Below are 57671 nucleotides of genomic sequence, written 5' to 3'. Positions count from 1 at the left end.
CCGCGTCGCGCAGCTCGATCTCGACGACCGTGTCGTACCCCGGCGGCACCTCGACACGGGCCGGGAACGGGAGTCGCAGCGCCGGGAGCCGGTCGCCGCGGCGCGCCACCTCGGCGGCGAGGTCCGGACGGTCGGCGACCACGTCGTCGAGCGCGGCGCGCGTGCGCGCGACCGAGAGCTCGACGGCGCGCTCGCCCGTCCCGACCCGGACCCGGTCGGAGACCGCGCGGACCGCGGCGAAGCCGACCCCGAACCGTCCCACCGTGGGCGTCCGACCGTCGGCGTCGCGCGGGCTGCGTCCGGTCGCGGAGGCACGGAGCGCGACGAGCGACGCGACGCCCGAGGCGTCCAGCGGCTCGCCCGTGTTCGCCGCGCGCAGCACCCAGGGCTCGTCCGGTCCCGACGGCGCGTGCAGGCTCAGGCGCAGCCGCCCCGGGACCCCGGCGCGGGCCGCGGCGTCCGCGGCGTTCTGCGCGAGCTCGACGACGACGCGCCCCCGGTACGACCCGTGGGCGTGGTCCTCCTCGGTGTTCGCGTCCTCGCGCAGCCGCGTCGGCGACGACCGCCACGCCTCCAGGACCGCACGGCGCAGCGCGGCCGTCCCGAAGACGTCGTCCGTCACTCCTGCGGCTCGTCTGCCGCCCGCTCGGGGGCCGGCTGCGCGTCGGCCGCCGGGGCCTCCGGGGTGGTCCCCGGGTCGGGGGCGTCGGCCGGTGGGGCCTCCGGAGCGGTCTCCGGGTCGGCAACCTCCGCCGGCGCCCCGGAGGCTGCGACCGCGGCCTCCGGCTCGGCCGTCGCCGCCTCGTCGGCCGTCGCCCCGTCCTCGGCGGGCACCGCCGGCGGGGCGACGGACTCGAGCAGGGAGACGATCTCGACGTGCAGCTCGTCGACCAGGGGGTCGGCGTCGGGCCAGTCGCTCCGCTGCGGCTCGACGTCGGTCTCCGAGTGCGCACCGCACCCGTGGTCGAGGCTCACGACCTTGCCGTCGTCGGGCGACCACTCGTTCGCGCACACGCCGAACACCTGGCCGAGGCTGCCCTGGAGGGTGACGAGGAAGCCGCACGACCCGCACTCCGCGGCCGAGGCGACCGCACCGCGGGCCGTCGGGCCGCGCGAGCCGCGGTACCAGCGCTCGGCGGCCTCGTCCCGACCCTGCGGGGACAGCACGCGGGCGCGCGCGAGGGCGAGCTCGTCGATCGCGACGGCGTCCTGCTCCTCGTCGCCCGTCGGGACGTAGCCGGGCTCGAGGCGCGGGTCGTCGGCGCGGAACGGGAGCACGTCGCCCGGCCCCACGTCGCCGGGCTGCAGGCGCTCGGACCACGGGAGCCACGACGGCGCGAGCAGCGCGCCGTCGCCCGGCAGCAGCTCGACCTCGCACACCGTGGCCGTCCGCCCGCGCGGCACGCGCGCGAGGGTGACGGTCCAGTGCCAGCCGCGGTAGCCGCGCATCGTGCACGCGAACCGGTGGGAGATGAGGCGGTCCGCCTCGGCGAAGGTGCCGAGGTGCTCCCCGACGTCCTCGGGTCGCTCGGCGACCTCCTGGGCCGCGGCGCGCGCGAGCTCGACCGCGCCCGTGAGCACGGCGTCGCGCGCGGCACGCGCGGACACTCCCCGGGAACGCTCCTCGGCAGCAGCCACGGCGACCATGTCAGCCCTCGATCTCGTCGGCGACCACGCGCAGGACCTTGGCGACCATCGTGGCCTTGCCCTTCTCCGGGTAGCGGCCCTTGCCGAGCCCGTCGCGGATCCGGTCGAGCTCCTTGATGAGGTCCTCCACGATGACCGCCATCTCGTCCGCCGAGCGGCGCTTCGCCTTGACCACGGACGGCGCCGGGTCGAGGAACGTGACCGCGAGCGCCTGCGGGCCCCGCCGTCCGTCGGCGACGCCGAAGTCCACCCGGGCGCCCGGCTTGGGCGCGGGGGCGTCGGCGGGCAGCGCGGAGGCGTGCAGGAAGACCTCGCCGCCGTCGTCGTTGGCGATGAAGCCGAACCCGCGTTCGGTGTCGAACCACTTGACCTTGCCGGTGGGCACGTGAACCTCGTTCGTGCTCGTAGGAACCAGAACCCCCAGGCTACCGGCCACGCGGCGGCAAAGCCGCATCCATACCGCTGGCACGCTCCCGGAGCCCGCCGTGCCGCGCCGTCGGTCCGGTCAGCGCGCCGCCGACCGGGCGACCACGCCCGCGTCCGCCCCCGCCCGCAGGGCGACGGCGTCGAACCAGTCGGCGTAGTCGGCCACCGTGCGGTGGAGGTGGCCGAACAGCTCGAAGGACACGGTGCCGAACAGGGTGGTCCAGGCCATGAGCGTGCGCACGACGGCCTCCGCCGGGGCGTCGGCCGCGACGAGCCCGCGGGACGCGACGTACGCGACGGCGGGGGCGACGAGCGCGTCCGCGTCCCCGGCCGACGGCGGGGCGGGCGCGGGGCCCTCGCCGCCCGCCCAGGAGTCGGCGACGACGCGGACGAGGGTCCGCACGACGCGCGTCGCGGGCTCGACGGTGTCCTGCGGCGCCGCGTACCCGGGGACGGGCGTGCCGTAGAGCAGGGCGAAGTCGCCGGGACGCTCGACGCACCAGGCCCGCAGCGCGCGGCACGCGGCGAGCCACCGGCCGGTCAGGTCGTCGCGCGCGACCGCGGCCTCCGCCGCCTCGACCGCGGCGCCGAGCTCGTCGTAGCACTCGACGAGGAGCGCCGTGAGGAGCGCGTCGCGGCTCGGGAAGTAGCGGTAGACGGCCGACGACACCATCCCGACGTCGCGCGCGACGGCCCGGAGCGAGAGCCCGGCGGGGCCGTCGGCGACGAGGCGCGCGCGGGCGGCGTCGAGGATGTCGCGCGTCAGGGTCTCGCGCGCCAGGGCGCGTGCCGTGCGAGGAGCCGTCATCCCGACAGGGTGACAGACGAGAGCGGCGCCCACAAACGAGAGCGGTGCTCTTGCAATGGATGCCGACCCGTGCCATGCTCCTCGACGAAGCGAGAGCACTGCTCTCGGAAAGGAGACCTCATGACCAACGCACCGTCCTCGTCCGACCGGCACGTCGTCGTCGGCGCCGGGCCCGTCGGCCGACACGTCGCCGCCGAGCTCGCGGCCCGCGGGTCGCACGTCACCGTCGTCACCCGCAGCGGCCGGGACACCGGCGTCGCGGGCGCCACCCACCGCGCCCTCGACGCCTCCGACGCCGACGCCCTGACCCGCGTCGCCGACGGCGCCGACGTGCTCTACAACTGCGCCAACCCCGGCGACTACACGCAGTGGGAGCGCGTCTGGCCGCCCCTCGCGACCGCGCTGCTCACCGCCGCCGAGCGCACCGGCGCCGTCTACGCGATCACCGGCAACCTCTACCCCTACGGCCCCGTCGACGGGCCGATGACCGAGGACCTGCCCGATGTCGCGACCGACCACAAGGGGGTCCTGCGCGCCCGGCTGTGGGCCGACGCGCTGGCCGCGCACCGTGCCGGGCGCGCGCGCGTCGTCGAGGTGCGCAGCTCCGACTTCGTCGGGCCCGGCGTCGGGGGCAACGGGCACGTCTCGCGCGTCGTGCCGGCAGCCCTGCGCGGGCGCGCCGTGACGATGATCGGGCGCACCGACCTGCCGCACTCGTTCACCGACGTCCAGGACGCCGCCCGCACCCTGGTCGCCGCGGCGGCCGACCCCGACGCGCACGGCCGCACGTGGCACACCCCGAGCAACCCGCCCCGCACCCAGCGCGAGGCGCTGACCGACGTCCTCGCGAGCGTCGGGCGACCGCCCGTCCGGGTCCGCTCCCTGCGCGGCGCCGGCCTCGCCGCCGCCGGCCTGTTCTCGCCGCTGCTGCGCGAGCTGCGCGACCTCGCCTACCAGTGGGAGCGGCCCTACGTCCTCGACGACACCGCGGCACGCGCCCGCTTCGGGATCGAACCCACGCCCTGGGACGAGGTCTGCCGCCGCACCGCCCGCGGCTGATCACCGGACCCGTCGACATCGGCGAACACAGTCGAGCTCGGCGGTCCGAGTCGAGGTCGGCGGTCGTACGTGCCGACGTCGGCAGAACCTGCCGAACACGTGCTGCGGCCCTGAACGGCACGGGGTCGCCCCGGGGCGCCGTCCACAACCTCCGCACCGTGCGGTCGTCGTCCACAGCTCCGGTACCGCCCGGCCGGCGGTGGTCTCAGGAGCGGCAGGATCTCTCCCCATGCCGAGTCGAGAGCCCCCGACCCCCCTCCACCTCGCGCACGAGCACCTCCCGGAAGAGGTCCGACGCCGGCTCGCCACCGGCGAGTGGGAACGGGTGCGGCGCGGTGCGTACCGCGACACGTCCCCGCCCGACGTCCCGCCCCTCGCGGCGGCGCGGACCCTCGCGGTCGCCCGAGCCCGTGCCGTCGCCCGAGCCCTGCGCGCCGACCCCGTCGTGAGCCACGCGTCCGCAGCGCTCCTGCACGGCCTGCCCGTGTGGGAGCTCCCCACGACGACCCACGTGGTCCAGCCGTACCGCAGGTCGGGATCCGCGGCGCGCGACGTGACGCGGCACGTCGGCGAGGTGGGCGCCGAGGACCGGGCGACGATCCGCGGCGTCACCGCGACCTCGCTCGCGCGCACCGTCGCCGACTGCCTGCGCACGTTGCCCGCGCTCGACGGACTCGTCGTGGCGGACGCGGCGCTCGCGCGGGGCGTCCGGCGGTCCGACGTCGCGGCCGTCCTCGACCGGTCACCGCGAGGTCGCGGATCCCGTCGGGCCCGGCACGTGCTCGAGCTCGCGGACCCGGGCGCGGAGTCGGCCCGCGAGACCTGGCTGCGGTACATCCTCCTGCGGACCGGGTTGCCGCGCCCGGAGACGCAGGTGCCGCTCCGCACCGAGGTCGGTCCGGTGCGGGTCGACCTGGGCTGGACGCGGTGGCGGCTGCTGCTGGAGTTCGACGGCCTGGTGAAGTACCGCACCGGCCCGTCCGGGCTGGCGCCGCGCGAGGACCCGGGCCGCGTGCTCGTCCAGGAGAAGCTGCGGCAGGAGGCGGTCGAGCGCACGGGGAACCGCCTGCTGCGCGTCACCTCCCGGGACCGGCCGTCCCACGTCGTCGCGCGGGTGCTGCGGCACGTCCCGCCCGACGTCGTCCGCGGCCTCCGCCCCGACCCGTTCCTCCCGCCTCTGTGAGCTCGGCGGTCCGGCACGAGGTCGGCACGTTCCGTCGAGATCGGCGGTCCTGACTGCCGATCTCGACCGCGATCACCGATCTCGTGGGACCGGGCCCGGCGCGTAACATCGAACGGATGGCCACCTCCCGGCCCGAGCGGGCTCCGACGTACAGCGAGTCGCTGCGCCAGCGCGACGACGCCGCCCTGGTCGCGCTGCTCCGGCGGCGGCCCGACCTCGCGACGCCGTCGCCCTCGACCCTGCTCTCGCTCGCCGCGCGCGCGATGAACCGGACGAGCCTGGAGCGTGCGCTCGCCGGGCTGGACGAGCTGACGCTCCACGTCCTGGAGGCGGTGCTGGTGCTCGACTCCGTGGGGTCGCCCGCGACGGCGGCGGCGGTCGCGCGGGCGACGGGCGTCGACCGCGCGCGCGTCACCTCCGCGCTCGCCCTCCTCGACGAGCTCGCGCTCGTCTGGACCCCCGGCGCACGGTCGGCCGGGTTCCGCCCGGCGCCGGGCGTCGCGGAGGTCCTCGGCCCTCACCCCGCCGGCCTCGGCCCCGTCGCGGCCCTCGCCGCGGGCGACGCGGGCGCGGCGGGGAGGGGCGACCTGCCCGACGACGCCCCGCCCGGCACCCGGGCGATCCTCGACGCGCTGACGTGGGGACCGCCCGTCGGCGTCGCCCCCCGCGCGGACGCGTCCGCGCGGCGCGCGACGGACTGGCTCGTCGAGCACGGCTACCTGCGCGCGACGGACGAGCGGCACGTCGTGCTGCCGCGCGAGGTCGGGCTCGCCCTGCGCGGTGGCCGCACCCATCGCGACGTCCGGACGGCTCCTCCGGTCCCGGACGTCCGCGACCTCCCGCCCGCGACGGTCGACGCGGAGTCCGCGAGCGCCGGGCTCGAGGCCGTGCGGCTCGTCGCGCGGCTCGTGGCGCACTGGACCGAGCACCCGCCGGGCGTGCTGCGCGCCGGCGGGCTCGGGGTGCGCGACCTGCGGCGGGCCGCCGTCGCGCTCGAGGTGGACGACCCGACGGCGGCCGCGGTCGTCGAGCTGGCCGCGGCGGCGGGGCTCGTGGCCGACGACGGCGACGACCCGCCGACGTTCGCCCCGACGCTCGCCGCGGAGGACTGGCTCGACGACGACCTGGGCGACCGCTGGGCGACGCTCGCCCGCGGCTGGTGGCGCTCGCGCCGCACTCCCTGGCTCGTGGGCAGCCGCGACGAGAAGGGCGCCCTGCGCGCCGCGCTCGACCCGGAGCTGTGGCGCCCCTGGGTGCCCCGGCTGCGGCGGTCCGTCCTGGACGTCCTCGACCTCGCCCCCGGGCGCCCGCTCGCCGCGGCCGACGTCGTCGCGGTGCTGCGGTGGCGCACGCCGCGGGCGGTGCCACCGGAGCAGGCCGTCGCGGGGCTGCTGCGCGAGGCCGCGTTGCTCGGGGTCACCGGTGCGGGCGCGCTCGCTCCCCCGGGACGTGTCCTCCTCGGTGCCGACGACGTGCAGGCGTCGTCCGGGACCGGCCCGACGGACCTCGGCGCCGCCTTCGAGGCGGTGCTCCCGGCCGAGGTCGACGACCTGCTGCTCCAGGGCGACCTCACGGGCATCGTGCCGGGGCGGCCGTCGCGCACGCTCGAGCGGCTCGTCGAGGTCGCGGCGGACGTCGAGTCGCGCGGCGCCGCGACGACGGTCCGGTTCACACCCGACTCCGTCCTGCGCGCGCTCGACCGCGGCGCGACGGCCGACGAGCTCCTCGCCGAGCTCGCCGCGCACTCGCGCACCCCCGTGCCGCAGCCGCTCGAGTACCTGGTGCGCGACACGGCGCGCCGCCACGGCCGGGTCCGCGTGGGGACGGCGTCGTCGTACGTGCGCGCGGAGGACCCGGTGCTGCTCGCGGGGATCGCGGAGGACCCGGCGCTGCGCGGGCTGGGCCTCGCGCTCCTCGCGCCGACCGTGCTCGCGTCGGCCGCGCCCGCCGGGGAGCTCCAGGAGGCGCTGCGCGCCCGCGGCGTGCCGGCGGTCGTCGAGGGCCCGGACGGGCGTGTGCTCGTCGCGGACCGGGCCGGCCGGCGGGGCGCTCCCGACGGCGTCGCACCGTCCCGACGCGGCCGGGTCGCCACCGCGGGGCGGCGCGCGGGCGGGCGCGCGCGGACCGGCGTCGTCCCCGGTTCCGGGGCGCGCGTCGACGAGCCGGGCGGCGCCGCCGAGCGCACGCAGCGGTTCGCGGACCTCGTCGCCCGCCTGCGCGCGGAGGACGCGCGCTCCGCCGAGCGCGCGGGGGACGGCGCGGGCGGGCGGCCCGGACGGACGGCCCTCGCGGAGGGCGACGGGACGCGCGCGGGCGAGCGGACGCCGTCGGGCACGAACGGACGCGCCGACGGGTACGGCCCTGCGGAGGGAACATCCGACCCGGTGGCCGCGTTGGGTCTGCTGCGCGAGGCGATCGCCGACGGGGCGCTGGTCTGGCTCGAGGTCGTCGGACCGACGGGCTCGCAGGACCGCCGCCGCGTCCGACCGCTGACCCTCGACGCGGGACGGCTGCGCGCGCAGGATCCCGCGCGCGACGCGGAGCTGACGGTCGCGGTCCACCGCATCGCGTCCGTCACCCCCGACACCCCGCCGAGGTAGAGCCCTGGTAGCGCGAGGGAGAACCGTGGTCACGACCACGCCTCGACCTCGCGGCACCACGGCTCCACCTCGCGCGACCACGGCTCTACCTCGGCAAGGAGACACATGACCGACGGACCTCTCATCGTCCAGAGCGACAAGTCGCTCCTGCTCGAGGTCGACCACCCGCGCGCCGACGACGCGCGGCGCGCCATCGCGCCGTTCGCCGAGCTCGAGCGCGCCCCCGAGCACGTCCACACCTACCGGCTCACGCCGCTCGGGCTGTGGAACGCGCGCGCGGCCGGGCACGACGCCGAGCAGGTCGTCAACACGCTCATCGAGTACTCGCGCTACCCCGTGCCCCACGCGCTGCTCATCGACGTCGCGGAGACGATGTCGCGGTACGGGCGGCTCACGCTCGCGCAGCACCCGACGCACGGGCTCGTGCTCGAGGCGACGGACCGCGCCGTCCTCGCCGAGGTGCTCAAGTCCAAGCGCACCGCCGGCCTGGTGGGCGAGCGGATCGACGACACGACCGTCGTCGTGCACCCGTCCGAGCGCGGCCACCTCAAGCAGGTCCTCGTGAAGCTCGGCTGGCCCGCCGAGGACCTCGCGGGGTACGTCGACGGCGAGAAGCACGCCATCGCGCTCAGCCCGACGACGCCGCCGCGCGCCGAGGGCGAGGAGCCGAAGCCCTGGGAGATGCGCCCGTACCAGGCGCAGGCGGTGGACGGGTTCTGGCACGGCGGGAGCGGCGTCGTCGTGCTGCCGTGCGGCGCGGGCAAGACGATCGTCGGCGCGGGCGCGATGGCGAAGTCCGGGACGACGACCCTCATCCTCGTGACGAACACGGTGAGCGCGCGCCAGTGGCGCGACGAGCTCGTGCGGCGCACGACGCTCACCGAGGACGAGATCGGCGAGTACTCCGGCGCGCGCAAGGAGATCAAGCCCGTCACGATCGCGACCTACCAGGTGCTGACGACCAAGCGGAAGGGCGTGTACACGCACCTCGAGCTGCTCGACGCCCGCGACTGGGGCCTCGTCGTGTACGACGAGGTGCACCTGCTGCCCGCGCCGATCTTCCGCATGACGGCGGACCTGCAGGCGCGCCGCCGCCTCGGGCTCACCGCGACGCTCGTGCGCGAGGACGGCCGGGAGGACGAGGTGTTCTCGCTCATCGGGCCCAAGCGGTACGACGCCCCGTGGAAGGACATCGAGGCGCAGGGCTACATCGCGCCCGCCGACTGCGTCGAGGTGCGCCTCACGCTGCCCGAGTCCGACCGCATGACGTACGCCGTCGCCGAGCCCGAGGACAAGTACCGGCTCGCCGCGACCGCCGCGGGCAAGAACCGGGTCGTGGAGCAGATCGTCGCGCAGCACCCGGACGACCAGGTGCTCGTGATCGGCCAGTACCTCGACCAGCTCGAGGAGCTGTCGCAGCACCTCGACGCGCCGCTCATCACGGGCGCGACGACGGTCCGCGAGCGCCAGCGCCTGTTCGACGCGTTCCGCTCGGGCGAGATCTCGCGGCTCGTCGTGTCGAAGGTCGCGAACTTCTCCATCGACCTGCCGGAGGCCTCGGTCGCGATCCAGGTGTCCGGGTCGTTCGGGTCGCGCCAGGAGGAGGCCCAGCGCCTCGGCCGCGTCATGCGCCCGAAGTCCGACGGCCGCACCGCGCACTTCTACGCCGTCGTCGCGCGCGACACGGTCGACCAGGACTTCGCGGCGCACCGCCAGCGGTTCCTGGCGGAGCAGGGGTACGCCTACCGCATCGTCGACGCGGAGGACCTGGGCGTCGTGCAGTGACGGGTGGGGACCGCAGCGCAGCAAGGTACCCGCCCGGCACGGAACGACGCCCAGGGCCGACCGAGAACGCACAGGACCTCGCCGTCGTGCAGTGACGGGTGGGGACCGCAGCGCAGCAAGGTACCCGCCCGGCACGGAACGACGCCCAGGGCTGACCGAGAACGCACAGGACCTGGGCGTCGTGCAGTGACGAGGCCCCCGCTCCGTTGAGTGCTGGGGATGTGTCGTCGCGGGGCGGTTCTGCCGACAGATCCCCAGCACTCGGCGCACGTCCCACGATGTGAGAGCGCTCCCAAGGAGTTACTGACAAGACAGTCAGTCGTGGCCTAGGCTCCCCGCATCAGCGCGACGACGCGCTGGCGTCGGCGCGCTGGCGTCGGCTCCCCGTTCGAAGGAGAACACCCACCGTGACCCTCTCGACGACCATCCCCGACGCGGGCAGGACAGCCCGTCGAGCCCGCGCCGCCGGTGCGGGCGTGGCGGCGCTCGCCGTGGCCGCGACGGGCGTGGCGCTCGGTGCGCCCGCCACGGCCGCCCCGGCCACCGATCCCGACCTCGGACCGAACGTCGTCTTCATCGACGACTCGTGGTCGGTGGACCAGATCAACACCTACCTCGCGTCGATCAACGACGAGGCGGAGTTCAGCCAGGACCGGCACGCCGTGTTCTTCGAGCCCGGCGTCTACGGCGACGCGTCCGGCCAAGACGACCCCGCGACGGCGACGGGGATCGTCAACGCGGAGGTCGGCTACTACACCGCGATCGCCGGCCTCGGCGCGCAGCCGGACGACGTGCTCATCAACGGCGCGCTGAGCGTGCAGCCGGTCGTGAGCTGCCCGAACAACCCGTGGAGCTGCCAGGACCCGGGCTCGCTGACGCGCTTCTGGCGCTCGCTGAGCAACGTGGCGATCAACCCGATCCAGCGGCCGGTCGACGAGGACGTGAACCGCCCGTTCCCGGCCGGGATCACCGACCCGCACCAGCTCCGGTTCGCGGTGTCGCAGGCCGCGCCGCTGCGCCGGGTCGACATCCAGGGCGACCTCACGGTCTTCGGCCGCTTCGGCGAGTACGCGAGCGGCGGCTACCTCGCCAACTCGCGCGTCTCGGGCCGCCTCGTGACCGGCTCGCAGCAGCAGTGGTACACGCGCAACTCCGAGGTCGGCACCTGGGACGGCGGCGTGTGGAACATGGTGTTCTCCGGCGTCGAGGGCGCCCCGGCCACGGACTTCGGCCCCCGGTCCGACGGCACCACCGGCAACAAGACGACGCTCGACACGACCCCGCTGAGCCGGGAGGCGCCGTTCCTGTTCCGTGACGGCGAGGACCTCGCCGTGTTCGTGCCGCACGCGCGGACCGAGACGCGCGGCGTCGACTGGTCGACCGACGCCGACGCGGGCCAGAAGCTCTCCCTCGACGCCTTCTTCGTCGCCCACGAGGGCGACTCGGCGGCGGAGATCAACGCGGCCCTCGCGACCGGCAAGAACCTCCTGCTCACGCCCGGCGTCTACCACCTCGACGAGGCGATCCGCGTCGAGAACCCCGACACGGTCGTCCTGGGCCTCGGCTACGCGTCCCTCGCCCCGACGTCGGGCACCGCGGCGCTGGAGATCGGCGACGTCGCGGGCGTGAAGGTGGCGGGCATCACGGTCGACGCCGGACCCGTCGAGTCGGACGTCCTCGTGCGCGTCGGTCCGGCGGACGCGCACGTGGCGGACGCCGCCGACCCGACGACGCTCACCGACGTGTTCGTCCGCGTCGGCGGGCCGTGGGTCGGCAAGGCGACGACGAGCATCGAGGTCAACAGCGACCACGTGCTGCTCGACCACATCTGGGCCTGGCGCGGGGACCACGGCAGCGGCATCGGGTGGGACCAGAACACGGGCGACCACGGCGTCGTCGTGAACGGCGACGACGTGACCGCCACGGGCCTGTTCGTCGAGCACTACCAGAAGAACCAGACGATCTGGAACGGCGAGCGCGGCCGCACGGTCTTCTACCAGAGCGAGATCCCCTACGACGTGCCGAGCCAGGCCGCGTTCATGGACGGCGACCGCACGGGGTACGCGTCGTACCGGGTGGGCGACCACGTCCGGCGGCACGACGCCGTCGGGCTGGGCGTGTACTCGTTCTTCAACCAGGGCGTCGACGTGCGCGTCGCGAGCGGCATCCAGGCGCCCGTCCGCGCAGGCGTGACGTTCCGGTCGATGACGAGCGTCTTCCTCAACGGGTCGGGCGGCATCGAGCACGTCGTCAACGACACGGGCGCTCCCGCCGTCGGCTCGTTCGCGTCCCCGCAGGTCGTGGCGTACCCGACCGACCTCCCCGCGGAGGCCGACGTCACGGTCGAGGCCACGACGCGCTGCCTCGCGGGCACGGCGTACGTCGCGGTCCGGGCGACCAACGGCGGCGACGCGCCGCTCGCGGTGACGCTCTCGACGCCGTTCGGGTCGCGCACCGTCGCGAGCGTCGCCCCGGGCGCGAACGCGTACCAGTCGTTCGCGGTGCGCGCCGCCTCGGTGGCGGCGGGCGACGCTGTCGTCAGCGCGGTCGCCGGAGGCGTCACGAGCGAGGTCAGCGCGCCCTACGCGGCGCTGACCTGCGGGTGACCGACCGCACCGGTCGAGCGTCACGAGGCCCGTCTCCCCGAGAGGGAGGCGGGCCTCCGCCGTCGTGCCGGCCGACGGCGGTGCGCCCCACGGCGCCCCGGCCCCGATTGCGGGACCCCAGGGGCTGGGAAAGGATCGGCGCGTGAGCACGGCCCACCGTCCCTCGCTCCCCCGCGCCGCCGCGGACCGTGGCGCGCGCGCGTCGCTCGCCCTCGTCGCGGCGGCGCTCGTCGCCCTCGTGACCGGCCTCGCCCTGCTCCTCCCCGCCGCGACCGCCCACGCTGTGGCCCCGATGGACGTCGCCGACGAGATCACCGACCCCGACGGCGTGCTCGGCGACCGGACCGACGCGGTCCAGGACGCGCTCGACCGCCTCGCGCAGGACACCGACCTCCAGCTCTTCGTCGTGTACGTCGCGAGCTTCGACGGCATGGACGGCGTCGACTGGGCGAACGCCACGGCGAACGCGTCCGGGCTCGGCGTGGACGACCTGCTGCTCGCCGTCGCGACCGAGGACCGCCGCTACGGGCTCTCCTACGACAACAACGTGTCCCTCACCGACGCCGAGCTGGACCGGATCTCCGCCGCGGTGGAGGACGAGCTGCGGGACGACGACTGGGCGGGCGCCGCGATCGCCGCGACCGAGGTCGCGCGCGGCGCGAGCCAGGGCTCCGGGGGCGTGTCCTGGTTCTGGGTCCTGCTCGGCCTCGGCGTGCTCGTCCTCGTGGTCGTGCTGGTCGTCCGGTCGGTCGCGAAGCGCCGCCGCACCACCCCGGGCGGGGTCCCTGCGGAGGGTGGTCTCGCGGCCCTGCCCACCGACGAGCTCAACCGGCGCGCGAGCGCCGCGCTCGTCGCGATCGACGACGCCGTGAAGACCTCGGAGCAGGAGCTCGGCTTCGCGCAGGCCCAGTTCGGCCTCGAGGCGACGCGACAGTTCTCCGCCGCGCTCGCCGAGGGCAAGCAGAAGGTCTCCGAGGCGTTCATGCTGCGCCAGCAGCTCGACGACGACCGCCCCGAGACCGAGCCGCAGGCCCGGGACGCGATGGCCCGCATCGTCGCGCTGTGCGACGAGGTCGCGGCGTCCCTCGACGCCCAGTCGCGCACCTTCGACGAGCTGCGCGACCTCCAGGCGCGCGCCCCGCAGGTGCTCGACGAGACCGACCAGCGCGCGAGCGAGGTCCTCGCCCGCGTCGAGCCGGCGCGCGCGACGCTCGACGCGCTCGCTCGCACGTACCCGCCGACGTCGCTCGCGTCCGTCGCGCAGAACCCCGACCAGGCACAGGCGCTCGTCGCGAACGCCCGCGAGTCCGTCACCCGGGGCCGCGAGGCGCTGGCCGGCAAGGACCGGGCCGCGGCCGTGGCCCTCGCCCGGGCGGCGCAGAACGCCGTGGGGCAGGCGGTCACGCTGCTCGACGCCGTCGACCGGGCCGGCGCGGACCTCGCCGAGTCGGGCCCGCGCCTCGACCGGGGCCTCGCCTCGATCACGTCGGACATCGCCGACGCCGGCCGGCTCGCCCCCGCGGACCCCGCCGTCGCCCCGGCTCTCGCGGAGGCGCAGGCCGCCGCGGCCGCGGCGGGGACCGCGCGCGACGGCGGAGACCCCCTCACTGCGCTGCGGCGCCTCACCGAGGCCGAGGCCGCGCTCGACGCCGCGCTCGCCCCGTTCCGTGAGCGTGCCGAGCAGGCAGCGCGCGCGAACGCGCTCCTGCGCGACACGCTGGCGCGCGTCGACTCGCAGGTCCGCGCGACGAACGACTTCATCGAGACCCGGCGCGGCGCCGTCGGGCCCGAGGCACGCACCCGGCTCTCGGAGGCGATCCGGCTGCTCGGCGAGGCCCGCGCACTCCAGCCGACCGACCCCGTCGCCGCGCTCGAGCGCGCGCAGCAGGCCGACGCGCAGGCGCAGTCCGCCGCGCAGCGCGCCCAGCAGGACGCGTCGAGCTGGCAGTCGTCGCAGGGCGGCGGGATGTTCGGCGGTGGCGGCGGCGGGAGCAACGTCGGGGGCATGGTGCTCGGCGGCATCCTGCTCGACTCGATCCTGCGCGGCGGGGGCGGCGGCCGGTCCGGCGGGTTCGGGGGCGGGAGCTTCGGGGGCGGCTCCGGCGGCGGCGGCTTCGGCGGCGGCCGGTCGGGCGGGCGCTCGGGCGGACGCTCGTCGGGCAGGCGTTCAGGCCGCGGCGGGCGCTTCTGACCAGACTGCGAGCCCCCGGACCAGACCGGACCACGGACGAGACGGACCAGCACACAGCACCGACAGCACGAGACGGCTCATCAGAGAGGGACGACCATGGCGGAGAAGCAGAGCATCTTGGGACGGATCGCGCAGCTCGCCCGCGCGAACATCAACGCGCTCCTGGACAACGCGGAGGACCCGCAGAAGATGCTGGACCAGCTCGTGCGCGACTACACGAACAACATCGCCGACGCCGAGCAGGCCGTCGCGCAGACCATCGGCAACCTGCGCCTCGCCGAGCAGGACTACAACGAGGACGTCGCCGCCGTGCAGGAGTGGGGCCAGAAGGCCGCCGCCGCGTCCGCGCAGGCCGACCGCTACCGGCAGCAGGGCGACACCGCCAACGCCGACAAGTTCGACAACCTCGCCAAGATCGCGCTCGGCAAGCAGATCTCCGCCGAGGGCGAGGTCCGCCAGGCCGAGCCGCTCATCGCGTCCCAGCGCGAGTCCGTCGAGAAGCTCAAGTCCGGCCTCGCGATGATGAAGGACAAGCTGGGCGAGCTGAAGTCCAAGCGCGACTCCCTCGTCGCGCGGCAGAAGAGCGCGCAGGCCCAGCAGACCGTCCAGGGCGCCATCAGCTCGATCAACGTGCTGGACCCCACGAGCGAGATCTCGCGCTACGAGGAGATCGTCCGCCGCGAGGAGGCGCAGGCGATCGGCCAGGCCGAGGTCGCGGCATCGAGCATCGACTCCCAGTTCGCCGAGCTCGAGACGTCCGGCGAGGCCGTCGAGATCGAGGCCCGCCTCGCCGCGCTCAAGCAGGGGTCGTCCCCCGCCCCGCAGGTGTCGCCCACCCAGGTCACGCCCGCGATCGAGTCCGGCACCACGACCCAGGACGCCCCGACCTCCGACTGGTGACGGCCCGCTAGACCCCCGGTCCGCCGAAGGAGAAACCCAGGTCGCGCGCTCCCCCGCGGAAGGGCCGCGGCGTGAGGTCAGGCCGGGACGCTCCGTCCGACGGTCGTGCGGACCTCGGCGACGAAGGCCTCGGCGAGGCGTCGGCCGCCGCCGAGGATCTCCGGCGCGTGCTCGTCGAACCCGGCCAGTGCGGCGGCGGTGTCGACGTCGTCGTACGCGTCGCACCACGCCTCGAAGCCCGCGCGCGCCGTCTCGGGGTGGAACTGCACGCCGAGCGCGGAGCCGAGGCGGAACGCCTGGTAGGGGTACATGTTGGACGACCCGAGCCAGACGGCGCCGCGCGGGAGGTCGACGATCGCGTCGGCGTGCATGCTCGTCACGTACCGCACCGGTGCGTCGCCCGCGGCGAGCGCGGAGAGCACGGGGTCGGCCTCGGCGTCGGCCCGCCAGAACACGCGGGTCGCGCCGGCCTCGCGCCCCGGGGGCGCGGCGACCTGGACCTGGCCGCCGCCGGCGACGGCGAGGAGCTGGGCGCCGAGGCAGATGCCGAGCGTCGGGACGCCGGTCGTCGCGGCCGCGAGCAGGGTCTCGCGCAGCGCGGGGAGCCAGGGGGCGCGCTCGTCGTCGTGCGCGGACATGTGCCCGCCGAGGACGACCAGGCCGTCCCCGACCTCGTCCGCCGACGGAATCGCGTCGCCGTCGTCCGCGCGCACGACCCGCAGGTCGGCGGCGAGCAGCTCGGCGAAGCCGTCGAGCGTGACGTCCGGGGAGTTCTGGACGACCGTGATCCGGACGGTTCCGGTTGCGGCCGTGGCGTCGGTGTCGTACGTGGTCACGAGGTCCGACGGTACCCACTCCGGGGTACCCCGACGCAAACACCCACGTCGTGGACATGGCAGGCGACCGCCGCGCGGATAGGCTGACCAGCATGTCCGACCTCCAGACCCCCGACGGCCGAACGCTGACGACGCCGCGCCGCACCTATCTCGTCGTCGACGGCGAGAACATCGACGCGACGCTCGGCATGAACGTCCTGGGGCACCGGCCCGCGCCGGAGGAGCGGCCACGGTGGGACCGCATCGTGGAGTTCGCCCGTCAGGCCTGGGGCCAGGACGTCACGCCGCTGTTCTTCCTCAACGCGTCGTCGGGCCAGATGCCGATGTCGTTCGTGCAGGCGCTGCTCGCGATGGGCTACCGGCCGATCCCGCTCGCCGGGTCGAGCAGCGAGAAGGTCGTCGACATCGGTATCCAGCGCATGCTGGACGCGATCGTCGACCAGCCGGGCGACGTGCTCCTCGCGAGCCACGACGGCGACTTCCTGCCGCAGGTCGAGACGCTGCTCGAGGACCCCGACCGCCGCGTGGGCGTCCTCGCCTTCCGCGAGTTCGTCAACGTGCGGCTCACCGAGCTCACGGGGCGCGGGCTGCAGGTGTTCGACCTCGAGGACCACGCCGGGGCGTTCACGACCGTCCTGCCGCGCGTGCGCATCATCCCGCTCGAGGAGTTCGACCCGCTGCGCTATCTCTGACCGCCCTGCCGAGTGCCGGGTAGTCGTCGTCGCAGCACGTCCGGGACGACGACTACCCCGCACTCACGGTGGCCGTGGCGCTCAAGCGTGGAGCTCGCGGTACAGGGGCGTCGGGAACGACGCCGTCACGCCGTCGCCGCCGAGGAGCGCCGCGATGCGCTCGGCCTCCGCGGCGACGGCGCGCTCGGCGTCCGACCCCACGTCCTCGAGCAGCCGGAACGCGGGCTCCCCGCCGGGGCGCACGACCCACGCCCCGACGATCCGGCCCTCCCACCAGACCGTCGCGCCGGCGTTGCCGATGGTGTCGAAGACCGCGGCCTTGTGCGGGCCGAGGTACCAGTCGCGCGCGGCCCAGCCCATCGTCGTCGGGTCGAGGGCGGGCAGGAGCGCGACGCTCCCCTCCAGCGGGGCCTCCTCGGGGCCGGGCAGGTCGGTCCCGCGCAGCATCACGCCGGCCTGCGGGGCCGGGTCGTCGGGCGTGCCCGTCTCGACCTCGACGGCGACGACGTCGAGCTCCGCGAGCGCGGCGCGCGTGTCCCGCAGGTTCCAGCCGGTCCACCATGACAGGTCCTTGACCGTCGCGGGGCCGAACACCTCGAGCCAGGACCGGGCCAGCGCCGTGCGCGCGACCGCCTCGTCCATCGCGGGGATGCCGCCCGGGAACCAGTCCTCGACCGGCGACCAGACGTGCCGGTTGGACGACCACGACCCGCGCGGCTCGCCCCGCACGACCGCGCCCTCGGCCGAGAGCAGCGCCGTGAGCGGGGACGTCATGGTGCGGCGCACGTCCCAGGTCTTGGCGGTGGTGGGCAGGAACGCGGTGCGCAGGAGCGGCGCGGCCTTCGACAGGCTCGCGCCGTCCATCGGACCGTGCTCCGCGAGCGCGCCGTGCACCTGGGCCTCGACGGCGGCGAGGAAGGTCGCCGCGTCGTCGACGGGCGGGTCCGTGGGCAGCGTCGCGAGCTGCTTGAGCAGGTGGGCGCGCAGCCGGCGGGCCACCGCGAGCGCCGCGGCCGCGTGCACGACGGGCACCGTCTCGCGCCGCACGACGAACATCGTGCGCCGCATGGCGAGCACCTTCACCAGGGTGCGCCGTCGGAACACGGCGTCCCGGACGTCGTCGAGCACGAGGTCGGGGACGCGCGCGAGGACGGAGAGGTACACGCTCGGGGCGTCGGTGGCGTGCAGGGCGAGCAGCCGGTCGACGACGTCCTCGGGGGTGCGCGCCGCCGGCCGTCCGGGCAGGTCCGTCGCGAGCGCGAGCTGTTGCGCGACGAGTCGCCGCCGCCTCTGGTCCACCGTGATCCGCACGTCCGCCATCCTGCCCGACGCCGCCCACGCGCACCGCGCGGACGGCGTCTCCGGAACGCACCACGGGTGGAGCCCTTTCCCAGGCGACTCCCAGACCGCGGGAGGACACTGGAGGGCATGAGCACCACGCCTGAGGCACGCCTCGTCGTCGTCGACGACGAGCCGAACATCCGCGAGCTGCTGGCCACGTCCCTGCGCTTCGCCGGGTTCGAGGTGCACGCCGCCGCGGACGGGCAGAGCGCCCTGCGGCTCGTGCGCGACGTCGACCCCGACCTCGTCGTGCTCGACGTCATGCTCCCGGACATGGACGGGTTCACCGTCACGCGGCGCCTGCGCGAGAAGGGGCAGCACACACCCGTCGTCTTCCTCACCGCGAAGGACGACACGCGGGACAAGATCACCGGCCTCACCGTCGGCGGCGACGACTACGTGACGAAGCCCTTCAGCCTGGAGGAGGTCGTGGCGCGCATCCGCGCGGTGCTGCGCCGCACGCACGCCGAGCCCGTCGAGGACGCGGTGCTGCGGTTCGCCGACCTGGAGATGGACGAGGACTCGCACGAGGTCCGCCGCGCGGGCATCGACGTCGACCTGTCCCCCACGGAGTTCAAGCTCCTGCGCTACCTCATGCTCAACGCGGGCCGCGTGCTCTCGAAGGCGCAGATCCTCGACCACGTGTGGCAGTACGACTGGGGCGGCGACGCGAACATCGTCGAGTCGTACATCTCGTACCTGCGCCGCAAGATCGACAACCTCACCGTCCCCGGTCCGGACGGCGAGCCCGTCGCCCTCCCGCCGCTCATCCACACCAAGCGCGGCGTGGGCTACCTGCTGCGCCAGCCGCCGACGACGTCATGACGTCCGGCCCCGACCGCACGACGACGGGGTCCCGACCGGTCCCACCGCCCCCTCCCCCGCCCCCCGGGTCGCGCACGGCCCCAGCCGGCCCCGCGCCGTCGGGCACGGGCGACACCTCCGCGGCGGAGGCTCCCTCCTCGCCGGGCGACGGCGGCCCGACGGCGGAGCGCCCCTTCGGCCGACCCGTCCCCACCGAGGGGTGGGGCTGGTTCGCGCGCGTGCCGCTGCGCGCCCGGCTCGTCGCGATCACGGTGCTCCTGCTGGCCGCCGGGCTCGGGCTGGCGTCGGTGGTGACGACCACGGTCGTGTCGAGCTATCTGGTCGAGCAGGTCGACGACCAGCTCAACCGGACGGCGCAGGACCTCGCGAACGAGCCGTTCCAGAGCCTGCCCGGGACAGCCTCGACCATGCCCTCCGACTATTACGTGCTGTATCGGTTCGCAGACGGCTCCGAGGTCGAGCGCAAGACCGACGTCACCCTGCTCCGGTACGGGGTCCCCGACATCCCCGCGCTGTCGGAACCGGAGCTGCGAGCCCTCGACGGCGAACCGTTCACCGTGGATGCCACCACCTCGACTCTCGGGGTGGCCGTCCAGCCGACGCAGTGGCGGGTCATCGCCCTCACACGGCCAACCGAGGACGGCGCGGTGGAGAGCGCGTTCGTGGCGCTGCCGCTGACAGGCATCCACGAGACGGTGAAGATCCTGGGGCGCACGCTCGCCCTGTCCGCCCTGGGCATCGCGCTCGTCGGCGGCGCGATCGCCTTCCTGGCGGTGCACCGCTCGCTGCGCCCGCTGCGCGAGATCGAGGAGACGGCGGCGGACATCGCGGCGGGCGACCTGTCGCGGCGCGTGCGCCCCGCCCCGCCGACGACCGAGGTGGGCTCGCTGGCCGCGTCGCTCAACGCGATGCTCTCGCAGATCGAGGAGGCGTTCGCGGTCCAGGAGGCGTCCGAGGAGCGGATGCGGCGGTTCGTGTCCGACGCGAGCCACGAGCTGCGCACGCCGCTCGCGACGATCCGCGGCTACGGCGAGCTGTACCGGATGGGGGCGCTCGACACGCCCGACAAGGTCGACGACACGATGGGGCGCATCGAGGACTCGGCGACCCGCATGGGCACGCTCGTCAACGACCTGCTCGCGCTCGCGCGGCTCGACGAGGGTCGACCGCTGCGGCACGAGCCCGTGGACCTCGTGTCGCTCGCACGCGACTCCGCGCAGGACCTGCACGCGCTCGACCCGACCCGGGACGTCCGCCTGGTCGGCCTGTCGGCCGGTGCGCAGGCTCCGGACGCGCTGCGCGTGGTCGGCGACGAGGACCGCCTGCGCCAGGTGCTCGCGAACCTCGTCGGGAACGTCGCGCGCCACACGCCCGCGGGGACGCCGGTCGAGATCGCGCTGGGCACCGTCCGCCCCGCGACGCCCCCCGACGACGTGCCGGACGGCGCCCGCGACACGGTCGCCGTGCTCGAGGTGCGCGACCACGGCCCGGGCGTCCCCGACGAGCAGCGCGGCCGGGTGTTCGAGCGGTTCTACCGCGCGGACTCCTCGCGCAACCGCGCCTCGGGCGGGTCGGGCCTGGGCCTGGCCATCGTCGCCGCGATCGTGGGCGCGCACCGGGGGCGCGTGTCGGTGCGTGAGACGACGGGCGGCGGCCTCACCGTCCGCGTGGACCTCCCGCTCGCCTCCTGACGGACGCGCACCCCGTCCCACCTGCGGGTCTGCCCCGGTCCGCACGACGTGACGCGCGGAGGTCCTCGCCGCGGTCCCGAGCCGGCGCCGAGTGCGGCTACGATGGCGGGTCGTCCCGCGAGACCTAGGCTGGTCGTGAGGCCGCGCGGCGACGCGGGGGCCTCCGCGCCAGGTGCCCACCTGGTGACGACGACCTCCGTCATCTCCTCGTGTCCGTCGAAGTGTCCGTCGAAGAAGGCGAAAGTTCATGGGCGTCTACAGCGCCGACGCACCGCAGTGGTTCCTCTCCTCGTTCGTCCGCAGCGCCCGCGGCGCCGGGGCGACCGCCCCGGACGACGAGGTCCGCGCCGTCGGGCAGGGGCTGCTCGACCGCTGGGACCAGCCGGACCGCCACTTCCACAACCGGCGGCACCTCGCCGACGTGCTCGGCCGGGTCGACGAGCTCTCCGAGGAGACCCACGACCCCGACCTGGTGCGGCTCGCCGCCTGGTACCACGGCGCGATCTTCGATGCGAAGGGCCGTGCGACGTACGCGAACAAGGGCGGCGAGGACGAGTCCGCGAGCGCCACGCTCGCGACCGCCGAGCTCACGAGCCTGGGGGTCCCCGAGCCGGCGGTCCGCCGCGTCGCGTACCTCGTGAACGCCCTCGTGCGGCACGCGCCGGACGCGTCGGACTTCGACTGCGCGGTGCTGTGCGACGCCGACCTCGCGATGCTCGCCGCCGAGCCGCAGCGCTACAAGGAGTACCTCAAGGACGTGCGCGACGAGTACGCGCACATCCCGAAGCCCGACTACGTGCGGGCCCGGATCGCGATCCTCACGAAGCTGCTCGACCGCCGCTCGCTCTTCTCGAGCCCGCTCGGCGCGGCGTGGGAGGAGCCCGCGCGGCAGAACCTCGACGCGGAGCTGCAGCGGCTGCGCAAGGAGCAGCGCAAGCTGGCAGAGGCGTCGACGCCGTCCACAGGCCCGGCCTCCTGACCCGTCGTCCACAGGGACGCCGTCGCTGCCCGCAGCGCCCGGCGTCCCCTGGTTAGCGTCGTCGTCGCCCGGCGCGTGTCGGGCACAGGACGGTCCGCGGGCCGACGAGACGACGGAGACGACATGAGCCGGTACGAGGTCGACAGCGCACGGGTGGCCCAGGCGAGCGCGGCGGTGAACGGGTCGGTGACCGCGATCCGGGCCGAGGTCGGCGCCATGATGCGCCACCTCACCGACCTGCAGGCGTCGTGGCGCGGCGGGGCGGCGACGTCGTTCACGGGCGTGATGACGCAGTGGCAGACCACGCAGAACCAGGTCGAGCTCGCGCTCGACGACATCACGGCGGCGCTCGGCGCGGCCGCCCAGACGTACGCGGACGCCGAGTCGCAGGCCGCGCGGCTCTTCACGACGCGTTAGGCGCCGGAGCGTCGGCGGCGTGTCAGGTGTCGAGGTCGACGACGGCGAGAGGGTCGCCGGCGCGCACGTGGTCGCCGGGGCGCACCACGACGTCGAGGACGTGGCCGTCGGACGGGGAGAGCACGGGCAGCTCGAGCTTCATCGCCTCGAGCACGACCACGGGCGTGCCCTCGGTGACGCGTCGCCCCGGCGGCGTCTCCACGCGCCACACCACCCCGCCCAGCGGCGCGCGCAGGACGGTGCGCGACGGGTCGTCGAGGTCGGCGGAGGCACCAGCGGCGTCGCGCGCGCCGGCGGACGCGCGTCCGCCGCGCGCGGTCGCGCGGGCGGCCGACCCGACGAGCTCCCCCGCCTCGGCCCAGGCTGCGGCCTCGCGCCCGAACGCGGCGCGCCGCGCCGCCACGACCGCCGCGATGTCGTCCGCCTCCCGGGCGAGGAGCGCGGCGTGCTCGCGACCGGAGAAGACCCCGTCCTCCACCGGGACCTCGAGGACCCCCGCGCGGGCCGCCGCGCGTCGTTCGGCGAGCTCGTCCGGGTCGACCGGCTCCCACACGATCCGGTCGAAGTACCGGAAGAGCCACGGGACGCCCGGGCGGAACGGCGGCCGCTGGGCGTGCGCCGACCAGACGGGGATCGTCCGGCCGACGAGCTGGTAGCCCCCGGGACTCGCCATGCCGTACACGCACAGGAACGCGCCCCCGAGCCCGACGGCGTCGGACGGGGTCCACGTGCGAGCGGGGGTGTACTTGGTCGTGAGCAGGCGGTGCCGGGGGTCGACCGGCACGGCGAGCGGGGCGCCGAGGTACACGTCGCCGAGGCCGAGCACGAGGTACTCGGCGTCGAGGACGGTGCGCCGCACGTCGTCGACGGTCGCGAGCCCGTTGGCCCGCCGGACGAAGTCGACGTTGGACGGCAGCCACGGCGCGTCCGACCGGACCCCGGCCGCGTACCGCTCGACGGCGTCGCGGATCGCGGGGTCCTCCCAGCTCAGCGGAAGCCGGAGCACGCGGCTCGGGACCTCGATCGCGTCGCTGCGGGGCAGGCCCTGCTCCAGCTCGCGCAGCAGCCCCACCAGGGCCGGCACGGGCAGGGTGTCCGGGTCGACGTGCACGTGGAGCGTGCGGACCCCCGGCGTCACGTCGAGCAGCCCCCGGGGGGCCGCTGCCTCGAGCCCCTGCGCGAGCGCGTGGACGCGCAGCCGGTCGTGCAGGTCGAGCCCGGCGCCGCCGTCGTACTCGACGAGCACCGCGTCGTCGGCGCCGCGCAGGTAGCGGACGGCCGGCCGGCCGCCGACGCGTGGCGCCGGGTCCGGTGCCGCCGGGACGTCGTCCCCGCGGAACGCGTCGGCGTCACGCCCCCGCACGGCACGCACGTCGGTCGGGACGCGCGCCGCCGCGCGGGCGGCGTCGTCTCGACGCAGCCGGTCGGCGCCGTCGTCGTGGACGGTCACGAACCGCACGACGTCTCCCGGGCGCATCTGCCCGAGCTTCCACCGGGAGCCCGCGACGACGGTGAGCGCGCACACGAAGCCGCCGAGGCTCGGCCCGTCCGGTCCGAGCAGGATCGGCGTGTCCCCGCTGATGTTCAGCGCACCCACCGAGTACGGGTTGTCGAGCACGGTGGACGGGTGGAGCCCCGCGTCCCCGCCGTCGGGCCGCACCCACGTCAGCGGCGGCCCCGCGAGCCGGACGCCGGTCCGGTCCGCGTGCGGCAGGACGCGCCACCACGACGTCCGCAGCCGGCCCAGCGCCGCCGCCGTGAGCGCCGCGGACTGCGGTCCCGTCGTCACGGCGAGCTCCCACGAGTGGCCCATCCGGGGACGGTCGCCGGTCGGCACAGGGCCCGGCCCGTGCGTCGTCCCCGGACGACGGCCACCGGTCGCCGCGGGCAGCGCACCGGTGGCCCCGGCGTGGCGCCCCGCAGCGGGTCCTGTACGCCCCCCGAGCGCGGCGCCGTCCGCCGGGGTCAGCACGTCCCCCGCCCCGAGCGCGCGCCCGGCCTGGCCGCCGACGGCGCCGAGGACGAACGTCGCCGCCGACCCGAGATACGCCGGGACGTCCAGCCCGCCCCTGACGAGCACGTAGGTCCGCAGCCCGACGCCGTGCGGCGCGCCGACGGCGAGCACGCCGCTCGCCGGGACCACGACCGGCTCCCACTGCCGGACGCGCGCACCGTCGACCGTGACGGGCGCCGGCGCGCCGGTGACGCACACCGTGGCCTCGTGGGAGAACCGGAGGGTCGGGCCGGCCAGGGTGCACTCGAGCCCGGCCGCGCCCTCGGGGTTGCCGAGCGCGCGGTTCCCGGCGCGGAAGGACAGGTCGTCCATCGGTCCCGACGGCGGGATCCCCACGCCCCAGTAGCCCGTGCGTCCCGGCCAGTCCTGGACCGTCGTGAGGACTCCCGGGTCGAGCACGTCGATCCAGGGTGCGGGGTCCCGCACCGTGGCGAGGGTCGCCGTGGTCGCCGTGCCCGCGACCACGGCAGGGTCCGCGAGCGCCGCGCGCAGCAGCGACACGTTCGTCGGGACGCCGTCGACGCGCACGTCGCCCAGCGCGTCGCGCAGCCCCGCGACCGCGGCCTCGTGCGACACGGCGCGCACGACCACCTTCGCGACCAACGGGTCGGCGTGGGGACCGAGCTCGTCGCCCACGCTCGCGCCGGTCTCGACCCGGACCGCGCGCCGCCGGTCCGCGGTGGTGCCGCCGTCGTCCGTCGCCGCGCGCCCGGCCGGGAGGTCGAGCCGCGCGAGCGTGCCCGCGACGGGTCGGCCGTGCCGCACGTCCTCGGCGTAGACGCGCGCCTGCGCCGCCGCCCCCCGGACCGCGGGTCCCGACGGCGGCACGTCGTCGAGCACGGTCGTGTCGCCGAGGGCGAGGCGCAGCATCCAGCCCATCAGGTCGACACCGGTGACCTCCTCGGTCACGGTGTGCTCGACCTGGATCCGCGGGTTCACCTCGAGGAACGTGACCTCGCCGGAACCGACGTCGAGCAGCGCCTCCAGCGTCGCGGCGGAGCGCAGCCCGACGCGCGCCGCGAGGCGACGTGCGCCGTCGTGCAGGGCCCTGCGGACGCCGGGGTCGAGTCCGGGCGCGGGCGCGACCTCGACGACCTTCTGGTGGCGGCGCTGGAGCGAGCAGTCCCGGTCCCCGAGCGAGACCACACGACCCGCGCCGTCGCCGAAGAGCTGCACCTCGAGATGCCGCGCCCGGTCGACGTGGCGCTCGACGAACAACCGCCCGGACGACCCCGGGCGCGACGACTCCCGCCGCCACGCCGCGGCGAGCCCCTCCGCGTCGCGGCACACGTGCACGCCCGTCCCGCCCCCGCCGCCCGCGTCCTTGAGCACGAGCGGGAAGCCGATCTCCTGCGCCCAGCCGAGCGCGTCCTCCAGCCCGCCCAGCACCGGCGACCCGGGCAGCACCCGGAGGCCGCACTCCTGCGCGAGCACCCGGGCGCGCGCCTTGTCGCCGAGGACGCGGAGCTGCTCGGGCGTCGGCCCCGCGAACGCCACGCCCGCCGCCTCGACCGCCGCGGCGAAGTCGGCGTCCTCCGCGCGGAACCCGTAGCCCGGGTGCAGGAGGTCCGCGCCCGCGGCGAGCGCCGCGTCGAGCAGCCGGCGACCGTCGTCGTAGGACTCGGCGACCGGAGCGGGACCGATCCGCACCGCCTGGTCCGCGAGCCGGACGTGGCGGGCGCCGCGGTCCGCGTCGGAGTGCACGGCGACGGTGCGCAGCCCGAGCCCCCGCGCGCTGCGCAGCACGCGGCAGGCGATCTCGCCGCGGTTCGCGACGAGCAGCGTGGCGGCCATCGCCCTCCCCGGGCCGGTGCGCGGACGAGGCCGCGCCTCGCCGTCGGACAGAACGGCCCCAGCCTAGAACCCGTCCGTGCCGCCCGGGCGTCGTCCGCACGACGTCAGGTCACCACGTCCGAACAGGCGACCCGGCAGGCCGAACAGGCGATCCCGGCGCGTCGGCCGAGCAGGAGGAGCCCGGACCACCTGTTCGGCGCAGGGCCCTCAGACCGCGAGGGCCATGCGGGAGAGGGCTCGGGCCGCTCGTTCCATGACGACGGCGAGCGACTCGCCCACGTGCAGGTGGAGCGCGGTGCGGGCCTCGGGGAGGCGGTCGGCGAGCGCGAGCTCGAGGATCTCGATGTGCTCGTCGATGGTGATCCGGATGCGCTCGGACTCGACGAAGTCGTACATGCGCACCGCGCGCACCTTCTCGTTGACCTCGACGAGCGCCTCGGTCAGCCGCTCGTTCCCCGCGGCCCGGGACAGCACGGTGTGGAAGCGCTCGTCGAGGAGCACGAAGCTCGGGTCGGGCTCGGGCGGCGCGGCGCGCAGCTCGACCCACCGGGCGAGCTCGTCGCGCAGCGCGTCGGCGTCGTAGCGCAGCTCGGTGTTCTCGATGATGCGCTCGACCCCGCGCAGCTCGAGCGTCACGCGCAGCTCGTAGAGGTCGCGCAGCTCGGCGAGGCTGGGCACGACGACGGCGTACCCGAAGTCGGTGCGCTGGATGAGCCCGTCGGACAGGAGCCGGGACAACGCCTCGCGCACCGGGGTGCGCGACACCTCGAACCGCCGGCTCAGCTTGGGCTCGGTGAGCCGCTCGCGCGGGTCGACCCGGCCGTTGAGGATCTCCGCGCGGAGCCGTGTGTAGACGGCGTCGCGCAGCGAGGTCGCTGCCGGTTCCGGCGCGGTCACGATGTCCATGCGGCGTCTCCTGGTCGTCCGGCCCGTGCGTCGTGCTCCTGCCCTGCCTCCATCCTCTCGCACCGCGCCGCCCCGTCCGGCCGTCGCGCGGCACGCGACCGGTCGACGCCGCCCGGACCGTCACACCGCCATCGCGGCACGGACGCTCTCCTCGGCGGCCTCGCCGCCGGACCCCCGGCTCGTCACGCGCCCGGACTGCAGGACGACGTAGTCGCGCGCGGCGCCGAGCGCGAACCCGACGTGCTGCTCGACCAGCAGCACCGACAGGCCGCCCGCGTCGGTGAGCGTGAGGATCGCGTCCTCGATCTCGGTGACGACGGACGGCTGGATGCCCTCGGTCGGCTCGTCGAGCACGAGCACGCGCGGGCCGGTGACGAGGGCGCGCGCTATCGCGAGCTGCTGCCGCTGCCCGCCGGACAGGAGCCCGGCCCGTCGGCCGAGGAGCCCGCGCAGCGCCGGGAACAGGTCGAGCGCCTCGTCGAGGCGTCGCGGCCCCTCGCGCGACGTGTCGGCGACGAGCTGGAGGTTCTCGCGCGCCGTGAGGTCGCCGAACGACTGCTGCCCCTGCGGCACGTACGCGAGACCGCGCCGCACCCGCTGATAGGTGGGCAGCCGGGTGACGTCCTCGCCGTCGAGCACGACGCGCCCCGACCGGGCCTTGAGCAGCCCGAGCGCGGTCCGCAGCAGCGTCGTCTTGCCGGCGCCGTTGTGCCCCAGCACGGCGGCGACACCGCCCGTCGGCACCGCGAGGTCGACGCCGTGCAGCACCATCGTCCGGCCGTAGCCCGCGTGCAAGCCCGTGAGCTCGAGCATCACGCCTCCTTCTCGTCGGTCGTCGGGGCCGCCGACGTGGGCGCCGCGCCCCGCCGTCGGGCTCCGCGGGTCGCGCCCGCGCTGCCGAGGTAGACCTCCTGCACGCGCGGGTCGGCCTGCACCTCGGCGTACGTGCCCTCGGCGAGCACCTGCCCGAGGTGCAGCACCGTCACCGAGGACGCGAACGCCCGGAGGAACTCCATGTCGTGCTCGACGACCACGACCGTCCGCTGGGCGCCGATCCGTTGCAGCAGCTCCCCGGTCTGCTCGCGCTCGGCCTGGCTCATGCCCGCGACGGGCTCGTCGAGCAGCAGCAGGCGAGCGTCCTGGACGAGCAGCATCCCGATCTCGAGCCACTGCTTCTGCCCGTGCGCGAGGATCCCGGCCTGGACGTCGCGCAGGTGCGCGAGGCCCACGGTCTCGAGCGCCTGCTCGACGGCCTCGGGCGTCGACGTCCGACGCCGCAGGAGCGCGAGCGGCCCGCGGCCCGCCCCCGCGGCGATGTCGAGGTTCTGGAGCACGCTGAGCTCCTCGAACACGCTCGCCGTCTGGAACGTCCGCCCGACGCCGGCCCGCGCGATGCGGTGCGTCTTCCTGCCGAGCAGGTCGACCCCGCCGAACTGCACCGACCCCGACGCCTTGGCGAGACCGGTGATCGCGTCCACGATCGTCGTCTTGCCCGCGCCGTTGGGCCCGATGAGGAACCGGAGGTCCCCCGCGGTGACGGTGAGGTCGACGCCCTGGACGGCGACGAACCCGTCGAACTCGACGCGCAGGTCGCGCACCTCGAGGTAGTCGTGCCGGAAGCGCGAGTCGTCGACGCCGAGGACGGACTGCGCCGCCTCGAGGTCGAGCCCGTCGCCCGCGACGCCGGTCTCGAGGACGGCGCCCGCCTCGGGCGCCGGCGCCGTGCCCGACGCCGGTCCGGTGGGTTGCGTGGTCATGCGATCCTCCCGGAGGTGGCGGGGTCGTGGTCGACGGCGGTCGGCGCCTCGGCCGTCGGGTCACCAGGGTCCGGCTCGCCCGGGCGGCCCCCGGCCGCGGTGCCGCCGTCTGCCGGGTCGGGTGCGCCGCCGTCGGGCACGGTGCCGCGGCGCGAGCGGCGCCACCGCGTGACCAGCTCGGCGAGCCCGCCGGGCAGGAACGCGACGACGACGATGAAGAGCGCGCCCTGCGCGTAGATCCAGCCGGACGGGAACGCCTCGGAGAGGCTCGTCTGCGCCCAGCTCACGGCGATCGACCCGAGCACCGGGCCGAGCAGGGTGGCCCGGCCGCCGATCGCGACGCCGACGAGGAACCCGATCGACGGGACGACGCCCACGTCGGCGGGCGAGATGATGCCGACGATCGGGACGAACAGGGCGCCGCCCACGGCGGCCATGAACGCGGCGACGGCGTACGCGACGACCTTGACCTTCGCGGGGTCGTAGCCGAGGAACCGCACCCGGTTCTCCTGGTCGCGCACGGCGACGAGCAGCTCGCCGTACCGCGACACCATGAGCTGGCGCGCGACCGCGACCATGACGAGCAGGGCGCCCGCGGCGAGGAAGAAGAGCATGCGCTTGTTCACCGGGTCCGCGAGGTCGTACCCGAAGAACGACCGGAACCCGTTGAGGCCGTTGGTGCCGCCCGTCGTCGCCTGCTGGCCGATGAGCAGGATCGCGAACGCCGCCGCGAGCGCCTGGGAGAGGATCGCGAAGTACGCGCCGCGCACGCGCCGCGTGAAGACGGCGAACCCGAGCAGCGCCGCGAGACCGGCAGGCACGATCGCGATGGCGAGGATCGTCACGACCGGCGACCGGAACGGCTCCCACCAGCCCGGCACCTCGCCCGAGCCGTACAGCATCATGAAGTCCGGCACGCCACCGGATCCCTCGACCGGCCCGGCGTCGGCAAGCTTGAGGTGCATCGCCATGAGGTAGGCGCCGAGGCCGAAGAACACGCCCTGCCCGAGCGTGAGCATCCCCCCGCGGCCCCACGCGAGGCCGATGCCGACGGCGACCATCGCGAGGCACAGGAACTTGCCGAGCAGGCCGAGCCGGAACGTGGAGAGCGTCGCGGGCGCGACGGCGAACAGCAGGACCGCGGCGACGGCGAACCCGACGATCACGCGGGCGCGTGACGAGCGGTACAGGGCGGAGAGCCGCGACGGGCTCTCGGTGGTGACGGCGCTCATGCGAGGCTCCTCGTCCGGACCGACACGAGGCCCTGGGGTCGCACCTGGAGGAAGACGACGATGACGACGAACACGAGCACCTTGGCGATGCTCGCCGTCGTCGAGTACTCGAAGGTCGCCTGGAGCAGCCCGAGCGCGAACGCCGCGATGACCGTGCCCTTGATCTGCCCGATGCCGCCCGCGACGACGACGAGGAACGCGTCGACGATGTAGCTCGTGCCGAGCGTGGGGCCGATGGACCCGAGGAGCGTGAGCGCGACCCCCGCGATGCCGGCGAGACCGGACCCGATGAAGAACGTCAGGCGGTCCGTCGTCCGTGTGGAGACGCCGCTCGCCTCGGCGAGGTCGCGGTTCTGCACGACGGCGCGGATCCGCCGCCCGAGCGGCGTCACCTTGAGCACGACGGCGAGAGCGACGACCGCGACGACCGCGAGCGCGAGGATGAAGAGGCGCGTCTTGGGCACGGCCAGGCCGAACAGGTCGACGGCGCCGCTCAGCCAGGCCGGGGCGCGCACGTCGACGTTCGGGGCGCCGAACACGTCGCGCGCGACCTGCTGCAGCACGAGCGCGACGCCCCACGTGACGAGGAGCGTGTCGAGCGGCCGCTTGTACATGCGGTGGATGAGCGTCGCCTCGAGGAGCAGGCCGAGCAGACCGCCGACGAGGAACCCGAGCGGCAGCGACACGAGCAGCGAGACGCCGGCGTTGCCGACGACCCCCTGCACGACGAACGCCGTGTAGGCGCCCGCCATCATGAACTCGCCGTGCGCCATGTTGATGACGCCCATCTGGCCGAACGTGAGCGCCAGCCCGAGGGCGGCGAGGAGCAGGACCGAGCCGAGGCTCAGCCCCGCGAAGAGCTGCGAGAACAGCACATCCATGGGCGTCGTGCCTTCCGGTGGGTGCGTAGCAGGACGGGTGACGTGACCGCCGAGGTGGGGGCCGGGGGTGTGCGTGCCGGGTCGTGGCGGGACTGGCGGGAGCCCGCGAGGAACGAGCGGGCGGATGGTAGACCCGGCACGCACACCCCCGGTCCCCGCCGGACTCAGCGGGTCGGGAGCGACGAAGTCGTCAGGAGAGGCCCTCGGCCCAGTCGTAGCCCTCGAGGTACGGGTCGGGCTCGATCGGCTCGCCCGAGCTCCACTCGGTGTAGATGAGGCCGTCGGGGCCGATCTTGCCGATGAGGGCGGTCTTGGCGATGTGGTGGTTGTCGCCGTTCACGGTGACGGAGCCCTCCGGCGCGTCGAACGTGACGCCGTCCGCGGCCTCCTGGACGTCGGCGACGTCGAACGACTCCGCCTTCTCGACCATGCCCTTCCACAGGTAGAGCGACGTGTACGCCGCCTCCATCGGGTCGGACGTCACGCGGTCGGCGCCGTACTCGGCCTGGAACGCCTCGACGAACGTCGCGTTCTCCGGGCTGTCGATGGTCTGGTAGTAGTTCCAGGCCGTGAGCTGGCCCTCGACGTTCTCGACGCCGACGCCGCCCACCTCCTCCTCCGCGATCGACACCGACACGACGGGCATGGTGTCCGGGCCCAGGCCCGCGTTCTTGTACTCCTTGAAGAACGCGACGTTGGAGTCGCCGTTGAGCGTGTTGAACACGGCGTCCGCCCCGGCGGACTTCACCTTGTTGACGATCGTCGAGAAGTCGGTGTGGCCGAGGGGGGCGTACTCCTCGCCGAGGACCTCGATGCCGTTCGCCTCCGCGTAGGCGTTGATGATCTTGTTCGCCGTGCGCGGGAAGACGTAGTCGGAGCCGACGAGGAAGATCGAGGTGACCCCCTGCTCCTTCAGGTAGTCGAGCGCGGGGACGATCTGCTGGTTGGTCGTGGCGCCGGTGTAGAAGATGTTCGGCGACGACTCGAGGCCCTCGTACTGGACCGGGTAGAAGAGCAGCGAGTCCTGCGCCTCGAAGACGGGGAGCATCGCCTTGCGCGAGGCGGACGTCCAGCCGCCGAACACCGCGGCGACGCAGTCGCTCGTGATGAGCTTCTCCGCCTTCTCGGCGAAGACCGTGGGCTCGGACTGGCCGTCCTCCTGGACGATCTCGAGCTGCTTGCCGAGCACGCCGCCGTCGGCGTTGATCTCCTCGGCCGCGAGGGCGAGGGAGTCGGCGACGGTCTGCTCGGAGATCGCCATGGTGCCGGACAGAGAGTTGAGGAAGCCGATCTTGACGGTGTCGCCGGAGGTGTCGACGCAGCTCTCGGCGGCGCTGGTCGCGGCGCCCGCTCCGTCGCCGGTCTCCGTCCTCGCGCCGCACGCGGTGAGCGTGAGCGCGAGGGCGACGAGAGCGGCAGCCGGGGCGAGACGGGTCGTGGCGCGTGAAGGTGTCACGAGAGTCCTTTCAGCGAGGGTCGCACAGCGGAGTTCTCCGCAGGTTTCTCAGCAGGGAGCCGGCGGCCGCCGGGCAGGCGGTCGCTCGCCGCGAGCACCGGGTACAGGCATGTATACGTTGTTGTGCCCGTAGCGGTGCCCACTGATGTCGACGCTAGTGACGCCGTGTTTCGGCCGATCTGCCCGTCCTGTTAACGGCACGTGTCACACGGTCACGATCCGGTCACGCGCCCGGGAACGTCTCTCGAGGCAGACTCCCCGGTCGGCCGAGGTAGAGCCCTGGTCAGCCGAGGTAGAGCCCTGGGTCTGCCGAGGTAGAGCCCTGGGTCTGCCGAGGTAGAGCCGTAGTCGGCCGAGGTAGAGCCGTGGTCGTGGAGCGTTCTCGAACCTCGTCTCTACCTCGCGCGACCGGAGCTCTACCTCGCGACTACGCTCGCCCCGTGCTGCTCCGATCCGCCGAGCCCGACGACGCCACGCGTCTCGCGCTCGTGCACCACACCGTGTGGCGCGCGACCTACGCCGACCTCGTGCCCGACTCGTTCTGGCAGACCGCCACCCTCGAGGAACGCACCTCGTCGTGGAAGCGCCGGCTCGGGCCGGAAGCTCCGCCTGGCCGAAGCCGGATCATCGTTGCGGAGGTGGACGACGCGGTGGTCGGGTTCGGCATCGGCGGCCCGTCGCGGGAAGTCGGTGGCCACGCGCCTGTGCGGGACGTCGAGCTGTACGCGCTGTACGTGCTGCCCGAGCACCACGGGACGGGGACGGGACAGGCCCTGCTCGACGTCGTCGTCCCGCCCGGGCCGGCACAGGTCTGGGTGGCCGAGGAGAACCCGCGCGCGCGGCGCTTCTACGCGCGCAACGGGTTCGAGCCCGACGGGCCTCGGCATGCCGACACCCGCTTCGGCGGGATCGTCGAGATCCGGTTGGTCCGGTAGGGCGAGGCCGAGGAGCGGCAGCGCGGGGGCGCCAGGCGCAGCCTGCTCATCAACCGATGCCGACCAGGGCTCTCCCTCGGCCGACCAGGGCTCTCCCTCGGTGGTCTTCCGCGGGTGCGCACGCTCGTCAGGCGGCCGGTGCGGTCACCGCGCGGCGGGTGGTCGCGCGCAGGGCGGTGGCGAGGAGCCCGGCCGTGAGCGCGACGACGAGGGCCACGCCGACGAGGCCCGCGACGCCGACGAAGATCCCGCCGGCCTCGCCGTAGTCGGCGAGCGGCATCCCCGCGAATGCGTGGTCGCGCGCCGCGTCGGCGAAGCCGACCGACGCGGCCGTCGCCTCGAGGCCGTCCGGCGTGGCCGCCGCGAACGACGACACGACGACCGCGGCGAGCAGCGCGCCCGAGCCGAGCGCGAGGACGGCGCGGCGCACCGCGCCTGCGGGTGCCGCGGCGAGCGACCCGAGAGGACGAGGCGAGATCGCTGCACCCGACGAGGCCGCGGCGTCGGGCACGACGGCGCGGCTCGCCGCGGAGCGCGCCACGCCCTCGACCGCAGCGGCTCCCGGGGCGACGGCGAGCACGAGTCCGACGACGCCCGCCGTGATGAGCGCCTCGCCGAGCCCGATCACCGCGTGCACGGAGAGCATCTGGCCGACGAGCTCGCCCACCGGGACCGGTACCGTCCCGCCGACGGCGAACAGCCCGGCGAACACCGCCGCGGACACGGGGACGCTCACGAGCGCCCCGACGCCCGCCGAGCCGGCCGCGCCCCGGCCGCGCGTCAGCCGCAGCACCCCGCGGGTCATCGCCCAGCCGACGAGGGTCCCGACCACCGCCATGAGGAGCACGTTCGTCCCCAGCGCGGTGAGACCGCCGTCGGCGAAGACGAGGGACTGGACGAGCAGCACGAGCGTCACCGAGAGCACGCCGAGCCACGGCCCGACGAGCGCCGCCGCGAGCGCCCCGCCCATGAGGTGCCCGCTCGTGCCCGCCGCGACGGGGTAGTTGAGCATCTGGACGGCGAAGACGAACCCGGTCGTCGCCGCCGTGAGGGCGATGCGGCGCGGGGTGAGGTCCTCGCGCGCCCGGTACGCGGCGTAGCCGACGGCGGCGAGGGAGACGACGGCGGTCGTCGCCGACGTGGGGTCGTTCAGGAAGTGGTCGGGGACGTGCATGTCAGGCTCCTGTCGTCAGCAGTGTCGTGCGGGGGTCGGTGTGGTCGGTGTCCACGGGTGCGGCGACGCTCGGGGACGGCGTGGCGTCGCGTGGCAGGCCGGCGACGGCGGCCCGGGCCGCCCGGGCCGCGGTCGTCCAGGCCGCCACGACGACGTCGATGCCGGCGTCGTGGGTGCTCGCGCCGAGGTGGCGGGCGACCGCGCCGGGTCCGTCGAGGTCGAGCCGCAGAGGCCCGAAGGGTGCGGACGTCCGCGGCGGTGGACGGCGAGGCGCGGTGGTCTCCTCGGGGACCGAGGCGGGCGCGGGCGGCCGGGTGCCGAGGCACAGCACCGAGTCGACGACGCGAGCGTCGCCGAGGATCCCGGGCAGTGCGCGGTCGTCGCCGAGGTCGAGGTCCTCGACGAAGAGCTCGCGCACGTGCTCCGGCCCTGCCGGGTCGTTCTGCCATGGAGGTCCCGACCCCTCCGGCGCCGCCGACTCACCGGTCCCGCCGACACCACCGGATGTCCGGGTGGCACCCGGCGCCGACACGTCGACACGCGTGCGCGAGCGCAGCCACCCTCCTGCTTCTCCGGAGCGGCCCAGGACGAGCGTCTCGCGCAGCAGCGCGGCGCCCCCTGCACCATGCGCGTCGCCCGCGGCCAGCGTCACGCGCGTGGAGCGCGCGACGTCGGCCCCGTCCGCGACGACGAACGGCAGCGCGTCCCACACGAGGAGGCCGCGGGCTTCGACCCGCACGTCGACGTCCCACGACGCCGACCGGCCGCGCCCGGCGTACGCGACGGTGCCCGACACCTCGACGAGCTCGAGCTCGACGCCCTCCCCCACGTGCACCTCGACCCGCACGTGGTCGCCCCCGAGGAGCAGCGCGCGCGTCGCCACGAGCGCCACCCGCGTGGTGCCGCGCCCCGCGGACAGGACGCGCGGGCTCAGCGCGCCGGGACGCAGGTCGCACCGCACGCGACCCGCCTCCCGGTACGCGCCGACGCGCGTCACGTCGTCCATCGGCGCCTCGCCGCCGCGCCTCAGTCGCGCCCGGCGGCGGCCACCGGCTCGGCCGCCGCGCCGTCGTGCTCGTCGGCGTGGGAGTGGTCGTGCGCGTGCGCCGCGTCGCCCTCCTCGTGCGTGTGGAGGAACCCGTTGCCGTCCTCGTCCGCGTGGAAGTGGGGCGCCATCGGCCCCGGGTCCTGCGGCACGTGCGCGCCCGCGCGGTGCGCGGCGAGCAGCGTCTGCACCCACGTGGTGAGCGCGTCGATCGACTCGCGGTCGAGGCGCGAGAGGGCGAGCACCGGGGCGCCGTCGCGCGCGGCCGTCGCGTCGAGGACCATCCGCGGCACGTCGACGCCCACGTAGGGCGCGAGGTCCGTCTTGTTGACGACGAGCAGGTCGGCCCGCGCGATGCCGGGGCCGCCCTTGCGGGCGACGTCCCCGCCGCCCGCCACGTCGAGCACGAAGATCTGCGCGTCGACGAGCGCGGGCGAGAACGTGGCGGTGAGGTTGTCGCCGCCCGACTCGACGAGCACGACGTCGAGCGGCGCGAAGTCCTCCTCGAGGTCCTCGACCGCGAGCAGGTTGGCGGTCACGTCGTCGCGGATCGCGGTGTGCGGGCACGCGCCGGTCTCGACGGCGCGGATGCGCTCCGGGTCGAGCACGCCCGCCGAGCGCAGGAAGCGCGCGTCCTCGTCGGTGTAGATGTCGTTGGTGATGACGCCGAGCTGCAGCACGCCGGACAGCTCGCGGCACAGGAGCGCGATGAGCGAGCTCTTTCCCGTGCCGACGGGTCCGGCGACGCCGAGGCGCAGCGAGCGGGTGTCGGGAGTGGTCTCAGGCAGGATGTCAGGCACTGAACAGCCTCTCGGTGGTGCGGGAGTGGAGCTCGGCCCACTGCTCGACGAGCGGTGCGCCGTGCGCGGGGATCGCGCGGGGGTCGGTCAGGTCGGCCACGGCGCGGGCGAGCGCGTCGATCGCGGGCTGGGCGGCGACGACCCAGCCGGTCGCGACGACCGGGTCGACGGGCTCGAGCTTGAGGGTCGCCGCGGCGACGGTCTGCACGTCCTCGTACCCGACGAGACGCGCGACCTGCCGCGCGGACAGCCCCGCGCACGCGGCCGTCACGCCGAGCACGACGGGCCGTGGGGGTTGCGGCGCCCTACGGCCCGTCGCCGCCCGGCCGCCCGGGTCTGCTCCGGCGACCGGCACCGCTCGCGCGGTCGACGTGGCGCCCGCGCCCGGGTCCGGCACCCCGTCGGCACGGGGTGCGTCGGCGACCAGCACCGCCGCCTCGTCCAGCGCGACGACGGCGGGATGCCCCTCCCACAGCCGGCGCAGGAGCCGAAGGTAGCCGCGGCCGAGCCGTCGCGACGTCTCGCGGAGCGCGGACGACGGCGTCCGGGCCGTCCAGGCGAGCCACGTGTCGGCGAGGCCGCGCGCCGCCGACGCGACGCCGTCGGGCACCCCGGCGGACGACGCGCCGCCCGCGGGGGGCGACGCCGCGCCGTCGGGCACAGGACCGGCCGCGAGCGCGACGTGCCGCGCGACGACCGCCGTGGCCGCCTCGACGCGCGTGACCGTGGCGAGGCGCGCCCGCACGTAGTCGGGAACCTGCGCCGCGGGCATGCCCGCCCGCAGCGCGGGCTCGAGGCCCGCGGACTGCGTGTGCCCGCCGGTGGGCAGGCGCGCGTCCGCGAGCAGCGCGAGCATGAGCTCCGCGCGTCCCTCCCCGTCGACCTCCGGCATCGCGCTCATGGCTAGAACAGCGAGTAGAGCTGCGCGAGGGGCAGCCGGTCGGCGGGAGCGGGGACGACGAGCTCGCCGTCGACCTCGATCGCGAACGACTCGGGGTCGATGTCGATCTGCGGCAGGTAGTCGTTGTTCCTCATCTGCGCCTTGCCGACGTCGCGCGTGTCCGCGACCGGGAGGAGCTGCCGGGCGAGCCCGAGCCGCTCCTCCAGGCCGTCGTCGAGCGCGGCGGGCGAGACGAACGACATCGACACGTCGGCGCCGATCGCGTCGGCGAGCGCCGGACGCATGAGCACGGGCTGCGGCGACGGGATGGACGCGTTGGGGTCGCCGAGCGCGCCCCACACGAGCGCGCCGCCCTTCATGACGACGCTCGGCCGGACGCCGAAGAGCTTGGGCTCCCACAGCACGAGGTCCGCGACCTTGCCCGGCTCGACCGATCCCACGTACGCGTCGATCCCGTGCGCGACCGCGGGGTTGATCGTGTACTTCGCGACGTAGCGCCGGGCGCGCAGGTTGTCGGCCGGGAGCTCGGGCCCGCGCGCGCCGCCGGGGTGCGCGCCGCGCCGGGCCTTCATGACGTGCGCGACCTGCCACGTGCGCGTGACCACCTCGCCGATGCGGCCCATGGCCTGCGCGTCGGACGATGTGATGGACATGGCGCCGAGGTCGTGGAGCACGTCCTCGGCCGCGATGGTGGTGCCGCGGATGCGCGACTCGGCGAACGCGAGGTCCTCCGCGACCTGCGGGTTGAGGTGGTGGCAGACCATGAGCATGTCGAGGTGCTCGGCGACCGTGTTGACCGTGTGCGGGAGGGTCGGGTTCGTCGAGCCGGGGATGACGTTCGGGTGGCTCGCGACGGTGAGGATGTCGGGCGCGTGGCCACCGCCCGCGCCCTCGGCGTGGAACGCGTGGATCGAGCGTCCGCCGATCGCGCGCAGCGTCGACTCGACGAACCCGGCCTCGTTGAGCGAGTCGGAGTGCAGCGCGACCTGCAGCCCCCAGTCCTCGGCGGCGCGCAGCGCGGCGTCGATCGCGGCCGGGGTCGAGCCCCAGTCCTCGTGCACCTTGTACCCGCCCGCGCCGGCCATGGCCTGCTCGCGCAGGCCCTCGGCGCTCACGGTGTTGCCCTTGCCGAGCAGCAGGACGTTCACGGGGAGCCGGTCCAGCGCGCGGTGGATCGCCTCGAGGTGCCAGGCACCGGGCGTGACCGTCGTCGCCTTCGTGCCCTCGCTCGGCCCGGTCCCGCCGCCCGCGACGGTCGTGATGCCCGTCGCGAGCGCCTCGACCACCTGGGACGGCGAGATGAGGTGCACGTGCGAGTCGATGCCGCCCGCGGTGAGGATCTTGCCCTCGCCGCTCACGACGTCGGTCGACGGGCCGATGTGCAGGTCCGGGTGGACGCCGTCCGCGACGTCGGGGTTGCCCGCGCGGCCGAGCGCGACGATCCGCCCGTCCCGGATCCCGACGTCGGCCTTGACGATCCCCCACCAGTCCAGCACGACGGCGTTCGTCACCACCGTGTCGAGCGCGCCCTCGGCGCGGGTCGTGGTTCCCTGCGCCATCGACTCGCGGATCGACTTGCCACCGCCGAAGACGGCCTCCTCGCCCCCGAACGTGCGGTCCTCCTCGACCTCGATCCACAGGTCGGTGTCGCCGAGGCGCACCTGGTCCCCCGTCGTCGGCCCGTACAGCGCGACATAACGCTCGCGCGAGATCGCGACCATGAATCAGTCCTCCTCGGAAGTGCCCCGCCCGCCGAACCCTGGATCTCTCCCCACGTCTGCGGGGTCCTGGGGAGCGACCCCGGATTCGGCAGGCTCGGTCGGGTGGTCCAAGGCGCCGCCGTCGGGCTTGCCGCGCTGGAGGCCGGGCACGCGTCGTCGGCCCCGGAGGGCGACGGCCTCGACCTCCGCGGACGCGCCGGGCTCGAAGCGGCGCGACGTGCCGGACGGGACGTCGAGCCGGAACCCGTGCGCGGCGGCACGGTCGAAGGAGAGCGCGGCGTTGGCGTCGGGGAGGTGCAGGTGGGAGCCGATCTGGACCGGGCGGTCTCCGGTGTTCGTCACGACCAGCGTCACCCGCTCGTCGTCGGTGCGGTCGGCGTTGAGCACCACCGGCACGCCCTCGGTGCCACGCTTGAGCCGGACCGCGCCCGGGCCGCTCGTACGGATGCCTGCCATGTGTCGCCTCGCTCTCGCTGAGCCTCGTGCGTGCGCCGGACCGGTCCGGCTCAGGCGATCGGCTGGTGGATGGTGACGAGCTTGCGCCCGTCGGGGAAGGTCGCCTCGACCTGGACGTCGGGCAGCATCTCCGCGACGCCCTCCATCACCTCGTCGCGCCCGAGCACCTCGCGCCCGGCGACCATGAGCTCCTCGACGCCCGCCCCCTCGCGAGCGCGCTCGATCACCCACGTGGTGAGCAGGGCGACGGTCTCGGGGTAGTTGAGCAGCACGCCGCGCTCGCGGCGGTCGCGCGCGACCATGCCCGCGACGGCGAGCAGCAGCTTCTCGGTGTCCGCGGGCGTCAGGTGCATGGCGGCGATCCTGCCGGGCGTTCGTTTCCGGCGTGTATACACGGCGTTATACGTGCGTGTACCGCGACACCCCCGGGCCTGGCGGCGACGGGAGGAGGACTCCCGCGGGCACGACGAAGGCCGCCGACCGGGCGAACCCGGCCGACGGCCTTCGATGTCCTGCGACCTCCCGGACGAGCCGGGAGAGGGTCATGCGTGGATCAGAAGTCCATGCCGCCCATGCCACCGTCGCCACCGGGGGCGGCCGGAGCCTTCTCCGGCTTGTCGGCGACGACGGCCTCGGTCGTGAGGAAGAGCGCCGCGATGGAGGCGGCGTTCTGCAGCGCGGAGCGCGTGACCTTGACCGGGTCGTTCACGCCGGCGGCGAGGAGGTCCTCGTACTCACCGGTCGCGGCGTTGAGGCCCTGGCCGGCGGGGAGGTTGCGCACCTTCTCCGCGACGACGCCGCCCTCGAGGCCCGCGTTGACGGCGATCTGCTTGAGCGGGGCGTCGATCGCGGCGCGCACGATCTGCGCACCGGTCGCCTCGTCGCCCTCGAGCTCGAGCTTCTCGAACGCCACCGCACCGGCCTGGATGAGCGCGACGCCACCACCGGCGACGATGCCCTCCTCGACGGCCGCCTTCGCGTTGCGCACGGCGTCCTCGATGCGGTGCTTGCGCTCCTTGAGCTCGACCTCCGTCGCGGCACCCGCCTTGATGACGGCCACGCCGCCGGCGAGCTTCGCGAGGCGCTCCTGGAGCTTCTCGCGGTCGTAGTCGGAGTCCGACTTCTCGATCTCGCCACGGATCTGGTTGACGCGACCCTGGATCAGGTCGGCGTCGCCCGCACCCTCGACGATCGTGGTCTCGTCCTTGGTGACGACGACCTTGCGCGCCTGGCCGAGCAGGTCCAGCGTCGCGTTCTCGAGCTTGAGGCCCACCGTCTCGGTGATGACCTGGCCGCCGGTGAGGATCGCGATGTCCTGGAGCATGGCCTTGCGGCGGTCGCCGAAGCCCGGGGCCTTGACCGCGACGGACTTGAACGTGCCACGGATCTTGTTGAGCACCAGGGTCGCGAGCGCCTCGCCCTCGACGTCCTCGGCGATGATGAGGAGCGAGCGGCCGGCCTTCATGACCTGGTCGAGGACCGGGAGCAGGTCCTTCACGTTCGAGATCTTGGACTCGACGATGAGGACGTACGGGTCCTCGAGCACGGCCTCCTGGCGCTCGGGGTCCGTCTCGAAGTAGCGCGCGAGGAAGCCCTTGTCGAAGCGCATGCCCTCGGTGAGCTCGAGCTCGAGGCCGAACGTGTTCGACTCCTCGACCGTGATGACGCCCTCCTTGCCCACCTTGTCGAGGGCCTCGGCGATGAGCTCGCCGATCGCGGGGTCGCCGGCGGAGATGGCGGCCGTGGCGGCGATCTCCTCCTTGGTCTCGATGTCCTTCGCGGCGTTGAGCAGCTGCTCCGTCACCGCGTCGACGGCCTTCTCGATGCCGCGCTTGACGGCGATCGGGTTGGCGCCGGCCGCGACGACGCGCAGACCCTCGCGCACGAGCGCCTGGGCGAGCACGGTCGCGGTGGTGGTGCCGTCACCCGCGACGTCGTCGGTCTTCTTGGCGACCTCCTTGACGAGCTCCGCACCGATCTTCTCGTACGGGTCCTCGAGCTCGATCTCCTTGGCGATGGAGACGCCGTCGTTCGTGATGGTCGGCGCGCCCCACTTCTTGTCGAGCACGACGTTGCGGCCCTTGGGGCCGAGGGTGACCTTGACGGTGTCGGCGAGGGCGTTGAGCCCGCGCTCCATGCTCCGACGAGCCTCCTCGTCGAAGGCGATGATCTTGGCCATGGGGAATGATCCTCCGCTGGTGGCGTATGGCGGTCGGCCGGCGCCCGCGACGGACGGCCCGCGACGGGCGGCGTTCATGTCACGCCGCCGGGGCGGGCCTCACCTGTCGACCTGGTGGGTTGCGCCGCAGCCGCGTGAGCGGCTGCCTGCGCTGGTCACTTCTGTCACTCTCATGACGAGAGTGCTAACGCCATTATTGGCACTCGCACCGTGCGAGTGCAAGACAGCCCGTCCGCGCCGCCCCCCGTATCGCGACGGGCGAAACCCACCGCGCCGCGCCGCCCCTTAGGATGCGCGGTGTGATCCGCGCAACACCGTCGTGGCGCCTCGCAGCAGCCCTGGCCGGCTTCGTGCTGGTCCCTGCCCTCGGCCTCACCGCCGCGACTGCCGTCGCGGCTCCGACGGGCGAGCACATCGACCTGTACCAGGACGGCGTCGCCGTCGCGGCCACCCCCGACGGCGGCACCGCGCTCCTGCGCCTCGCCCCCGGGGCCGCGGTGACGTACCTCCCCGGCAGCCGTGTGCTCGACCCCGCGGCGCTCGACCCTGTCGCGCTCGCCGACGGCATCGACCCCGCGGACGGCGAGGCGGACCGGCTCGCGCAGGTCGCCGGACCGCGGCTCGACGCGTCGGCGCTCCTGGACCCCGACCGGGCGCAGGACGCCGCCGCCGCGTCACGCGCCTGGCTCGCGTCCGGCGTCGTCCCCGGCGGGGACGGGCCGTTCGCCGCGCTCGGCGAGGCCGCGCTCCTGGACCTGCGCGCCCTCACCCTCGACGACGGCGCCGCGCTCGCCGCCGCCTCGCCCAAGTGGCGCTACGTGTGGCCGCGCGACGCGTCGTTCACGGCGGCGGCGTTCGCGCGCACCGGGCACGTCGACGACGCGCGGCGCGTCCTCGGCTTCCTCGCCCGCGTCCAGGAGGACGACGGGTCGTTCCACGCGCGCTACCTGCCCGACGGCTCGGGCGTGCCCGACGACCGCGGCCTCCAGTCCGACGGCGTCGGCTGGGTCCTGTGGGCGGCCGACGTCGTGCTCGAGGAGACGCCCGCCGTCGAACGGCGCGCGGTCGCCGCCGCGCTGCGGCCCCTCGTCGACGCCGCGACCGACCACGCGCTCGCGCTCGTCGACGGCGAGGACCCGCTGCCCCCGCCGTCGAGCGACTACTGGGAGGTCGAGCCGACGGCGCTCACGCTCGGGACCGCCGGTCCCCTGCTCGCCGGGCTCGAGGCCGCGGCCGACGTCTACTCCGCGGCGGGCGAGACGGGCCGGGCGACCGACGCGACGCTGGCCGCCGCGCGCCTGCGCATGGCCATCGAGCGGTCGTTCGGGTCGCAGGGCTACCCGCGCCACGTGACGGGCGGCGCGCGGGACGCGTCGACCGCGTTCGTGCTGCCGCCGTTCCAGCCCGAGCCGCTCGCGGGCGCGGACGTCGCGTGGCGCGCGTCGGTCACCGAGATGCTGCGACCCGCGGGCGGCCTCGCGCCCGGGGCGGGCTGGCGCGAGGACGGCATCTCCTGGACGCCGCAGACGACGCTCTACGCGCTCGCCGCCGCGTCGTCGTCGGACCCGGAGGACCGGGCCGACGCCCGGGAGTGGCTCCGCTGGGTGGACGACCACCGCACCGCGTCCGGCGCGATCCCGGAGAAGGTCCTGGCGGACGGCTCCCCGGCCGCCGTCGCGCCGCTCTCCTGGAGCTCCGCGCTCGTCGTGCTCGCGCTCGTGGAGCTCGACACGACCACCGCCGACCCGGCGAGGTAGAGCCGAGGCCACCTGAGGTAGAGGCGTGGTCACCTGAGGTAGAGGCGTGGTCACCTGAGGGAGCGACGTGGCGTCGACCGCGAGCGCTACCTGGCGCCCACGTCCGCCGTCGGAGCCAGATCGGGCTCCGCGCGGACGTCGAACTCCCGGCGCAGCACGCGCCGCGCGGCGTACCAGCCGCCGAGCCCGTGCACGCCCGGCCCGGGGGGCGTCGACGCCGAGCACAGGTAGACGCCCTCCAGCCCGACGGCGTACGGGTCGAGCCGGGGGGTGGGGCGCGCGACCATCTGCCACATGCTCACCGCGCCACCCGCGATGTCGCCACCCACGTAGCTCTCGTCGTGCGCGGCCATCTCCGCCGCCGGCACGCACCGCGACGTGACGACGAGGTCCCGGACCCCCGGGGCGAACCGTTCGAGCTGACCGAGGACGTCCTCCGTCACGTCACGCGTCGATCCGGCGGGCACGTGCGCGTATGTCCACAACGGCCGCGCCCCGTCGACCTCGCGCGCGGGGTCGACGACGGTCGGGTCGCTCACGAGCACGACCGGCCGGGCCGCGTGCCGACCGGCCGCGACGTCCGCCTCGGCACGCGCCATCTCGGCACGCGTCCCGCCGACGTGCACGGTCCCGGCACGCCCCACCTCGGGATCGGCCCACGGGACCGGACCGGAGAGCACGAGGTCGACCTTCGCGGCCGCGTCGCCGTGCCGGAACCGCCGCAGGGCCCACTCCGCCCGGGGAGACAGACGGTCGCCGAACATCTCCGCGACGACGCCGGGCGCGGTGTCGAACACGTACGCCCGGGCCCGCGGCAGGTCCTGGATCGCACCGACGCGGTGGCCGGTCACGACCTCGCCGCCGTGCGCGCGCAGGTCGTCCACGAGTGCCGCGACGATCGCGCCCGACCCGCCCCGCGGCAGCGGCCAGCCGCCCGGCGCGTGGCCGAGCGAGGCGAGCAGCAGCGCCGTGCCCGCGGCGGCCAGGGAGGGCAGCCGCGAGATGGCGTGCGCCGCGACCCCCGTGAGCAGCGCTCCCGCTTCCTCGGTGCGGAAGCGGCGCCCCCAGGCCGCGCTCCCCTGCTCGAGGACGGCGGCGCCGAACCGCGCGGCGACCGCGGCCCCGCCCGGCGTCAGCGCCCGCCCGGGGACGGAGCGCTTGTCGCCCAGGGCGAGCGCGACGACGTCGCGCCAGCCCTCCGCGAGCGGGCCGAGCAGCGCGCGCCAGGCGGCGCCGTCGACGCCGAGACGATCCACCGTGCGGTCGAGGTCGTGGTAGGCGATGCCCGCGCGGCCACCGTCGAGCGGCTGCGCGTACGACACCTCCGGCACGAGCAGCTCCACGCCGCGCGCGCCCAGGTCGAACGCCTCGAAGAACGGCGACGCCCACGCCATCGGGTGCACGGCCGAGCACACGTCGTGCACGACCCCGTCCGCGAGGCCGAGGTCGAGCGTGCGCGCGCCGCCACCGATCGTCGGCTGCGCCTCGAGGACGCGCACGGCGAGACCGGCGCGTGCGAGGGTCACGGCGGCGGCCAGCCCGTTGGGGCCCGAACCGACGACGACGGCGTCGAGGTTCTCCGTCACGCGACCCCCGTGAGCGGCGTCAGAGCGGCCGCACCTGCTCGGCCTGCGGGCCCTTGGTGCCCTGGCCGAGCTCGAACTCGACCTCCTGGCCCTCGTCGAGCGTGCGGTAGCCGTCGGTCTGGATCGCGCTGAAGTGCACGAAGAGGTCCTGTCCGCCGGCCGCAGGCGTGATGAACCCGTAGCCCTTCTCGGCGTTGAACCACTTCACGGTGCCCTGAGCCATTGACGTTCTCCTCGTGCATCGTCGCCCGCGAGGCGACCCCCGCCCCGTGGTAGCCCGAGCCTAGCCCGACCGTGGCGTGCGCGAAAGGTCGACGAGACGCGGGTTCGACCGTCGCAGGAGAGTGAACCGCCAGGTCAGCGCGGCGCGCAGACCCCGCCCGGTGGCCCCGAGCCTCGAGGCGTCAGCCGACGGGAGCGAGCGCGGACTTCACGACGACGACGACGTCGCCCTCGCGAAGCGACGGAACCTCCTGGACGTTCTCCGCCGGGATGCCCAGCGTCGCCGCCACGGCAGCCGCGGTGTCGTTGCGGTTCGGCACGTACCAGACGGTGTTGGCCTCCTGGCCGGAGCCGCCGTCGGGGTAGGCCGCGAACTCGACGTGGGTGAAGCCCTGGGCCTCCAGAGCGTCCTTGCCGACGCGGGACTCACCCTCCGGCCCACCGTCGTTCAGCACGCGGACGTAGGCGCTCGGGTCGGCGGCCGCCATGAGCGTGGCGAGGTCGGGCGCCGCGGGAGTCTCGTCGGCGGGGGGCTCCTCCGCCGCGGGGGGCTCCTCCGTCGCGGGAGGCTCCTCGGTCTCGTCGGCGGGGGGCGCCTCGGTCTCCTCCGCGGCGGGGTCGGTCGACTGCGCCTGCGGCGGGTTCTCGGTCGCCCCGTTGTCCGACAGCAGCGCGACGCCCCCGTAGGCGAGACCGGCGAAGACGACGGCGACCAGCAGGAACGGCCACGTCTTGCTCCACCCGCTGCGCGGCGTGCGGTGCACCCCGACGGGCGCACCCTGCTGCGCGGGCGCGTCGAACTCGTCGGGCGCGTAGGGGTAGCGGCTCTTCGTCACGGCGACAGGGTAGCCCGGTCAGGCCCGTTGGCTAAACGCCCAGTTCGCCCGGACTTCACGGGCGACAGCGGTCCGCACGTCAGAGGCCTTCGAGCCGGCGGGCCGTGCGAGCCCGCTGCCTGGTGGAACGCATCCGGCGCAGCCGCTTGACGAGCATCGGGTCGTGCGCGAGCGCCGCCGGGGAGTCGATGAGCGCGTTGAGCACCTGGTAGTAGCGCGTCGCCGTCATGTCGAACAGCTCGCGCACCGCCTGCTCCTTGGCGCCCGAGTACTTCCACCACTGCCGCTCGAACGCCAGGATCTCCTGGTCGCGCTCGCTCAGGCCCGACGACGGGGCCTCCTGGACGGTCGGGTCGCCGACCGCGTCGGGTCCGTCGAGCACGTACGCCGCCTCGCTCATCGTTCCCTCCCTGCACTCTCTCGTCACGGGACCTGCGCACCTCGGTGCGCGCGGCCGCCTCTCAGCGTACGCACGAACCACACGAGTGTCATTCGTCCTCGCCGGAGGCGTGACGGGGCGCTCCGGGCGGCCGATAGGCTCGGTGCCGTGGAGAGCGCACCCGCCCAGCCCGTCGACGTCGCCCCGGGCAGCACCCCGGCCGTCACCGGACCGACGCCGAGCCCCCGCCCCCCGCTCGCGAGCATCATGGCGCCCGACTGGGCCGAGGCCCTCGCGCCCGTCGAGCCGCAGCTCCACGCGCTCGGGGACTTCCTGCGCGCGGAGGTCGCGGCCGGGCGCGAGTACCTGCCCGCGCCGTCGGCGATCCTCAACGCGTTCTCGCGGCCCCTCGCGGACGTGCGCGTCCTCGTCGTCGGGCAGGACCCCTACCCCACCCCGGGGCACCCCATGGGACTGTCGTTCTCCGTGCAGCCGCACGTGCGGCCGGTGCCGCGATCGCTCCAGAACATCTTCGCCGAGCTCGCCGACGACGTCGGGGCCCCCACGCCCGCGAACGGCGACCTCACCGCGTGGAGCGACCAGGGCGTCATGCTCCTCAACAGGGTGCTCACCGTCCGTCCGGGCGAGCCCGGATCGCACCGCGGCCAGGGCTGGGAGACCGTGACGGAGGCCGCGATCCGCGCGCTCGTCGCCCGCGACGCCCCGCTCGTCGCGATCCTGTGGGGTCGCGACGCCGCCACGCTGCGCCCGATGCTCGGCGACACCCCCGTCGTCGCGAGCGCCCACCCCAGCCCGCTCTCGGCCCGCCGGGGCTTCTTCGGCTCCCGCCCGTTCTCCCGCGTCAACGAGCTCCTCGTCGCCCAGGGCGCCGCCCCGGTCGTCTGGACCCTCCCCACGACCTGACCCCACCCCGCCGAGCAGGTGGTCCTGGCCCGTCCTCGTCGCGTGACGCGCCGACATCGCCTGCTCGACCCGCCAGGGTGCCTGGTCGACGGGGCATGGTGCGGCGGGAGCAGAATGGGCGGGTGACGACGCAGAACCCGACGACCACTCCCCTGGCCGGTGACGCCTCCGACGTCCCTCGACCCGACGCACCGCCCCGCTGGTCGAGCTACCTCGCGATCGGCGACTCGTTCACCGAAGGGCTGTGGGACCCGTACCCCGGCGAGGAGGACCACCAGCGCGGCTGGGCCGACCTCCTCGCGCAGCACCTCGCCTCGCGGCGCGTCGCGGCAGGCGAGGAGCCGCTGCGGTACGCCAACCTCGCGATCCGCGGGCGCAAGCTGCGCTCGATCCTCACCGAGCAGGTCCCCGCGGCGCTCGAGCTCAAGCCGGACCTCGTGAGCCTCGTGGGCGGCGGGAACGACATCCTGCGGCCGAACGCCGACGTGGACCGCCTCGCGCGCAACCTCGAGCACGCGGTGGCACGCCTGCGCGGGGCGGGGATCGAGGTGCTCATGGCGACCGGTTTCGACGCGTCGCAGTCGCCGCTCGTGAGCCTCACGCGCCCGCGCGTCGGGGTGTACAACGCGCACGTCTGGTCGATCGCGCGCCGGCAGGGCGCGTACGTGCTCGACCTCTGGGGCATGCGCGCGCTCCAGGACTGGCGGGTGTGGTCGGAGGACCGCATCCACCTGACGCCCGAGGGGCACCGGCGGGTCGCGCAGGCGGCGCTCGTCGGGCTGGGCCAGGCGCCCGACGACGCGGCGTGGGACGACCCGCTCGCACCCCTGCCGCCGGTCCCGGCGCTGGACCGGGCCCGGCAGAACGCGCAGTGGGTGCGCACCCACGTCGTGCCGTGGGCCCAGCGCCGCCTCCGCGGGACGTCGTCGGGCGACGGGCGGCTCCCCAAGGCGCCCGAGCTCCTCCCGGTCCCGCTCGCCGACCGCTGAGCGGTGCGGACCGCCGAGCGCGCACGAGATCGGCGGTGTCTGCCGAGATCGGCGGTCGCAACTGCCGATCCGGGCAGAAGCTGCCGATCTCACGGAGCGCGCCGACACGACGACGCCCCCGGTTCCGCACGGAACCGGGGGCGTCGTGGTGGAGCCGCCTGTCGGGTTCGAACCGACGACCTTTCGCTTACAAGGCGAGTGCTCTACCAGCTGAGCTAAGGCGGCGTGCCCGGGCTGCCGGGCGAGCGAACAGACTACCTGCTCGCCCGACGGCCGGGGACCGGGGCCGACGCCGCTCGCGGCGCCGGCCCGCGAGGTCAGCCCTGCGCGGCCGTGACGGCGGCGGAGAGCGCGTTCGGGTCGCTCCAGTTGCCGTCCCAGCGCTTGCCGTCGATCGTGATCGTCGGCGTGCCGAAGCCGCCCGACTGCGGGTTGGCGAGCGCCTCGTCCTGGGTGACGAGGCTCGTCGCGGTGGCGGCCCAGTCGCCGAACGTCTCGACCGCGGTCCCGTCGGCGATGCCCGCGGCGACGTCGGCCGGGACGCCGGCCTGCTCGGCGAGGTCCGCGATCTGCTCGTCGGTGAGCGTCTCCTTGTTCTCCTCCGGCTGGTTCTGGAACATGATCGCGTTGAACGCGTTCATCTGCTCCGGCGCGCGGTCCGCGATCCACGCGGCGGCCGCCGCGGAGCGGGTCGAGAACTGCTGCGCGTTCGCCATGCGGTCGAGGATCGCGACGGGGTGCAGCACGACGGTCACGTCGCCCGACTCGCGGAGCTGGTCGAGCGTCGGGCCGTTCGTCTCCTCGAACTGGCCGCAGATGGGGCACATGTAGTCGAGGTACACGCCGACCTCGACCGCGCCGTCGTTCTCCGTCCCGGCGGTGCCGTCGGCGCCGAGGGGGATGCCCCCGTCGTCGCGCGCGGTGGACGGGCTGGTCACGTCGGCGAGGTTGCCGGCCGCGACGGCGTCGATCGTCTTGTTCTGGTCCTTCATGGCCGGGATCCACACGGCGAGGAACACGCCGACGAGGACGAGGACGCCCGCGACGAGCGCTCCGATCGTGATGAGGCGGTTCCGCTTGTCGCGCTTGGCCTGCGCCTCGCGCAGCGCGAGGGCCTCCGCGCGCGCGGCCTCGCGGCGCTGGGCCTTGGTCTGGGCTTCGTTGCTGGGCATGGTCGTCCTCCGAGGGAGTTCCGAGAGCTGGGGATGTGTCGGGGTGCGCGCCGACGGGGGTCGCGCTGGGCCGTGCGTCCGACGGCGTCGTCAGACGGCGGCGTCAGACCAGGGCGAGCCGCGGCGGCCCGCGCCGCGTGCGCACCACCGCGTCTGCGAGGTGGTGCAGCGCGGCGGGGACGGCGTCGGGCACCGGGCGGACGACCCGCCGGGCACCCACCAGCGCGCCCACCGGGCGCGCCGCACCGCGCACGACCGTCCGCAGCGCGCGGGCCGCGCCGCTCACGACGGCCCGCGAGCGCTCGTGGGCGCGCCGCGCCCACGCCGAGACGCCCCACGCGACGGCCGCGGCCACCGCGTGGGCGACCACGACCGGGAGCGCGAGCACGCCCACCACGGTGACCATGGCGGCGGGGTCGCCGCCGAGCGCGGTACCGGACGGGCAGTCGGGGGTCTCGTGGACGAGCGCGAGGTGCATCCCGGCGACGCCCCACGCCCCCGGCACCGTGACGCACTGGTGCACGACGGCGTACCCGCGGTCGGCGAGCTGCGTCACCAGGGCGGCGAGGAGCGTGAGGAGCAGGAGGGCGGGGCCGAGGAACCGGCCGGTCACGGGCACGACGGACGTGCGCGTCACGCCGCGCGACCACGCGCGCGGCACCGTCGTCCGGAGCACGGCGCCCATCCTACGCATGCGTGCTGGTAGCGGGCTGGGAACGTCCAGGACGGGTCGGTCGACCTGGCCGGGCGCTCAGCGCAGCGACGGGGGCCCGGGGAACGGCCACCACGTCACCTCGGGGTCGCCGGCGAGGAGGACGACGCACAGGACCGTGAGGGCGAGCCCGAGTCCCGCGAGGACCAGGGTCCCGGTGCGGCCCGGGGCGAGCCGCGCGAGCGCGGTCCGCGTCCCGTAGCGCGTGAGGTGGGTCAGCGGCCCGGACCACGCGAGCACGACGGCCGCGAACGACGCGAGTCCCAGGACCACGGTCGTGACGACCGGCGAGTTGCCGCCGTCCGCGCCCTCGACGACGACCCAGCGGTCGGACTCCAGCAGCCACCACCCGGCCACGACGACGAGCACCCCCGCGCAGGCCGCGACGAGCAGCGACGGGAGCGCCCCGACCGTGGCGCGCACGACGTACCAGGGCGAGGCCGCGACGGCCCGCACCGTGTCCCGGGGCGAGACGCCGCGCCGCTCGCGCCGTGCGTGCAGCGACTCCGTCGTCACCCCGACGACGCGCGCGAGGACGACCAGCACGGAGAGCACGACGAACGCGACGCCCGGGTGCAGCATCCCGAGCAGGACGATCGGGGCCGCGAGGAGGAGCAGCGCGGTGCGGCGCGCGGCGGGCACGGGGCGCACGTAGAGCGGCTCGCCGTCCTCCCCGACGGGCGGGGCCCCGAGGTCGTCCAGGAGGTCGTGGCCCGTCGGCACGGCCATGGTGCGGCCGTCGTTGACCTGGGACTGCGACGTGGGCAGGGGCGGTGGCACGACCTGCGCCCGGCCGGTCCACGCCTGCGCACCGGTGCCGCCCGGGACGACGGCGACCGGCGGCACGACCTGCGTGGGACCGGTGGGCGGCCCGACGACCTGGGTCGCGGGGGCCGCGTCGCCCGTGTCGGCGGCGTGCCGCAGGGCGGCGACGACCTCCGTCGGGCCGAGCCGCTGCGCGGGGTCCGCGTGCAGGGCCCCGGCGAGCACGCGGGCCGTGACCGGCCCGAGGCCGGCGAGGTCGGGCCGCCCGCTGCGGGCACGGGCCAGGACGACGTCGGTCGGTCGCACCCCGAACGGGGCCCGGCCCGTCGCGGCGTAGGCGAGGAGCGCGGCCCAGCCCCACCAGTCGCTCCCGACGCTCGGGGCGGCGCCCTCGAGCAGCTCGGGCGCGAGGTAGCCCGGCGTCCCCATGACGAGGCCGGTCGACGTGACGCGCGCGTCCTCCAGGCCCTGCGCGATGCCGAAGTCGATGAGCACGGGGCCGCGCGAGGAGACCATGACGTTGCTCGGCTTGAGGTCGCGGTGCACGACGCCGGCCGCGTGCACCGACTCGAGCGCGGCGGCGAGCTGGTCGGCGAGCTCGTAGAGGTCCCACGGGTCGAGCGGGCCGCCCTCGGCGACCTCGTCCTCGAGGGTCGGGCCGTCGACGAGCTCGGTGACGATGAACGCGTCGGGTCCGTCGAGCTCGACGTCGAGGATCTGCGCGACGGCGGGGTGGCGCAGGCGCTGCAGGGCGAGCGCCTCGCGCCGCAGCCGCTCGCGTCCCTGGGCCGCGGCGTCGAGGTCGACGTGCGCGTGCAGGAGCTTGATCGCGACGAGGTTCCCGCCGCCGTCGTGCGCGCTGTGGACGGTGCCCATGGCGCCCGACCCGAGCCGCGAGCCGATGAGGTAGCCCCCGACCTCGCTCCCCGGTGCGGGCCCGCGCGCCGGGCCGCCCGGGGCGGTCCGCGCGTCGACGCGCTGCGTGGGCTCCTCCATGGTGACAAGGTAGCGGCAGCGGGCCGGTCGTCGCCTTCCGGACGGGCCCGGCCGACCTGGTGGGCGGGTCGGCCCGGGACGGACGTCCCGTCCGCGCGCCGGGCGGCACGACTACCCTGGGTCGCCCAGGCGCGATCCATCGAAGCTCAAGGAGAAGTCCATTGACAGGCAAAGACGGATTCGATCTCGTCGTGGTGGCCAACCGGCTGCCCGTGGACTTCACGGTCGGACCCGGCGGCCACGTCGAGTGGAACCGCTCGCCCGGCGGTCTCGTCACGGCGCTCGAGCCGGTCATGCAGGCGTCCGACGGCGCCTGGGTCGGCTGGTCCGGCGCGCCCGACCTCGCGAGCGACCCGTTCGACGCCGACGACATGCGGCTCGTGCCCGTCACCCTCTCCGCGGACGAGATCGAGCGCTACTACGAGGGCTTCTCCAACGACACGCTCTGGCCGCTGTACCACGACGTCATCTCGCCGCCCACGTACCACCGCACGTGGTGGGAGGCGTACCGCCGCGTCAACCAGCGCTTCGCCGACGCCGCGGTCGCGCAGGTCTCCCCGGGCGGCGTCGTGTGGGTGCACGACTACCAGCTCCAGCTCGTGCCGCAGATGATCCGCGCCCAGCGCCCCGACGTGCGGATCGGGTTCTTCAACCACATCCCCTTCCCGCCGCTCGAGCTGTTCCAGCAGCTCCCGTGGCGCCGGCAGGTGCTCGACGGCCTCCTCGGCGCGGACCTCGTGGGCTTCCAGCGCGCGGGCGACGCCGCGAACTTCATCCGTGCGGTGCGGCGGCTGCGCGCCCACACGACGCGCGGGCCGATCATCACGGTCCCGGGCGAGGACGGGCGCGACCGCCACGTCCGCGCTGCCGCGTTCCCCATCTCGATCGACTCGCGCCGCTTCGACGAGCTCGCCCGCACGCCCGAGGTCCAGCAGCGCTCGCGCGAGATCCGCGCGGACCTCGGCGACCCGGACGTCATGATGCTCGGCGTCGACCGCCTCGACTACACCAAGGGCATCCGGCACCGCATCAAGGCGTACGGCGAGCTGCTGCAGGACGGCCGCCTCGACGTCGAGCACGCCACGCTCGTCCAGGTCGCGAGCCCGAGCCGCGAGAACGTCGACGCCTATCAGGAGCTGCGCGAGCACGTCGAGGGCGCGGTCGGGCGGATCAACGGCGAGTACGCGGAGATCGGGCACGCCGCGATCCACTACCTGCACCACTCCTACCCGCCCGAGGAGATGGCCGCGCTGTACCTCGCGGCGGACGTCATGCTCGTCACCTCGCTGCGCGACGGCATGAACCTCGTCGCCAAGGAGTACGTCGCCGCCCGCTCGGACGACCGCGGCGTGCTGGTCCTCTCGGAGTTCACGGGCGCCGCGGACGAGCTCTCCTCCGGCGCGCTCCTCGTCAACCCGCACGACATCGACGGGATGAAGGACATCATCGTGGCGGCCGCGCACATGGACCACCGCGAGCAGCGCAAGCGCATGCGCCGCCTGCGGCGCAAGGTCCTCAACGACGACGTCGCGAAGTGGTCGGAGTCGTTCCTGGGGGTCCTCACGGCCATGCCGTCGCGCGTGCCGCACCGGCGGCCCGACGACGCGGGCCAGGACGGCGCGCAGGCCGACCTCGCCGCGGGGGCCGGCGCGTGACCCGGCCCGACGACGTCGCCTCGCAGCCGGTGACGCCGCCCGGTCCCGTCGCCGAGGCCGCGCGCGCGTTCGCGGCGGACGGCGGCGACGCCCCGCACCCCCGGCTCGTCGCGCTCGACTTCGACGGGACCCTCGCGCCGCTCGTCGACGACCCGCACGCGGCACGCATGGCGCCCGCCGCACGGGCCGCCGTCGACCGCCTCGGGGCGGTCCTCGCCGGGACGACGACGCGCCTCGCCCTGGTCTCCGGGCGCCACCTCGCGGACCTCGCCGAGCGCAGCCGGCCACCCGTCGGGACCTTCCTCGTGGGCAGCCACGGCGCCGAGACGGGCGTCGCCACGCCAGCGGGGGTCGAGGCCGTCCCCGTGGAGCTCACCCGGGACCAGGCGGACCTCCTCGACGCGCTGCGTGCAGGGTTCGCCGACGCGGTCGCGGGGCGCGAGGGGGCCTGGGTGCAGGACAAGCCGAGCGCCGCCGTCCTGCACACGCGGCTCGCGTCCGCGGCGGACACGCGCGCCGCCGAGGACGCCGCGGACGCGGTGGCCGAGCGCCTCGGGTTGCACGCGATGCACGGCAAGGACGTGGTCGAGGTCGCCGTCGTCGAGACGTCGAAGGGCGAGGCGGTGGACCGGCTGCGGGACGTCGTCGGGCACGACGCCGGGCTCCCGGACGCGCGGACGCGCGTGCTGTACGCCGGGGACGACACGACGGACGAGACCGCGTTCGCCGTGCTCGGCCCGGGCGACCTCGGGGTCAAGGTGGGCGACGGCGAGACGCTCGCGGCGCAGCGGGTGCCGGACGCGGACGCGCTGGCCGCGGTGCTCGACCTGCTCGCCGACCTACTGGGGCGCCCGGGAGCCTGAGTGCCCCGGCCCGGGGCACCACGAAACCGCTACCCGATCGTGACCGGCCCTGTGACGAAGCACTCAGAACCGGGAGTAGTATCGGGTCCACGATGACGTCGGGTCCCCTGCTCGGGTAAGAGGGGGTCCGACTTCTTCTGTGTCGTCGAAGACACGCTCGTCCGCCATCGCGAACAGCTACGTCGACGTGGCACGTCACTGCACAACGGATCGTCCGGCACGTACCTGCCGGTGGAGGGATGTACCAGTCATGGCTACGGTCACCTACGACCACGCAACCCGGCTCTACCCCGGGACCGAGCGTCCCGCCGTGGACCAGCTCAACCTGCACATCGAGGACGGCGAGTTCCTCGTCCTCGTCGGCCCCTCGGGCTGCGGCAAGTCGACCTCGCTCCGCATGCTCGCGGGCCTCGAGGACGTCAACGGCGGTCACATCTACATCGGCGACCGCGACGTCACGGACGTCCAGCCGAAGGACCGCGACATCGCGATGGTGTTCCAGAACTACGCGCTGTACCCGCACATGTCCGTCGCGGACAACATGGGCTTCGCGCTGAAGATCGCCGGCACGCCGAAGGCGGAGATCCGCCAGCGCGTCGAGGAGGCCGCGAAGATCCTCGACCTCACCGAGTACCTCGACCGCAAGCCGAAGGCGCTCTCCGGTGGTCAGCGCCAGCGCGTCGCCATGGGCCGTGCGATCGTCCGCCAGCCGCAGGTGTTCCTCATGGACGAGCCGCTGTCGAACCTCGACGCCAAGCTCCGCGTCCAGACCCGTACGCAGATCGCGTCGCTCCAGCGTCGTCTCGGCGTCACGACCGTCTACGTCACGCACGACCAGACCGAGGCCCTCACCATGGGCGACCGCATCGCGGTCCTCAAGGACGGTCTGCTCCAGCAGGTCGGCACGCCGCGCGAGATGTACGACACGCCGGCCAACGTCTTCGTCGCGGGCTTCATCGGCTCGCCGGCGATGAACATCGGCACGTTCGTGGTCAAGAACGGCGTCGCCGAGGTCGGCCCGGCCCGCATCGCGCTCGAGCGCGAGACGGCCGCGAAGATCACCGAGGCGGACAACGGCAAGGTCACCATCGGCTTCCGCCCCGAGTCGCTCGACGTCGTGTCGCAGGCGAACGAGGCCGCGTTCCCGGTCGAGGTGAACATCGTCGAGGAGCTCGGCTCCGACGCGTTCGTCTACGGCACGCTCAAGGGCGACCTGGCCGCGCAGGCCGACGTCCACTCGGGCGCCGGCGACAACCAGGTCATCGTCCGCGTCGACCCGCGCAACGTCCCGGCCAAGGGCGAGCGCATCTACGTGACGATCCGCCCGGGTCACTCGCACGTCTTCGGCGCGGCGTCGGGCCAGCGCATCAGCTGACACCCGTCACACCGCACCGCCACAGGGCGGGTCCTCCCGGACGGGAGGACCCGCCCTGTGTCGTCTCGCGGCGGTGCGCTGCGCGAGGCACGGCGCCGCCCGTGGCGGCGCGGCTCGCCCTTGACACGGTCATGGCCGACCACAAGACTACTTTTGCACACGTGACATCAGAAGTCGCATGTTCGTCAGCCAAATCGACAACGCTGTCAATTGGAGCCTCATGCAGATCTCCCACCCTTCGTCCCGCGCCCGGCGCCTCGGCGCCGCGCTCACGGGCGGCGCGCTCGTCGCGGGCACGTTCGCCGCGGCCCCCGCCGTCGCGACCCCGTCAGCCGAGACCAGCCCACCGACCACCCTCGCCGCGGCCGAGACGTGCGGCCCGGACGACGGGCTCCCCGACTCCAAGATCTCCATCCAGCTCTACACCCACGTCGGTGAGCTCGGGGGCTCGGGGACGCCGTCCGCCGAGACGATCGACCGCGTGCTCGGGGAGGTGGCCGACGCGGGCTTCACCAACGTCGAGCCGTACAACCAGCCCTACTCGATGCCCGTCGAGGAGTACCGGGCGATCCTCGACAAGTACGGTCTCGAGGTGTCGTCCAGCCACGGCAGCACGGACTGGGGCTCGTGGCCCCAGACCGTCGCGTACGCCGTCGCGCTCGGTCAGGACTACATCGGGACCGGCGGGATGGCCGGCGGCTACGGCACCTACGACGAGGCGGTCGCGACCGCGGCCTACGTCAACCAGCTCGGCCAGTACGCACACGAGAACGGCGCGAACAAGATCGTGCTGCACAACCACCAGAGCGAGTTCACCACGCGGTACCCCGACCCGGTCACCGGCGAGATGGTCAGCGCGTGGGAGGTCATCGAGGAGAACACCGACCCGCGCTACGTCACGTTCGAGCTCGACGTCGGCTGGGCGGCCGACGCCGGCCTCGACGTCCCCGCGTGGATCGAGGAGCACGGGGACCGCATCGAGCTGCTGCACATCAAGGACGCCGTGAACGTGAACGCGCCGGGCGACATGCGGCAGGTCGCCCTCGGGCGGGGCGACCTGGACCTCCCGGCCATCATCGCCGCGGCCGAGCCGTACGTGCAGTACTACACCTACGAGTGGGACTGGGCGCCGTCGTTCGAGACGTCCGCGGAGTCCTACCGCTACCTCCGCTGCTTCGAGTCCGAGGGCGGGGGCGGGAACGAGGGCGACGAGTCGCTCGCCCTGGGCCGCCCCGTGACGGCCTCCAGCATCGACGAGGCCGGCCACGAGGCCGAGAAGGCGGTCGACGGCAACGCCGGCACCCGCTGGAGCAGCGCGTGGAGCGACCCGGAGTGGATCGCGGTGGACCTCGGCGCGAGCTACGACCTCAGCCAGGTCGTCATCGACTGGGAGACCGCGTACGGGTCGGGGTACGAGGTCCAGACCTCGCCGGACGGCGAGACATGGACCACGGTGCACACCGTCGCCGACGGTGACGGCGGGTACGACGAGCTGGACGTCTCCGGCAGCGGCCGGTACGTGCGCCTCTACCTCACCGAGCGCGCGACGCAGTGGGGCTTCTCGCTCTACGAGCTCGAGGTCTACGGCACCCCGAGCGGGCAGCTCGACCTCGACGTCACGGTGCAGCCCCGGTGCCTCGCCGGCCAGGCGTACCTCGCGGTCCGCGCGGCGAACGGCGAGGACTCGCCGGTCGACGTGACCCTCGCGACGGCCTACGGCACCCGCGAGTTCGCCGACGTCGCCCCGGGCACGAACGCGTACCAGTCGTTCGCGGTGCGCTCGGCCTCGGTCGAGAGCGGGTCGGTGACCGTGACGGGCACCGCGACGGTCGACGGCGAGGACGTCACCTCGACGTTCGACGTCGACCACGACGCGCTCGCCTGCTCCTGATCTCCTCCCGTCCCTCGGGGCGGGGCGCGTCCGACCTCACGGGTCGGGCGCGCCCCGCCCGGCGAGCCGAGCACCGGAAGCGCCGCGACCGCACGGCACCTCGCGTCGACCATGGACAATGGACCCGTGACGGTGCACAACCTGCAGATCACCGCGTCGGCCCCCGACCCGGCTCTCCTCGACCTGCCCTGGGACATCCCGCTCGAGGAGTGGCCGGCCGAGACCCTCGCGGCGCTGCCGCGCGGTATCTCCCGGCACATCGTGCGGTTCGTGCGCCTCTCGGGGCGCGTCATCGCCATCAAGGAGATCGGC

Annotated in this window: 49 protein-coding genes and 1 tRNA gene (2 of these 50 only partly in view); 21 read left to right on the top strand and 29 right to left on the bottom strand. The window is 74.9% G+C overall.

The window, feature by feature from the left end:
• From ACTJIY_RS04830 to ACTJIY_RS04815, 4 genes are all read right to left on the bottom strand, one after another.
• Positions 1 to 622: the 5' end (the start) of a sacsin N-terminal ATP-binding-like domain-containing protein gene (locus ACTJIY_RS04830; RefSeq protein ID WP_440673747.1), read on the bottom strand. 2525 nt of this gene lie to the left of the window's left edge; the window shows 622 of its 3147 coding nt (coding positions 1-622); its start codon is at positions 620 to 622; its stop codon lies off the left edge, out of view.
• Positions 619 to 1647: a DUF3027 domain-containing protein gene (locus ACTJIY_RS04825; protein ID WP_253052696.1), complete on the bottom strand. Its 1029-nt coding sequence runs from the start codon at positions 1645 to 1647 to the stop codon at positions 619 to 621. The genes ACTJIY_RS04830 and ACTJIY_RS04825 overlap by 4 nt, the downstream gene beginning before the upstream one ends.
• 1 nt (position 1648) lies before the next feature.
• Positions 1649 to 2032 carry a cold-shock protein gene (locus ACTJIY_RS04820; RefSeq protein ID WP_253052694.1) on the bottom strand — a complete coding sequence of 128 codons (384 nt, stop codon included), beginning with the start codon at positions 2030 to 2032 and terminating at the stop codon, positions 1649 to 1651.
• Between the two features lie 120 nt (positions 2033 to 2152).
• Complete coding sequence (locus ACTJIY_RS04815; RefSeq protein WP_253052692.1) at positions 2153 to 2881, bottom strand: TetR/AcrR family transcriptional regulator; 729 nt, start codon at positions 2879 to 2881, stop codon at positions 2153 to 2155.
• A 120-nt stretch (positions 2882 to 3001) separates the two neighbouring features.
• Between ACTJIY_RS04815 and ACTJIY_RS04810 the strand changes: the two genes are divergently transcribed.
• The 7 genes from ACTJIY_RS04810 (at position 3002) to ACTJIY_RS04780 (ending at position 15205) form a co-directional block, all read left to right on the top strand.
• Positions 3002 to 3940 (top strand): NAD-dependent epimerase/dehydratase family protein, encoded by a 939-nt coding sequence (locus ACTJIY_RS04810; RefSeq protein WP_440673746.1) that lies wholly within the window; start codon positions 3002 to 3004, stop codon positions 3938 to 3940.
• Positions 3941 to 4169: 229 nt separating this feature from the next.
• A complete protein-coding gene (locus ACTJIY_RS04805) occupies positions 4170 to 5123 on the top strand; it encodes a hypothetical protein (RefSeq protein WP_440673745.1) in 954 nt (317 codons plus the stop codon).
• A gap of 116 nt (positions 5124 to 5239) precedes the next feature.
• The gene (locus ACTJIY_RS04800) at positions 5240 to 7723 is read left to right on the top strand and encodes a helicase-associated domain-containing protein (protein ID WP_440673744.1); all 2484 of its coding nucleotides are present in this window, start codon (positions 5240 to 5242) and stop codon (positions 7721 to 7723) included.
• A 105-nt stretch (positions 7724 to 7828) separates the two neighbouring features.
• On the top strand, positions 7829 to 9508 hold the full coding sequence (locus tag ACTJIY_RS04795) for a DNA repair helicase XPB (RefSeq protein ID WP_253052684.1): 1680 nt from the start codon (positions 7829 to 7831) through the stop codon (positions 9506 to 9508).
• 407 nt (positions 9509 to 9915) lie between these two features.
• Positions 9916 to 12114, top strand: coding sequence for an adenylyl cyclase (locus ACTJIY_RS04790; protein WP_440673743.1), 2199 nt, complete (start codon positions 9916 to 9918; stop codon positions 12112 to 12114).
• Positions 12115 to 12256: 142 nt separating this feature from the next.
• The gene (locus ACTJIY_RS04785) at positions 12257 to 14305 is read left to right on the top strand and encodes a TPM domain-containing protein (protein ID WP_440673742.1); all 2049 of its coding nucleotides are present in this window, start codon (positions 12257 to 12259) and stop codon (positions 14303 to 14305) included.
• Positions 14306 to 14401: 96 nt separating this feature from the next.
• Complete coding sequence (locus ACTJIY_RS04780; protein ID WP_440673741.1) at positions 14402 to 15205, top strand: PspA/IM30 family protein; 804 nt, start codon at positions 14402 to 14404, stop codon at positions 15203 to 15205.
• A 77-nt stretch (positions 15206 to 15282) separates the two neighbouring features.
• Here the strand turns inward: ACTJIY_RS04780 and ACTJIY_RS04775 are convergent, their stop codons facing one another.
• Positions 15283 to 16041 (bottom strand): type 1 glutamine amidotransferase, encoded by a 759-nt coding sequence (locus ACTJIY_RS04775; RefSeq protein ID WP_440673740.1) that lies wholly within the window; start codon positions 16039 to 16041, stop codon positions 15283 to 15285.
• Between the two features lie 92 nt (positions 16042 to 16133).
• Between ACTJIY_RS04775 and ACTJIY_RS04770 the strand changes: the two genes are divergently transcribed.
• The gene (locus tag ACTJIY_RS04770; RefSeq protein WP_353708486.1) at positions 16134 to 16733 is read left to right on the top strand and encodes an NYN domain-containing protein; all 600 of its coding nucleotides are present in this window, start codon (positions 16134 to 16136) and stop codon (positions 16731 to 16733) included.
• An 81-nt stretch (positions 16734 to 16814) separates the two neighbouring features.
• Here the strand turns inward: ACTJIY_RS04770 and ACTJIY_RS04765 are convergent, their stop codons facing one another.
• The gene (locus tag ACTJIY_RS04765; RefSeq protein ID WP_440673739.1) at positions 16815 to 18044 is read right to left on the bottom strand and encodes a winged helix DNA-binding domain-containing protein; all 1230 of its coding nucleotides are present in this window, start codon (positions 18042 to 18044) and stop codon (positions 16815 to 16817) included.
• Positions 18045 to 18161: 117 nt separating this feature from the next.
• On the opposite strand from ACTJIY_RS04765, the gene ACTJIY_RS04760 reads away from it, so the two are divergent.
• From ACTJIY_RS04760 to ACTJIY_RS04745, 4 genes are all read left to right on the top strand, one after another.
• Entirely contained in the window at positions 18162 to 18899 is a 738-nt protein-coding gene (locus ACTJIY_RS04760; protein ID WP_253052672.1) for a response regulator transcription factor, read from the top strand.
• A complete protein-coding gene (locus tag ACTJIY_RS04755) occupies positions 18896 to 20590 on the top strand; it encodes a sensor histidine kinase (RefSeq protein WP_353708484.1) in 1695 nt (564 codons plus the stop codon). Before ACTJIY_RS04760 ends, ACTJIY_RS04755 begins: the two co-directional genes overlap by 4 nt.
• Before the next feature lie 247 nt (positions 20591 to 20837).
• Positions 20838 to 21569, top strand: a complete 732-nt coding sequence (locus ACTJIY_RS04750; protein ID WP_353708483.1) for an HD domain-containing protein — start codon at positions 20838 to 20840, stop codon at positions 21567 to 21569.
• Between the two features lie 123 nt (positions 21570 to 21692).
• Positions 21693 to 21986, top strand: coding sequence for a WXG100 family type VII secretion target (locus ACTJIY_RS04745; RefSeq protein ID WP_237840153.1), 294 nt, complete (start codon positions 21693 to 21695; stop codon positions 21984 to 21986).
• Between the two features lie 22 nt (positions 21987 to 22008).
• Here the strand turns inward: ACTJIY_RS04745 and uca are convergent, their stop codons facing one another.
• From uca to urtA, 7 genes are all read right to left on the bottom strand, one after another.
• Entirely contained in the window at positions 22009 to 25794 is a 3786-nt protein-coding gene (uca, locus tag ACTJIY_RS04740; protein ID WP_440673738.1) for an urea carboxylase, read from the bottom strand.
• Between the two features lie 207 nt (positions 25795 to 26001).
• Complete coding sequence (locus tag ACTJIY_RS04735) at positions 26002 to 26700, bottom strand: GntR family transcriptional regulator (RefSeq protein WP_155097874.1); 699 nt, start codon at positions 26698 to 26700, stop codon at positions 26002 to 26004.
• A gap of 120 nt (positions 26701 to 26820) precedes the next feature.
• Complete coding sequence (urtE, locus tag ACTJIY_RS04730; protein ID WP_253052664.1) at positions 26821 to 27513, bottom strand: urea ABC transporter ATP-binding subunit UrtE; 693 nt, start codon at positions 27511 to 27513, stop codon at positions 26821 to 26823.
• Positions 27513 to 28457, bottom strand: a complete 945-nt coding sequence (urtD, locus tag ACTJIY_RS04725; RefSeq protein WP_440673737.1) for an urea ABC transporter ATP-binding protein UrtD — start codon at positions 28455 to 28457, stop codon at positions 27513 to 27515. Before urtD ends, urtE begins: the two co-directional genes overlap by 1 nt.
• Positions 28454 to 29689, bottom strand: a complete 1236-nt coding sequence (urtC, locus tag ACTJIY_RS04720; RefSeq protein ID WP_440673736.1) for an urea ABC transporter permease subunit UrtC — start codon at positions 29687 to 29689, stop codon at positions 28454 to 28456. Before urtC ends, urtD begins: the two co-directional genes overlap by 4 nt.
• Positions 29686 to 30570 (bottom strand): urea ABC transporter permease subunit UrtB, encoded by an 885-nt coding sequence (urtB, locus tag ACTJIY_RS04715; RefSeq protein WP_353708479.1) that lies wholly within the window; start codon positions 30568 to 30570, stop codon positions 29686 to 29688. The genes urtC and urtB overlap by 4 nt, the downstream gene beginning before the upstream one ends.
• Before the next feature lie 190 nt (positions 30571 to 30760).
• On the bottom strand, positions 30761 to 32026 hold the full coding sequence (gene urtA, locus ACTJIY_RS04710) for an urea ABC transporter substrate-binding protein (RefSeq protein ID WP_440673735.1): 1266 nt from the start codon (positions 32024 to 32026) through the stop codon (positions 30761 to 30763).
• 440 nt (positions 32027 to 32466) lie between these two features.
• Between urtA and ACTJIY_RS04705 the strand changes: the two genes are divergently transcribed.
• Positions 32467 to 32961, top strand: coding sequence for a GNAT family N-acetyltransferase (locus tag ACTJIY_RS04705; protein ID WP_253052656.1), 495 nt, complete (start codon positions 32467 to 32469; stop codon positions 32959 to 32961).
• Between the two features lie 127 nt (positions 32962 to 33088).
• Here the strand turns inward: ACTJIY_RS04705 and ACTJIY_RS04700 are convergent, their stop codons facing one another.
• The 8 genes from ACTJIY_RS04700 to groL form a co-directional block, all read right to left on the bottom strand.
• The gene (locus ACTJIY_RS04700) at positions 33089 to 34135 is read right to left on the bottom strand and encodes an energy-coupling factor ABC transporter permease (protein ID WP_440673734.1); all 1047 of its coding nucleotides are present in this window, start codon (positions 34133 to 34135) and stop codon (positions 33089 to 33091) included.
• A 1-nt stretch (position 34136) separates the two neighbouring features.
• Positions 34137 to 35141: an urease accessory protein UreD gene (locus ACTJIY_RS04695; protein WP_440673733.1), complete on the bottom strand. Its 1005-nt coding sequence runs from the start codon at positions 35139 to 35141 to the stop codon at positions 34137 to 34139.
• 20 nt (positions 35142 to 35161) lie between these two features.
• Complete coding sequence (gene ureG / locus ACTJIY_RS04690; RefSeq protein ID WP_253053650.1) at positions 35162 to 35968, bottom strand: urease accessory protein UreG; 807 nt, start codon at positions 35966 to 35968, stop codon at positions 35162 to 35164.
• Between the two features lie 4 nt (positions 35969 to 35972).
• Positions 35973 to 36881 (bottom strand): urease accessory UreF family protein, encoded by a 909-nt coding sequence (locus ACTJIY_RS04685; RefSeq protein WP_440673732.1) that lies wholly within the window; start codon positions 36879 to 36881, stop codon positions 35973 to 35975.
• 2 nt (positions 36882 to 36883) lie between these two features.
• Positions 36884 to 38602 (bottom strand): urease subunit alpha, encoded by a 1719-nt coding sequence (locus tag ACTJIY_RS04680; RefSeq protein ID WP_440673731.1) that lies wholly within the window; start codon positions 38600 to 38602, stop codon positions 36884 to 36886.
• 3 nt (positions 38603 to 38605) lie between these two features.
• Positions 38606 to 39058 (bottom strand): urease subunit beta, encoded by a 453-nt coding sequence (ureB, locus tag ACTJIY_RS04675; RefSeq protein ID WP_440673730.1) that lies wholly within the window; start codon positions 39056 to 39058, stop codon positions 38606 to 38608.
• A gap of 50 nt (positions 39059 to 39108) precedes the next feature.
• Entirely contained in the window at positions 39109 to 39411 is a 303-nt protein-coding gene (locus ACTJIY_RS04670) for an urease subunit gamma (RefSeq protein ID WP_155097881.1), read from the bottom strand.
• A 200-nt stretch (positions 39412 to 39611) separates the two neighbouring features.
• Positions 39612 to 41237 (bottom strand): chaperonin GroEL, encoded by a 1626-nt coding sequence (gene groL, locus ACTJIY_RS04665; RefSeq protein WP_253052642.1) that lies wholly within the window; start codon positions 41235 to 41237, stop codon positions 39612 to 39614.
• A gap of 299 nt (positions 41238 to 41536) precedes the next feature.
• Here groL and ACTJIY_RS04660 point away from each other — a divergent pair, with 299 nt between their 5' ends.
• Positions 41537 to 42994: a glycoside hydrolase family 15 gene (locus tag ACTJIY_RS04660; protein WP_440673729.1), complete on the top strand. Its 1458-nt coding sequence runs from the start codon at positions 41537 to 41539 to the stop codon at positions 42992 to 42994.
• A gap of 86 nt (positions 42995 to 43080) precedes the next feature.
• On the opposite strand, the gene ACTJIY_RS04655 is transcribed toward ACTJIY_RS04660, so the two are convergent.
• The 4 genes from ACTJIY_RS04655 to ACTJIY_RS04640 all read right to left on the bottom strand — a co-directional run bounded on the left by ACTJIY_RS04655 (position 43081) and on the right by ACTJIY_RS04640 (position 46038).
• Entirely contained in the window at positions 43081 to 44580 is a 1500-nt protein-coding gene (locus ACTJIY_RS04655) for a phytoene desaturase family protein (protein ID WP_440673728.1), read from the bottom strand.
• Between the two features lie 19 nt (positions 44581 to 44599).
• Positions 44600 to 44803: a cold-shock protein gene (locus ACTJIY_RS04650; protein WP_205206970.1), complete on the bottom strand. Its 204-nt coding sequence runs from the start codon at positions 44801 to 44803 to the stop codon at positions 44600 to 44602.
• A 181-nt stretch (positions 44804 to 44984) separates the two neighbouring features.
• Positions 44985 to 45638 carry a LytR C-terminal domain-containing protein gene (locus ACTJIY_RS04645; protein WP_253052636.1) on the bottom strand — a complete coding sequence of 218 codons (654 nt, stop codon included), beginning with the start codon at positions 45636 to 45638 and terminating at the stop codon, positions 44985 to 44987.
• Positions 45639 to 45717: 79 nt separating this feature from the next.
• Complete coding sequence (locus ACTJIY_RS04640; RefSeq protein WP_253052634.1) at positions 45718 to 46038, bottom strand: DUF3263 domain-containing protein; 321 nt, start codon at positions 46036 to 46038, stop codon at positions 45718 to 45720.
• Positions 46039 to 46281: 243 nt separating this feature from the next.
• Here ACTJIY_RS04640 and ACTJIY_RS04635 point away from each other — a divergent pair, with 243 nt between their 5' ends.
• Positions 46282 to 46941 (top strand): uracil-DNA glycosylase, encoded by a 660-nt coding sequence (locus ACTJIY_RS04635; RefSeq protein ID WP_308202325.1) that lies wholly within the window; start codon positions 46282 to 46284, stop codon positions 46939 to 46941.
• Between the two features lie 122 nt (positions 46942 to 47063).
• Positions 47064 to 47930, top strand: a complete 867-nt coding sequence (locus ACTJIY_RS04630; protein WP_374614921.1) for an SGNH/GDSL hydrolase family protein — start codon at positions 47064 to 47066, stop codon at positions 47928 to 47930.
• Positions 47931 to 48079: 149 nt separating this feature from the next.
• Here ACTJIY_RS04630 and ACTJIY_RS04625 read toward each other — a convergent pair.
• The 4 genes from ACTJIY_RS04625 to ACTJIY_RS04610 form a co-directional block, all read right to left on the bottom strand.
• Positions 48080 to 48155, bottom strand: a tRNA-Thr gene (locus tag ACTJIY_RS04625).
• Positions 48156 to 48247: 92 nt separating this feature from the next.
• Complete coding sequence (locus tag ACTJIY_RS04620) at positions 48248 to 49102, bottom strand: DsbA family protein (RefSeq protein ID WP_253052632.1); 855 nt, start codon at positions 49100 to 49102, stop codon at positions 48248 to 48250.
• Between the two features lie 103 nt (positions 49103 to 49205).
• The gene (locus ACTJIY_RS04615) at positions 49206 to 49778 is read right to left on the bottom strand and encodes a hypothetical protein (protein WP_253052630.1); all 573 of its coding nucleotides are present in this window, start codon (positions 49776 to 49778) and stop codon (positions 49206 to 49208) included.
• Positions 49779 to 49853: 75 nt separating this feature from the next.
• Entirely contained in the window at positions 49854 to 51575 is a 1722-nt protein-coding gene (locus ACTJIY_RS04610; RefSeq protein WP_440673727.1) for a protein kinase domain-containing protein, read from the bottom strand.
• Positions 51576 to 51736: 161 nt separating this feature from the next.
• Here ACTJIY_RS04610 and ACTJIY_RS04605 point away from each other — a divergent pair, with 161 nt between their 5' ends.
• The 5 genes from ACTJIY_RS04605 to ACTJIY_RS04585 all read left to right on the top strand — a co-directional run.
• Complete coding sequence (locus tag ACTJIY_RS04605; RefSeq protein ID WP_253052626.1) at positions 51737 to 53230, top strand: alpha,alpha-trehalose-phosphate synthase (UDP-forming); 1494 nt, start codon at positions 51737 to 51739, stop codon at positions 53228 to 53230.
• A complete protein-coding gene (otsB, locus tag ACTJIY_RS04600; RefSeq protein ID WP_440673726.1) occupies positions 53227 to 54093 on the top strand; it encodes a trehalose-phosphatase in 867 nt (288 codons plus the stop codon). The genes ACTJIY_RS04605 and otsB overlap by 4 nt, the downstream gene beginning before the upstream one ends.
• 250 nt (positions 54094 to 54343) lie before the next feature.
• Positions 54344 to 55468 (top strand): ABC transporter ATP-binding protein, encoded by a 1125-nt coding sequence (locus ACTJIY_RS04595; RefSeq protein WP_253052622.1) that lies wholly within the window; start codon positions 54344 to 54346, stop codon positions 55466 to 55468.
• Positions 55469 to 55646: 178 nt separating this feature from the next.
• Positions 55647 to 57359, top strand: a complete 1713-nt coding sequence (locus ACTJIY_RS04590; protein ID WP_440697219.1) for a discoidin domain-containing protein — start codon at positions 55647 to 55649, stop codon at positions 57357 to 57359.
• Between the two features lie 111 nt (positions 57360 to 57470).
• On the top strand, positions 57471 to 57671 hold the start of the coding sequence (locus tag ACTJIY_RS04585; RefSeq protein WP_374614917.1) for a DUF4032 domain-containing protein. The gene runs 1065 nt beyond the window's last position; the window shows 201 of its 1266 coding nt (coding positions 1-201); it begins with the start codon at positions 57471 to 57473; its stop codon lies off the right edge, out of view.

The sequence above is a fragment of the Cellulosimicrobium sp. 22598 genome (assembly GCF_052044445.1).
Taxonomy (GTDB): Bacteria; Actinomycetota; Actinomycetes; order Actinomycetales; family Cellulomonadaceae; genus Cellulosimicrobium; species Cellulosimicrobium cellulans_G.
The sequence above is the reverse complement of the archived record's forward strand: the minus strand, read 5'-3'. Positions and strand labels throughout refer to the sequence as shown.

Coding starts and splice junctions, on each gene's coding strand:
- ACTJIY_RS04825 (WP_253052696.1), bottom strand. CDS start 1,647: ATGGTCGCCGTGGCTGCTGCCGAGGAGCGTTCCCGGGGAGTGTCCGCG.
- ACTJIY_RS04815 (WP_253052692.1), bottom strand. CDS start 2,881: ATGACGGCTCCTCGCACGGCACGCGCCCTGGCGCGCGAGACCCTGACG.
- ACTJIY_RS04810 (WP_440673746.1), top strand. CDS start 3,002: ATGACCAACGCACCGTCCTCGTCCGACCGGCACGTCGTCGTCGGCGCC.
- ACTJIY_RS04805 (WP_440673745.1), top strand. CDS start 4,170: ATGCCGAGTCGAGAGCCCCCGACCCCCCTCCACCTCGCGCACGAGCAC.
- ACTJIY_RS04800 (WP_440673744.1), top strand. CDS start 5,240: ATGGCCACCTCCCGGCCCGAGCGGGCTCCGACGTACAGCGAGTCGCTG.
- ACTJIY_RS04795 (WP_253052684.1), top strand. CDS start 7,829: ATGACCGACGGACCTCTCATCGTCCAGAGCGACAAGTCGCTCCTGCTC.
- ACTJIY_RS04780 (WP_440673741.1), top strand. CDS start 14,402: ATGGCGGAGAAGCAGAGCATCTTGGGACGGATCGCGCAGCTCGCCCGC.
- ACTJIY_RS04770 (WP_353708486.1), top strand. CDS start 16,134: ATGTCCGACCTCCAGACCCCCGACGGCCGAACGCTGACGACGCCGCGC.
- ACTJIY_RS04760 (WP_253052672.1), top strand. CDS start 18,162: ATGAGCACCACGCCTGAGGCACGCCTCGTCGTCGTCGACGACGAGCCG.
- ACTJIY_RS04755 (WP_353708484.1), top strand. CDS start 18,896: ATGACGTCCGGCCCCGACCGCACGACGACGGGGTCCCGACCGGTCCCA.
- ACTJIY_RS04750 (WP_353708483.1), top strand. CDS start 20,838: ATGGGCGTCTACAGCGCCGACGCACCGCAGTGGTTCCTCTCCTCGTTC.
- ACTJIY_RS04745 (WP_237840153.1), top strand. CDS start 21,693: ATGAGCCGGTACGAGGTCGACAGCGCACGGGTGGCCCAGGCGAGCGCG.
- uca (WP_440673738.1), bottom strand. CDS start 25,794: ATGGCCGCCACGCTGCTCGTCGCGAACCGCGGCGAGATCGCCTGCCGC.
- ACTJIY_RS04735 (WP_155097874.1), bottom strand. CDS start 26,700: ATGGACATCGTGACCGCGCCGGAACCGGCAGCGACCTCGCTGCGCGAC.
- urtE (WP_253052664.1), bottom strand. CDS start 27,513: ATGCTCGAGCTCACGGGCTTGCACGCGGGCTACGGCCGGACGATGGTG.
- urtD (WP_440673737.1), bottom strand. CDS start 28,457: ATGACCACGCAACCCACCGGACCGGCGTCGGGCACGGCGCCGGCGCCC.
- urtC (WP_440673736.1), bottom strand. CDS start 29,689: ATGAGCGCCGTCACCACCGAGAGCCCGTCGCGGCTCTCCGCCCTGTAC.
- urtB (WP_353708479.1), bottom strand. CDS start 30,570: ATGGATGTGCTGTTCTCGCAGCTCTTCGCGGGGCTGAGCCTCGGCTCG.
- ACTJIY_RS04700 (WP_440673734.1), bottom strand. CDS start 34,135: ATGCACGTCCCCGACCACTTCCTGAACGACCCCACGTCGGCGACGACC.
- ACTJIY_RS04695 (WP_440673733.1), bottom strand. CDS start 35,141: ATGGACGACGTGACGCGCGTCGGCGCGTACCGGGAGGCGGGTCGCGTG.
- ACTJIY_RS04685 (WP_440673732.1), bottom strand. CDS start 36,881: ATGAGCGCGATGCCGGAGGTCGACGGGGAGGGACGCGCGGAGCTCATG.
- ACTJIY_RS04680 (WP_440673731.1), bottom strand. CDS start 38,602: ATGGTCGCGATCTCGCGCGAGCGTTATGTCGCGCTGTACGGGCCGACG.
- ureB (WP_440673730.1), bottom strand. CDS start 39,058: ATGGCAGGCATCCGTACGAGCGGCCCGGGCGCGGTCCGGCTCAAGCGT.
- ACTJIY_RS04670 (WP_155097881.1), bottom strand. CDS start 39,411: ATGCACCTGACGCCCGCGGACACCGAGAAGCTGCTGCTCGCCGTCGCG.
- groL (WP_253052642.1), bottom strand. CDS start 41,237: ATGGCCAAGATCATCGCCTTCGACGAGGAGGCTCGTCGGAGCATGGAG.
- ACTJIY_RS04650 (WP_205206970.1), bottom strand. CDS start 44,803: ATGGCTCAGGGCACCGTGAAGTGGTTCAACGCCGAGAAGGGCTACGGG.
- ACTJIY_RS04640 (WP_253052634.1), bottom strand. CDS start 46,038: ATGAGCGAGGCGGCGTACGTGCTCGACGGACCCGACGCGGTCGGCGAC.
- ACTJIY_RS04620 (WP_253052632.1), bottom strand. CDS start 49,102: ATGCCCAGCAACGAAGCCCAGACCAAGGCCCAGCGCCGCGAGGCCGCG.
- ACTJIY_RS04610 (WP_440673727.1), bottom strand. CDS start 51,575: ATGGAGGAGCCCACGCAGCGCGTCGACGCGCGGACCGCCCCGGGCGGC.
- ACTJIY_RS04595 (WP_253052622.1), top strand. CDS start 54,344: ATGGCTACGGTCACCTACGACCACGCAACCCGGCTCTACCCCGGGACC.
- ACTJIY_RS04590 (WP_440697219.1), top strand. CDS start 55,647: ATGTTCGTCAGCCAAATCGACAACGCTGTCAATTGGAGCCTCATGCAG.